The sequence below is a fragment of the Kitasatospora sp. Ki12 genome (assembly GCF_054601375.1).
This window is the reverse complement of sequence record NZ_BAAIHT010000003.1, coordinates 576,715-634,385: the sequence shown is the minus strand read 5'-3', so window position 1 is coordinate 634,385 and position 57,671 is coordinate 576,715. Positions and strand designations below refer to the sequence as shown.

Annotated in this window: 17 protein-coding genes and 3 pseudogenes (1 of these 20 running past the window's edge); all 20 read left to right on the top strand. The window is 71.1% G+C overall.

Annotated features, from left to right (window positions below):
- The first annotated feature begins 401 nt into the window (after positions 1 to 401).
- Positions 402 to 614 (top strand): MbtH family protein, encoded by a 213-nt coding sequence (locus ACYP53_RS33225; protein ID WP_459650170.1) that lies wholly within the window; start codon positions 402 to 404, stop codon positions 612 to 614.
- 119 nt (positions 615 to 733) lie between these two features.
- A complete protein-coding gene (locus ACYP53_RS33220; RefSeq protein WP_459650169.1) occupies positions 734 to 2,518 on the top strand; it encodes a fatty acyl-AMP ligase in 1,785 nt (594 codons plus the stop codon).
- On the top strand, positions 2,515 to 4,272 hold the full coding sequence (locus ACYP53_RS33215) for an acyl-CoA dehydrogenase family protein (protein WP_459650168.1): 1,758 nt from the start codon (positions 2,515 to 2,517) through the stop codon (positions 4,270 to 4,272). The genes ACYP53_RS33220 and ACYP53_RS33215 overlap by 4 nt, the downstream gene beginning before the upstream one ends.
- Positions 4,262 to 5,938 carry an acyl-CoA dehydrogenase gene (locus ACYP53_RS33210; protein ID WP_459650167.1) on the top strand — a complete coding sequence of 559 codons (1,677 nt, stop codon included), beginning with the start codon at positions 4,262 to 4,264 and terminating at the stop codon, positions 5,936 to 5,938. Before ACYP53_RS33215 ends, ACYP53_RS33210 begins: the two co-directional genes overlap by 11 nt.
- 13 nt (positions 5,939 to 5,951) lie before the next feature.
- Positions 5,952 to 6,236 carry an acyl carrier protein gene (locus tag ACYP53_RS33205; protein ID WP_459650166.1) on the top strand — a complete coding sequence of 95 codons (285 nt, stop codon included), beginning with the start codon at positions 5,952 to 5,954 and terminating at the stop codon, positions 6,234 to 6,236.
- Positions 6,237 to 6,343: 107 nt separating this feature from the next.
- Positions 6,344 to 12,751, top strand: coding sequence for an amino acid adenylation domain-containing protein (locus ACYP53_RS33200; RefSeq protein WP_459650165.1), 6,408 nt, complete (start codon positions 6,344 to 6,346; stop codon positions 12,749 to 12,751).
- Positions 12,748 to 17,283, top strand: a pseudogene (locus ACYP53_RS33195) (amino acid adenylation domain-containing protein); the annotation flags it as partial. The gene ACYP53_RS33200 and the pseudogene ACYP53_RS33195, both read left to right, overlap by 4 nt.
- Before the next feature lie 147 nt (positions 17,284 to 17,430).
- Positions 17,431 to 26,943: pseudogene (locus ACYP53_RS33190) on the top strand (non-ribosomal peptide synthetase); the annotation flags it as partial.
- Positions 26,926 to 27,450: an AMP-binding protein gene (locus ACYP53_RS33185; RefSeq protein ID WP_459650944.1), complete on the top strand. Its 525-nt coding sequence runs from the start codon at positions 26,926 to 26,928 to the stop codon at positions 27,448 to 27,450. The pseudogene ACYP53_RS33190 and the gene ACYP53_RS33185, both read left to right, overlap by 18 nt.
- A pseudogene (locus ACYP53_RS33180) lies at positions 27,444 to 28,739 on the top strand (non-ribosomal peptide synthetase); the annotation flags it as partial. The gene ACYP53_RS33185 and the pseudogene ACYP53_RS33180, both read left to right, overlap by 7 nt.
- A gap of 92 nt (positions 28,740 to 28,831) precedes the next feature.
- Positions 28,832 to 38,494: a non-ribosomal peptide synthetase gene (locus ACYP53_RS33175; RefSeq protein WP_459650164.1), complete on the top strand. Its 9,663-nt coding sequence runs from the start codon at positions 28,832 to 28,834 to the stop codon at positions 38,492 to 38,494.
- Entirely contained in the window at positions 38,494 to 45,639 is a 7,146-nt protein-coding gene (locus ACYP53_RS33170) for an amino acid adenylation domain-containing protein (protein WP_459650163.1), read from the top strand. Before ACYP53_RS33175 ends, ACYP53_RS33170 begins: the two co-directional genes overlap by 1 nt.
- Positions 45,640 to 46,147: 508 nt before the next feature.
- The gene (locus tag ACYP53_RS33165) at positions 46,148 to 46,645 is read left to right on the top strand and encodes an AMP-binding protein (protein WP_459650162.1); all 498 of its coding nucleotides are present in this window, start codon (positions 46,148 to 46,150) and stop codon (positions 46,643 to 46,645) included.
- Between the two features lie 196 nt (positions 46,646 to 46,841).
- On the top strand, positions 46,842 to 47,345 hold the full coding sequence (locus ACYP53_RS33160) for an AMP-binding protein (RefSeq protein ID WP_459650161.1): 504 nt from the start codon (positions 46,842 to 46,844) through the stop codon (positions 47,343 to 47,345).
- Between the two features lie 211 nt (positions 47,346 to 47,556).
- Positions 47,557 to 50,403: an FkbM family methyltransferase gene (locus ACYP53_RS33155; protein WP_459650160.1), complete on the top strand. Its 2,847-nt coding sequence runs from the start codon at positions 47,557 to 47,559 to the stop codon at positions 50,401 to 50,403.
- 5 nt (positions 50,404 to 50,408) lie between these two features.
- Positions 50,409 to 51,104 (top strand): AMP-binding protein, encoded by a 696-nt coding sequence (locus tag ACYP53_RS33150; RefSeq protein WP_459650159.1) that lies wholly within the window; start codon positions 50,409 to 50,411, stop codon positions 51,102 to 51,104.
- Between the two features lie 91 nt (positions 51,105 to 51,195).
- Positions 51,196 to 52,275, top strand: coding sequence for a non-ribosomal peptide synthetase (locus tag ACYP53_RS33145; RefSeq protein WP_459650158.1), 1,080 nt, complete (start codon positions 51,196 to 51,198; stop codon positions 52,273 to 52,275).
- Positions 52,275 to 54,113 (top strand): condensation domain-containing protein, encoded by a 1,839-nt coding sequence (locus ACYP53_RS33140; protein WP_459650157.1) that lies wholly within the window; start codon positions 52,275 to 52,277, stop codon positions 54,111 to 54,113. The genes ACYP53_RS33145 and ACYP53_RS33140 overlap by 1 nt, the downstream gene beginning before the upstream one ends.
- Positions 54,110 to 54,511 carry an AMP-binding protein gene (locus ACYP53_RS33135; protein WP_459650156.1) on the top strand — a complete coding sequence of 134 codons (402 nt, stop codon included), beginning with the start codon at positions 54,110 to 54,112 and terminating at the stop codon, positions 54,509 to 54,511. Before ACYP53_RS33140 ends, ACYP53_RS33135 begins: the two co-directional genes overlap by 4 nt.
- Before the next feature lie 103 nt (positions 54,512 to 54,614).
- Positions 54,615 to 57,671 carry the 5' portion of an amino acid adenylation domain-containing protein gene (locus ACYP53_RS33130; RefSeq protein ID WP_459650155.1) on the top strand. Its footprint extends 1,773 nt past the window's final position, so the window shows 3,057 of its 4,830 coding nt (coding positions 1-3,057); the start codon lies at positions 54,615 to 54,617; its stop codon lies off the right edge, out of view.

Here is a 57,671-nt window from a genome sequence, read left to right as displayed (position 1 = left end):
CTCGCGAGAACACCGGAATTGCGAGACGGCGTAAACGGTTCGAGTTCGAGGAAGCCCGCCGACCGATCTCGGGAACGGGCCGAAGCCCGTTGCGGCGGGAATTCCGGCGGGGTATGGAGAACCCGGACTATCCCAGGGGTGACGGCCGGAGGCCAGTGACGGCACTGCCGGACCCGGGCCGACCAGGGTGTTCAACCGCTGCATCGCACCAGTTGAACACCCTTGGCGCGGCGGGAGATGACGTGCTGGGGGCGGGTGGACTCGATCACTTACCCAGATCCGGCGGCTGGGGCATAGTGGTCCGCGACCCCGCCGTGGTGATCCCCCGTAACGACGAATCGACGTCGATCTCCGGGATGCCGGGGCCCCTCCGTATTCATTTCCCGTGAAAGGGCAGTGTGATGGCGAACCCATTTGACGATCCCGACGCCGGTTACCTCGTCCTGGTCAATGCCGAGGGCCAGCATTCGCTCTGGCCGGTCTTCGCCGACGTCCCGGAGGGCTGGGACAAGGTGTTCGGCGAGGCCGGGCGTCAGGAGTGCCTGGACTACATCGAACGGGAGTGGACCGACATGCGGCCGAAGAGCCTGATCGCGGCCATGGAGAACAACTGACGCAGCCCGTGCGCCGCCACGGCTCGGGCCCTCCCCGCCTTGGGGCAGGGCCCGAGCCGGGCGCGGCTGCCGACCGGAACACCACCGCTTGACGGAGTTTCAGTTCCAGGGGGAACACCATGGGTTTCGACATCACCGGCCATGCGAGCCTGGGTGAGGCCTTCGCGACGCGCGTCGCCCTCGAGCCGGAGCGCACCGCGCTCACCTTCTACCGGGGTTCGGCAGGAGCGGCGCACGAGAGCCTCACCTACCGGGAGCTCGGCCGCCGGGTGGGTCTGCGAGCGGCCGAGCTGGCAGACCGGCTGGCTCCCGGCGATCGCCTGCTCATCGCCCTGCCGACGTGCCCCGAGCTCGTCGAGCTCTACCTCGCCTGCCTGAGCGCCGGTGTGGTCGCGGTGCCGGCGCCGCCGGTCACGGCTTCGTCGAGCGCCGGCCAGCGCGTCGCCGCGATGGCCCGGGACTGTCGGCCGGCGCTCGTGGTCACCACGGCGGGAGACGTCGACACCGTCGTCGAGCGGCTTCACGGCGAGGGGCTGGATGACATCCCGGTCGAGGCGGCGATGCCCGTCGGCGCCGGCGAGGGCTCCCTGATGCTCTTCCGTGGACGGGGCGTCGGCCGTGACACGCTCGCCGTCCTCCAGTACAGCTCCGGATCCACCGGCACCCCCAAGGGCGTGATGCTCGCCCACGGGAACGTTCAGGCCAACCTGGCCGGCCTCAACACCGTGGTCGGCCTCGGCGGTGAGGACTCGTTCGGCACCTGGCTCCCGCTCCACCACGACTTCGGGCTGTTCGTCCAGCTCAGCTTCGCACTGTTCTACGGCGCACCCACCGTGCTGATGCCGCCGTCCGACTTCGCCCGTCGGCCGCTCGAGTGGCTCCGGATGATGGACTCGTTCGGGACCACCGCCACCTCGGCCCCGAACTTCGCCTACGACCTCGTCACCCGGCTGGTCACCGACGAGCAGCTGGAAGGCCTCGACCTGTCGAGGCTGCGCTTCGTCTGCAACGGGTCCGAGCCGATCCACGCGCCCACCATGGCCGCCTTCGCCAAGCGTTTCGCCTCCGTCGGACTGCGCCCCGAGGCGCTCACCTCGGGTTACGGCATGGCCGAGGTCACCGTGTACGTGTCGAACACCCCGCTCCCGCAGCAGCAAACGGTGCTCGTGGCCGACCCGCACCGGCTGCTGGACGCCGATCGCCCCGAACTGGTCGCCACCACCGGCGGCGGAGGCAGGGAGATCGTCGGCGTCGGCACCCCGGAGGTCGTGGAGTCCCGGATCGTCGACCCGCAGACCCTGGAGGTCCTGCCGGACGGCGCCATCGGTGAGGTCTGGGTCAGCGGCGCGAGCGTCGGCCGCGGGTACTGGGGCAAGCCGGAGCTCAGCGACGAGGTCTTCCGGGCCCGTCCGGCCGGCGGCGACGGGACCGGCCCGACCTGGCTGCGCACCGGCGACCTGGGCGGATTCGTCGACGGCGAGTTGTTCATCACCGGCCGGCTCAAGGAGGTCCTGATCGTCAACGGCCGCAACCTCTACCCCCAGGACCTGGAGCACGAGGCGCGCACCACACACCCGGCCCTGACCGGCTTCGTCGGTGCCGCCTTCAGCGTCGAGGCCCCCGACGAGCGGGTGGTGCTGGTCCACGAGGTCGACCCGAAGGTCTCCGCCGACGAGCTGCCCGGCATCGCTGCGGCTGTCTCGCGTCGACTCGCCGCCTCGTTCGGCGTCCCCGCGCGCAACGTCCTGTTGGTCCGGCGCGGCCAGGTGCGCCGCACCACCAGCGGCAAGATCGAGCGCGGCACCATGCGACGACGGTTCCTCGCCGGCCGGATCGAAGTGCTGCACGCCGAGCTGGAGCCCGAGGTGCGCCAGCTGGTCGAGACGGCGGTCGGTGCCCCGTGACGGCGGTCCGTGCCGTGCCCGGGCCGGAGGCCGCGATCGACGCTGCCCTCGGCGACCCGGAGGGTACCCTGCGGCTGTCCGCCGAGCTCGACGACGCCGAGCGGTTCCCCGCCGAAGTCTGCGCCCGGCTCGACGCGTTCGGCCTGCCCGCGTACTACGTGCCTGCGGAGTGGGGCGGTCGGCTCGACGACCACGAGGAACTGCTCCGGCTGCTGCGCAGCGTCGCCCGCCGCGACGTCAGCGCCGCCGTGGCGCACGCCAAGACCTACCTGGGCACCGCCTCGGTGTGGATCGCCGGAACACCCGAGCAAGCCGCCGCCACGGCTGCTGCCGTACTGGTCGGCAGCCCGGTCGCCTGGGCCCTCACCGAGCCGGAGCACGGCGCCGACCTACTGGCCGGCGGGCTCACCGCCACGGCCGAGGCCGATGGCTACCGGCTCGACGGCGTCAAGTGGCCGATCAACAACGCCACCCGGGCCGAGCTGCTCACCGTGCTCGCCCGCACCGGTGAGCCGGGCACCCCCCGGGGCCACAGTCTGTTCCTCGTGGACAAGGCGGCGTCGGCGCCCGGTAGTGTCCGGGCCCTACCCAAGGTCCCCACTCACGGCATCCGCGGCATCGACATCTCCGGCGTCCGGTTCGACGACGCGAAGGTGCCGTCCGCGGCGCTGCTCGGTGCTGAGGGCACTGGTCTGGAAACCGTCCTCCGCGCCCTCCAGCTCACCCGGACCCTGTGCGCCGCGCTCTCGCTCGGTGCAGGCGAACAGGCGCTCCGCCTGGCCGCCCGGTTCGCCGCGGAACGGGTGATCCAGAAGCGGCCGTTGGTCGAACGCCCGTACCCCGCCTCGATCCTGGCGAGATCCGCCGCGCTGCTTGCCGCGACCGAGGCGGCCGCACTCGTCGGCAACCGCTCGATCCACAGTCTCACCGCGGAGATGCCGGTGACCTCGTCCGTGGTCAAGGCGCTCGCCCCGACCTTGATCGACTCGATGCTCGGGGAACTGGCCGAGCTGCTCGGTGCCCGGTCGTTCCTGACCGACGTGTTCGAGCACGGCGCGTTCCAGAAGCTCTGGCGTGACCACCAGATCGTCGCGGTGTTCGACGGCAGCACCCCGGTGAACCGGGCCGCCCTCGTCCAGCAGTTCCCCCGACTGGCCCGGGCCTACGGTGCCGGCACGGTCGACGCCGCCGGTCTGGCCGAGGCCGTCGCGGTGGGCTCGCCGCCGCGCCCGCTGGAGCGCGCGAACCTCACCCTGATGTCCCGCCAGGGCTGCAGCGTGGTGCAGTCCCTCCCGGCCCTCGCCCGGTCGATATCCGCCCGGTCGGTCCACCCCGGAATCGCCGATCACGCCACCGCGCTGAGCACCACCGTCGGGGAACTGCACGCCGCGATGGCCGCAGTGACCCCGGTAGCCCGCCCGCCCATGGTCGCGTTCGAGCTCGCCGCCGCCTACGAGCTGTGCTACGCGGGCGCCGCCTGCCTCCACCTGTGGGCGGCCGGCGAGGTGGACCACACCGGGCAGGCGCTGTGGGCAGACGGGCTCTGGGTCAGGGCCGCGTTGCGCGCCCTGCGGACGAGGCTCGCCGAGGTCCTGCGGACACCGGCGCCGCCCGATGCCCCCGAGGACGGCCTCGTCGACGGCGCCCTCGCGGCAGCCGTCGTCGCGGCGGCCGCCAGTGGCGCCCCGGTGTCCCCGTTCGGGGCGCCACTGCCGGCATCCATGCGGAAGACGGAGGAAAGCCATGGGAGTTGAGAAGCTGGAGGTACTGCTCGGAGATCCGCGGGACGCCGACAACCCGGTAGGCCACACCGCCGTCCTCGCTGCCGACGAGCGGCGGGAGATGCTCGCCGAGGGCGAGCGGCTGCTGGACGCCTACGGCATGAACGCCGAGTTCGTGCCCGCCGCGTACGGCGGCCGGCTCACCCGGGCCGACCGGCTCGCCGAGGTCCAGCGCGCCCTGTGGCGGCGCGACCCCTGCCTGGGCCTCGGCTACGGGTTCAGCTCCCTGCTCGCCTCCGTCAACATCTGGACCGCCGGAAGTGAGGAGCAGCGTCGGGAGGCGGCCGACATCCTGCTCGGCAACGGCCGGATCGCCGCTGCCTTCCACGAGCTCGACCACGGCAACGACTTCGCCAACGCCGACTGCGCCGCCCGACCGGCCGACGGTGGCTGGCTGCTCTCCGGACGCAAGGAGATCGTGACGAACCTGCGCCGTGGCGACGCCATGGTGCTGTTCGCCCGGACCGCGGACACCGCCGGCAGCCGTAGCCACAGCCAGTTCTTCGTCCGGCGCGAGGACCTTCCGGCCGACGGACTGCAGGACCTGCCGCGCTTCCCGAGCTCGGGCATGCGCGGGGTCCAGCTCGGCGGCATCCGGTTCACCGACTGCCGACTGTCCGGCGACGCCGTGCTCGGCCGACCGGGCCAGGGCATGGAGATCGCCCTGCGCTCCTACCAGTTGACCCGCGCAGTGCTCCCGGCGGTGATCCTCGGGCCGTTGGAAGCGGCCCTACGGCTCGCGCTGGAGTGCGCGCTGGAGCGCCGGCTCTACGGAGGGACGGCCGCCGACCTGCCCTATGTGCGCGTGGTCGTCGCCCGGGCATTCGCCGACCTGCTGGCCATCGACGCGTTCTCCGGTGTCGGCCTCCGGGCGCTGCACCTGGTGCCGGATGCGATGGGCGTCTACGCGCCGGCCGCGAAGTACCTCACCTCGCGGATCCTGCTTGACGCGTTCGAGGACCTGCGATCGGTGCTGGGCGCGCAGTCCTACCTCCGCGAGGGCCCGTACGCGATGTTCCAGAAGCTGGCCCGCGACGTGGCACCGTCCACCTTCGCGCACATCTCGCGCAGCGCATGCCTCGTCACGATCCTGCCGCAACTTCCCCGGCTCGCCCGGCGGTTCTGGCCGGTCGGAGCGGCCGCCGCGCCTGAGCTGTTCGACCTCGGCGCAGATCTGCCGCCGCTGGACCTGACGCGGCTCGCACCGGGATTGCCGTCCGGGGACGGCATTCTCGGCACCCTGGCCGGACTCGCCGAGTCCGAGCCGCCTGACACGGTGGCCGGCCGCTTCGCCCGGCGCTTCCGGGACGAGCTGGCAACGCTGGCCGACCGGTGCGCCGAGCTGGAGCCGTCCGACCTCACCATCGGCGCCTCGCCCGCCGCGTACGCCCTGGCCGACCGCTACACGGTGCTGCTCGCCGCGGCCTGCGTGCTGGCGGTCTGGCGGCGCGGGGCCGGCCGGCACCCCGACGCGGTGCTCCCCGGCCTGCTCGACCGGCTGGCCGGCCGCCTCGGCGGCGCACCGGTGCTCCTCCCGGCCGAGCGGGAGAGCGGTGAGCGGGCGCTGTTCGACCTCGCACTGGAGCGCTACGGCGAGAACCGACTCTTTGATCTGACAGCCCGTCATATAGCAGGATGAGAGGGATAGTTCCATGACTGAAACCCACCAGGCGCACCCAGGTCAGTCGTCCGAGGCCGTCCAGTCCTGGCTGGTCGGGCGCATCGCCCACTTCCTCAAGGTGCCGGCCTCCCAGATCGATCCGGACGTCCCGCTCGCCGACTACGGGCTCGAGTCGGTGTACGCCTTCGCGCTCGCCGGCGAGATCGAGGACACCCTGGGCCTGAGCGTCGAACCCACGCTCGTGTGGGACGTCGACACGGTGACCGCGCTCACCGCCCACCTCACCCGTCTCGCGGCCGACGAGGCCGCCGGCTGACGGATGTCCGTCCGCCGGGCCCGGTGCCCGGCTCCAGCTCTTCCAGTCCGTGCAAGTGATCGAGGGATACGGGAATGGGTGTGTCCGCACAAGGACCTTGGGAACTGATGTCCGGCCAGCTCGGCGTCTGGTACGCGCAGCAGCTCGCGCCCGGCAATCCGGCCTACAACATCGCCGAGTGCACGGAGATCCACGGTGAACTCGACCTGGACCTCTTCGTCCGCGCGCTGTACCGCACGCTCGACGAGGCGGGCACCTACCGGCTGCGGATCCGGGAGCAGGACGGGGTCCCGCGACAGTACCTGGCCGACTTGAGCGACCATCCCGTCCACGTCGCCGATCTCAGCGCCGAGCCGGATCCCCGGGCTGCTGCCGAGGCGTGGATGCGCGCCGACCTGGACCGTCCGGCCGACCTCACCGACGGACCGCTGTCAGGCCATGCCGTCTTCCGTCTCGGCCCTGACCGTTTCCTCTGGTACCAACGCGCCCACCACATAGTCCTGGACGGCAACGGCCTGTCCCTCTTCGCAGCCCGGCTGGCCCGTGTCCACGCCGTTCTCGCCGCAGGCGGCGATCCCGCCCGTGACACCCTCGGCCCGGTGGCGTCCCTCATCGAGACGGACCGCGCCTACCGGGAATCCGACACCCCTGACCGGGACCGCGCGTTCTGGTTGGACGCCCTTGCCGACTTCGCCGAAACCGAGGACACGGCTGTCGGCGCGCGCAGCCTCGCCGGCCACCCGATGCTGTACCGAGAGGACATCGGCGCCCAGCTGACCGACGACCTGCGAGCCGCCGCCCGGAGGCTACGCGTCAGCTTCGCCGCCCTGCTGCTCACCGCGGCTGCGGTGTACCACCACCGCGCCACCGGGGCCCGTGACATCGTGCTCGGTGTCTCGGCCAGCGGCCGTACGAGCAGGCGTGAGCTTGGTATCCCCGGAATGACATCGAACATTCTCCCGGTGCGGCTTCGCCTGCGCCCTGGAATGCCGCTCGCCGAACTCGCCCGCCAGACCCAGCGCGCCGTCCATGACGGCCTGCGTCACCAGCGGTACCAGTACCGGGACATCCTCGGCGACCTGCGGCGCGTCGGTGGGGCCCCGCTGTACGACCTGATCGTGAACGTGATGAGCGGCGATCACCCGGTGCGCTTCGGCGACTGCGAGGTGACCCGGACCGGCCTGTCCAGCGGCCCGGCCGAGCACCTGAAGATCGACCTGCTGGGCCAATACGAGGGTGGCGGCATCCGGACCGTCGTCGAGATGAATCGCGACCGCCACGGGCCGGGCGCAGCCGAGGAGGTCTGCCAACGCTTCCTCGTCGTCCTGGACTGGATGGCCACCGCCGAGCCCGACGCCGCGTTCAGCCGGATCGACCTGCTCGACCCCGCCGAGCGTCGGCTGGTCCTGGAGACCTGGAATGATACTGCCGTGGCGGGGAGGGTCGTCCCGGTGCCCCAGCTCATCGCCGAGCAGGCGGAGCGGACCCCCGACGCGGTGGCCCTGGTCGCCGACGGCGCTCCACTCAGCTACGCCGAGCTGGATGCCCGCGCCAACCGCATGGCGCACTACCTGCGCAGCCTCGGCGCCGGTCCGGAAGCCGTTGTCGGCCTCTGCCTGCCGCGCGGCGCGGAGATGGTGACGGCGATCCTGGCGACGTGGAAGGCCGGCGCGGCGTACGTGCCCGTGGACCCGGAGTACCCCGCAGAGCGGATCTCGTTCATGCTGCGGGACAGCCGCGCGGTGGCGCTGGTCGGTTCCGTCGAGGTGTTCGACGACCTGCCGGCCGGCCGCCTGCGGACGGTCGCCGTCGACGATCCGACGGTCGCCGCCGTCATCGCCGCACAGTCGGCCGAGGCGCCTGATGTCCAGCTCGAGTCGGACGGTCTGGCCTACGTGATCTACACCTCCGGTTCGACCGGTCGGCCGAAGGGCGTGACCGTGACGCACCGCGGCCTCGCCAACTACGTGTTCTGCGTTCCGGCCCAGGTCGGCTTCGGGGTGCCGGGGGCCCGTTACCTGCTGCTGCAGGCGCAGGCCACCGACCTCGGCAACACCGTCGTCTTCGCCAGCCTCGCCACCGGCGGGACCCTGCACGTGTTGGACCGGGAGGCGGTGACCGACCCCCGGGCGGTGACCGACTACGTCGCCGAGCACGCGGTCGACTTCGTGAAGGTGGTGCCCTCCCACCTGGCAGCACTGGGCACGTCCGCCGGCCTGGCGGAGCTGCTTCCGGCCAAGGGCCTGGTGCTCGGTGGCGAGGCGGCATCGGCAACCTGGGTGCAGGAACTGTTGGCTGCCGCCGGAGACCTCCCGGTCTTCAACCACTACGGGCCGACCGAGGCCACCATCGGTGTGGTCACCGGGCGTCTGAACCCCGACTCGCTGGCCGGCGGGGCCGTCCCGCTGGGCCGTCCGGTCGGCAACACCCGGGCGTACGTCCTCGACCACGGGCTGGTTCCCGTGCCGCCCGGGACGCCCGGGGAGCTGTACGTCGCCGGTGCGCAGCTGGCCCGCGGCTATGTCGGCAGGGCCGCTCTGACCTCTGAGCGCTTCGTGGCCTGCCCGTTCGGATCCGGTCAGCGGATGTACCGGACCGGTGACCGGGTGAAGTGGACGGCGGAGGGCCGGCTGGTCTTCCTCGGTCGTGCCGACGACCAGGTGAAGATCCGCGGCTTCCGGATCGAGCCGGGCGAGGTCCAGGCCGCCGTCGCCGCGCACCCCGGCGTGGCCCAGGCGGCGGTCGTGGTCCGCGAGGACACCCCCGGCAATCCCCGGCTGGTGACCTACGTGGTGCCCGCGGACGCGGACCCGGACGGCGGCGTGGATGCGGAGGCGGTCCGGCGATTCGTCGGCGGACGGCTGCCCGAGCACATGGTGCCGTCGGCGGTGGTGGTACTCGATGCCCTGCCGCTGACCGCCAACGGCAAGTTGAACCGGGCTGCGCTGCCCGCGCCGGACTTCGCCGGGGAGGCGGGCCGGGGCCGTGCGCCGCGCAACGCCCAGGAGGAGCTGCTCTGCCAGGCGTTCGCCGAGACCCTCGAACTTCCCGCGGTCGGTGTCGACGATGACTTCTTCGCCCTGGGCGGGAACTCGCTGCTGGCGGTGTCGCTGGTGGAGCGGCTTCGGACGAGCGGGGTGTCGGTCTCGGTGCCGGTGCTGTTCCGGACCCCGACACCGGCCCGGCTGGCCGAGGTGGCGGGCCCGGAGCCCGTCCAGGTGCCGGAGAACCGGATCCCCGCCGACCCCCGGTGGATCACCCCGGACATGCTGCCGCTGGTCGAACTGGACGCCGACGGCATCGAACGCGTCCTGGCGCACGTCGAGGGCGGCGCGGCCAGCTTGGAGGACATCTACCCGCTGGCGCCGCTTCAGGAGGGGATCTTCTTCCACCACCTGATGACCGGCCGGGACGGTGGCGACGCGGGCGTCCTGCCGATCGTCTTCGAGGCGGACTCGCGGGAGCGGCTGAACGGCTTCCTCGCGGCCCTGCAGCAGGTGGTGGACCGCAACGCGGTCTACCGTACGGCGATCGTCTGGCAGGGGCTGCGCGAGCCGGTACAGGTGGTGGCGCGCCAGGCCGTCCTACCGGTCCACGAGGAGACCCTGCGGCCGACCGCCGAGGCCGGCGGCACCGGGCCGGTCGAGCAGCTGCTCGCCGCCGGCGCGGCACCGATGGACGTGGGCCGCGCGCCGTTGCTACGGGTGCACGTCGCTGCCGAGCCGGATGGCGGGCGGTGGCTGCTGCTCCTCCGCATGCACCAGATGGTGCGCGACCACACCACGCTGGAGGCACTGCTCGGCGAGGTCCGCGAAATCATGGCCGGGCGCGGCGACAGGCTTCCGGAGCCGCTTCCGTTCCGGGACTTCGTCGCCCAGGCACGCTTCGGGACGCCCCGGGAGGAACACGAGCGGTACTTCGCCGGGCTGCTCGCCGACGTCACCGAGCCGACCGCGCCGTACGGCCTGCTGGATGTCCACGGCACCGGGGAGGCCGTCGAGAGCGTCCAGCAGCACCTGGACAAGGAGCTGTCGGTCCGGATCCGGGAGGTGGCCCGGTCACGCGGCGTCAGCCCGGCGACGATCCTCCACCTGGCCTGGGCCCGGGTGCTCGCGGCTGTGTCGGGACGCTCCGACGTGGTGTTCGGCACCGTCCTGTTCGGGCGGATGAACGCCGGTGCCGGCGCCAACAGGGTCTTCGGACCGTTCATCAACACGTTGCCGGTGCGGGTGCGTACGGACGGCTGCGACGTCGGCGGCGCGCTGACCCTGATGCGCCGCCAACTCGCCGACCTGCTCGCCCACGAGCACGCTCCGCTGGCGCTCGCCCAGCGGGCCAGCGGGTTGCCCGCCCGGAGCCCGCTGTTCACCTCGCTCTTCAACTACCGGCACAACCGGCTCGACGGTGGCACCGATACCGGCGTCGAGGGGATCCGAGCGCTGTACTACCGCGAGCGGACCAACTACCCGCTGACCGTCTCCGTCGACGATCTCGGCGACGGTTTCGCGGTGACCGTCGACGCGCTCGCCCCGGCCGATCCCGAGCGGGTCCGAGCGCTGCTGCACACCTGCCTCGACCACCTGGTCGGCGCGCTGGAGGACGCCCCCGAGCAGCCGTTGGAGGCCGTGGAGGTCCTGGACGGTGCCGAGCGGTACCGGATCATGGCCGAGTGGAACGACACCGCGGCCGAGTTGCCGGTGGGTACGTTGCCGGAGCTGTTCGCTGCGCGGGTGGCGCGGACGCCGGATGCGGTGGCGGTGGTGTTCGAGGGTGTCGGGTTGTCGTACGCGGAGTTGGACGCGCGGGCGGGCCGGTTGGCGCGCCACCTGGCCGCCCGGGGCGTCGGCCCGGAGTCGGTGGTCGCGGTCTGTCTGGAGCGTGGTGTCGACCTCGTCGTCGCCCTGCTGGCGGTGCTCAAGGCCGGTGGCGCCTATCTGCCCCTGGACCCGGAGCTGCCGACGGACCGGATCGCGGTGATGCTGGCGGATGCCGGCGCGGGGCTGGTGGTGACCGCTGGGTCGTTCACCGGTCTGCTGCCGCAGGGCGCTGCGAGGGTGGTGCTTGACGACCTGGCGAGTGTGGTGTCGTCGGTGGGGGAGTCGGCGTGGGCTCCGGAGGTGGTGGTGCTGCCGGAGCACCCGGCGTATGTGATCTTCACGTCGGGTTCGACGGGTCGGCCGAAGGGTGTGGTGGTGTCGCATGCCGGGATCGTGAACCGGCTGGCGTGGATGCAGCGGGAGTACCGGCTCACGGGTGCGGACCGGGTGTTGCAGAAGACTCCGTTCGGGTTCGACGTGTCGGTGTGGGAGTTCTTCTGGCCGTTGCTGGAGGGGGCGACGCTGGTCGTCGCCCGTCCCGGCGGGCACCGGGAGCCGGCCTACCTGGCCCGGGTGATCCAGGACGAGGGTGTCACCGTCACCCACTTCGTCCCCTCGATGCTGGACGTCTTCGTGCGCGAACAGCAGGCCGCCGCCTGTACGGGCCTGCGGGCGGTGTTCTGCAGCGGCGAGGCGCTCCCGGCCGAGCTGCGCGACCGCTTTCTCGACCTTCTGGACGTGCCGCTGTTCAACCTCTACGGGCCGACCGAGGCCTCGGTCGACGTCACCGCGACGCGCTGCGCCGTCACGGACGGCGCCTCGGTGCCGATCGGTGGCCCGGTGGCCAATACCCGTGTCCGCGTGCTCGACGACGCGCTGCGTCCGGTGCCGGTCGGCGTCGCGGGCGAGCTCTACCTGGCGGGCGTGCAGTTGGCCCGTGGCTACGTCGGCCGGCCCGCACTCACGGCGGAACGGTTCGTGGCGTCCCCCTTCGAGCAGGGCCGACGGATGTACAGGACCGGCGACCTGGTGCGGTGGATCCCTGACGGACGGTTGGAGTACCTCGGTCGCACCGACGACCAGGTGAAGATCCGGGGCCTGCGGATCGAACCCGGCGAGATCGCGACCGTGCTGGCCGGGCATCCGGCGGTGGCGCAGGTCGTGGTCGTCACCCGGGAGGACAAGCCGGGCGACCAGCGCTTGGTGGCGTACGCGGTGCCGAACGGGCAGCTGGAAAGCGATCAACTCCCGGTGAGTCTCAAAGAGTTCGCATCCGATACCCTCCCGGCGTACATGATCCCAGCCGCTGTGGTGGTGTTGGACGCACTCCCCGTCACGGCCAACGGCAAGCTCGATCGGGCCGCTCTACCGGCTCCGGACGTCGCCGCCACCGTCGGTGCCGGGCGAGCGCCGGCGGACCCGAACGAAGAGCTGATGTGCCAAGCCTTCGCCTACGTCCTGGGCCTGCCCGCGGTGGGAGCCGAGGACGACTTCTTCACCCATGGCGGCCACTCGTTGCTGGCCACGCAGCTCGCCAGCCGAGTGTGGTCCGCCACCGGAACCGAGCTGCCGATCCGTCAGCTCTACCAGACCCCGACGCCGGCCGGACTCGCCGCCTGGCTCGGAACCCAATCTGCCATTACCCGGAAAGCCAGGCCCGCGCTGCGGCCGATGCGCAAGCAGGAGGAGTCCCGATGATCCCCATGTCGTTCGCCCAGCGGCGGTTGTGGTTCCTCTGGCAGGTCGAGGGCCCCAGTGCGACCTACAACATCCCGCTGATCGCAAGGCTCTCGGGCCGGCTGGACCGCGCTGCGCTCGACGCGTCGCTGAGGGACGTGATCGGTCGGCACGAGGCGATGCGGACCGTCTACCCCGCACCGGACGGCGAGCCGTACCAGCGGATCCTCCCGATGGACGAATTGTCCTGGGCGCTGACCTGCGTGGACGCCGACCAGCTCAGTGACGACGGCCCCGGCGTCGGGCCGGGCTCTGACGCCGAGCTGCCGGAGGAACTGCCCGCGTTCGACGGAGCCCCGGCCGGCCTGGCCCGGGCCGTGGCCCGGGCCGCCGGCCATGCCTTCGACCTGGCCTCCGAGATCCCCGTCCGGGCCTGGCTGTTCACCACCGCGGCGGAAGAGCACGTGCTGGTGCTGGTGGCACACCACATCGCCGTCGACGGCTGGTCGATCGGCCCGCTGATGCGCGACCTCTCCACCGCCTACACCGCCCGTTCCCGCGGGAACGAGCCCGGCTGGGCCGACCTTGAGATCCAGTACGCCGACTACTCGCTCTGGCAGCGCGAGCTGCTGGGCTCCGAGGACGACCCGGAGAGCGTGCTCACCCGCCAGGTCGAACACTGGCGGCATGCGCTGATGGGAGCCCCGGAGGAACTGGCGCTGCCGACCAGCCGCCCGCGTCCCGCGGTGGCGGGCCACCGTGGCCACACGGCGGATGTGGCCACCTCCGCCGAGCTGCACGGCCGGCTGCTGAACCTTGCCCGGGAACAACGCGTGAGCATCTTCATGGTGCTGCACGCTGCCCTCGCCGTGACCCTCTCCCGACTCGGCGCCGGCAGTGACCTCCCGATCGGCTCCGCCGTCTCCGGACGCACCGACAAGGCTCTCGACGACATGGTCGGGTGCTTCGTCAACACGCTGGTGATCCGCACGGACCTGACCGGCGACCCGACACTCATCGACGTGCTGGGTCGGGTTCGCGAGGTCGGTTTCGACGCGCTCGCCCACCAGGACGTGCCGTTCGACCGGCTGGTGGAGGAGCTCGCCCCCGTGCGCTCGCTCTCCCGCCACCCGCTGTTCCAGGTGGTCCTCACCGTCCAGAACCTGGCCTCCGGGCTCGCGCTGCCGGGCCTGAGGATCGACGTGCTGTCGACCGGCCGTCGGGCCGCCAAGTTCGACCTGGACGTGATGGTCGGCGAGGCGTTCGGCCCCGACGGCTCGCCCGCCGGGATCCGTGGTGTGCTCAAGGCCGCCGCCGACCTGTTCGAGCCCGACACTGCCGAGCGGATCGCCCGGGTCCTGCTGCGGGTGCTGGAGGCGATGGCCGCCGACCCGTCGCAGCGAATCAGCGCGCTCTCGCTGCTGGCATCCGACGAGCGCCGCCAGGTCCTCGTCGAGTGGAACGACACCACGGCCGAGCTGCCCGCCACCACCCTCCCGGAACTGTTCGAGGCGCAGGTGGCCCGGACACCGGATGCGGTAGCGGTCGTCTCGGGTGCCGACGAGGTCACCTACGCCGAGCTGGACGAGCGTGCCAACCGGCTCGCCCACTACCTCATCGCCCAGGGCATCGGGCCTGAATCGGTGGTGGCAGTCTCCCTCCCCCGCGGACTCCAGATGACCGCGGCGATCCTGGCGATCTGGAAGGCCGGTGCCGGCTACCTCCCCGTCGACCGGGAACAGCCCGCCGACCGGATGACCTTCATGATCCGTGACACCCACGCGGCGCTGCTCCTCACCGACGAGGAGACCTTGGACGACCTGCCCGCCGGCAAGGTGCGCTTCGTCACGCTGGACGGCGCGCTGATGGCCACCCACCTCGCGCTGGCACCGGCCACAGCACCGGAGGTCTCGGTCCGGGCCGAGTCGCTCGCCTACGTGATCTACACCTCGGGTTCCACGGGGCACCCCAAGGGCGTTGCCGTCACCCACGGCTCGCTGGCCAACTACGTGGGCACCGTGCCCGACCGGCTCGGCCTCGGCGCGCCGGGAGACCGGTACGCCCTGCTCCAGGCACAGGCCACCGACCTCGGCAACACCATGGTCTTCACCAGTCTGGTGACCGGCGGTGAGCTCCACATCCTGGACGCCGACGCGGTCACCGACCCGGTCGCCGTCTCCGCCTACCTGACCGAGCGGCGGATCGACCACCTCAAGGCCGTGCCCTCGCACCTCGCAGCGCTCTCCATCGCCGGCGGACCGCGCACGGTACTGCCCGCCAAGTCCCTCGTCCTGGGCGGCGAGGCCGCGCCGCCGACCCTGGTCGCGGAGCTGCTGGCGGTTGCCGGGGACCGTGGGGTGTTCAACCACTACGGGCCGACCGAGGCCACCATCGGTGTGGCCACCACCCGACTCACGACGGCGATGGTCGCCGACGGAATCGTCCCGGTCGGAACACCGGTCGGCAACACCCGCCTGTACGTACTCGACGACCACCTCAACCCGGTCGCACCCGGGGTGGCCGGTGAGCTGTACATCGCCGGTGCAGGCCTGGCCCGTGGTTACGTCAAGCGTCCTGGTCTGACCGCCGAACGCTTCGTCGCCTGCCCCTTCGGCCGGTCCGGAGACCGGATGTACCGTACGGGCGACCGCGCCCGCTGGACCGCTGCCGGTCGGATCGCTTTCCTGGGCCGCGCTGACGACCAGGTGAAGATCCGCGGCTTCCGGATCGAACCCGGCGAGGTCCAGGCCGCACTGGTCGCACACCCGGAGGTTGCGCAGGCCACGGTCGTCGCTCGTGAGGACACCCCGGGTGACGCCCGCCTGGTGGCTTACGTCGTCCCGTCCGACCCCGAGGAACATGACGCCGATGCTCTTCCGTCGGCGGTTCGGAGCTTCGCTGCCAAGCGGCTGCCGGAGCACATGGTGCCGACTGCCGTCGTGGTGTTGGACGCGCTGCCGCTGACCGGCAACGGCAAGCTGGACCGCAGGGCCCTGCCCGCGCCCGACTACGCGGCCGGAGCCTTCGCCGGTGGGCGCGGGCCGTCCAACGTTCGCGAGGAGGTGCTCTGCGCCGGCTTCGCGGAGGTGTTGGGCCTGAACACGGTGGGCGTGGACGACGACTTCTTCGCACTCGGTGGGCACTCGCTGCTCGCGGTGCGCCTGGTCGAGTGGCTGCGCGTTCGCGGCGCCCTGGTGTCGGTGCAGGCGTTGTTCCAGTCACCGACGCCGGCAGGCCTCGCTGCGGTGGCGGGAACCGACTCCGTGCCGGTTCCGCCGAACGTGATACCGGACGGCGCGGAGCACATCACGCCGCAGATGCTGCCGTTGGTCGACCTCGACGAAGTCGCGATCAGGCGGATCACCGCCACCGTGGACGGCGGAGCCGCCAACCTGGCGGACGTGTATCCGCTCGCTCCGGTCCAGGAGGGCATGCTCTTCCACCACCTGATGGCAGGTGAGGACGAACGTGACGTCTATGTGCTGCCCACTGTCCTCGAATTCGACTCGCGAGAGCGGCTGGACGCCTTCGCGACCGCGCTGCAACAGGTGGTGGACCGGCACGACATCTACCGCACGGCGATCGTCTGGGAGCACTTGCCCGAGCCGGTGCAGGTGGTGTGGCGTCGCGCCGAACTGCCGGTGACCGAAGTGATGTTGGACCCATCGGGTGCGGACCCGGTCGAGCAGCTGCTCGACCGCGCAGGCTGGTCGATGGACCTCGGCCGGGCACCGCTGATGGACGTGCACGTCGCCGCCGAGGGTCAGGAGGGCAACTGGCTCGCCCTGCTGCGCATCCACCAGATGGTGCGCGACCACACGTCGCTGGAGGTCCTCCTCTCCGAGGTCCGTGAGATCCTGGCCGGCCGTGGCGCCCAGCTGCCGGAGCCGCTGCCGTTCCGCGACTTCGTGGCGCAGGCACGTCTCGGTGGCTCCCGTGCGGAGCACCAGAAATACTTCACCACGTTGCTCGGCGATGTGGAGGAGACCACTGCCGCCTACGGTCTGTCCGACGTCTTCAGTGACGGAATGGCGGCCGCGCAGGCCCAGCTGCCGATGGACGGCGAGCTGGCCGCGCGGCTGCGCCAGGTGGCTCGTGCGGTCGGGGTGAGCCCGGCGACGGTGATGCACCTGGCGTGGGCGCGGGTGCTGGCGGCGGTGTCGGGGCGTAACGACGTCGTGTTCGGCACGGTGCTGTTCGGCCGGATGAACGCCGGCGCAGGGGCGGATCGCGCCCAGGGCGTGTTCATCAACACGCTGCCGGTGCGGGTGAAGGTGGACGGCACCGGGGTGCTGGAGTCGCTGGGCGGTGTGCGCCGTCAGCTGGCCGAGCTGCTGGTGCACGAGCACGCACCGCTGGTGGTGGCACAGCAGGCCAGCGGTATTTCCGGCCGCAACCCGCGCTTGTTCACGTCGCTCTTCAACTACCGGCACAACGAGGTCGCGGTCAAGGAGACGGGGACCGGCCTCGACGGGGTCGGCATCCGGTACATCTGGGCGCGGACCAACTACCCGCTGTCGGTCTCGGTCGACGACAACGGCGATGGCATCCGCCTGACCGTGGACGCCGTGGCTCCGGCAGACCCGGAGGCTGTCTGCCGACTGCTGCACACTGTGGTGGCGAACCTGGTGCCGGCGTTGGAGGCGGCTGCCGGTGATGGTGGTGAGGTGGCGCTGCGCTCGGTGGATGTGCTGGATGCCGTGGAGCGGGATCGGGTGCTCGTCGAGTGGAATGTTCCGGGGGTTGGTGTTTCGTCTGTGTCGTTGCCGGAGTTGTTCGCGGTGCAGGTGGCGCGGGTGCCGGGGGCGGTTGCGGTGGTGGACGGGGATGTCGCGCTGTCGTATGCGGAGTTGGATGCGCGGGCGAATCGGTTGGCTCGTTATCTGGCTGGTGTGGGTGTGGGTCCGGAGTCGCGGGTGGGGGTGTGCCTGTCGCGTGGTGTGGATCTGGTGGTGGCGCTGCTGGCGGTGGTGAAGGCCGGTGGGGCGTATGTGCCGGTGGATCCGGAGTATCCGGTGGAGCGGGTCGCGTTCACGGTGGCGGATTCGGGTGCGGTGTGTGTGTTGACGTCGTTGGAGTGCGTGGCGGTTGTGCCGGTGGGTGTTCCGGTGGTGGTTCTGGATGATCCGGGGGTGTCGGCGGGGGTTGCGGCTCTGGATGGCGGGCCGGTGTCGGTGGCGGTGTTGCCTGGTCATTCGGCGTATGTGATCTATACGTCGGGTTCGTCGGGTCGTCCGAAGGGTGTGGCGGTCTCGCACGGGAATGTGGTGGGGCTGTTCGCGGGGACGCGGGGTCTGTTCGGGTTCGGTGCCGGGGATGTGTGGAGCTGGTTCCATTCGGTCGCGTTCGACTTCTCGGTGTGGGAGTTGTGGGGTGCGTTGTTGCACGGTGGCCGGGTGGTGGTGGTGCCGTTCGGGGTGTCGCGTTCTCCGGAGGAGTTCTGGGAGTTGGTGGAGCGTGAGGGTGTGACGGTGTTGTCGCAGACTCCGTCGGCGTTCTACCAGTTGGTGGCGGCTGAGGGTGGTGGTGTGCGGGGTTCGTCGTTGCGGGTGGTGGTGTTCGGTGGTGAGGCGTTGGAGCCGGGCCGGCTGTCGGGGTGGTGGGAGCGTCGGGGTGGTGGTGGTCCGCGTCTGGTGAACATGTACGGGATCACCGAGACGACGGTGCATGTCACGTTCGAGGAGCTCGCCGCCGGGGCCGTGGCCGGGGGTGTGGCGGGGAGTGTGGTCGGTCGGGGGATTCCGGGGCTGGGTGTGTTCGTGCTGGATGAGTGGTTGTGTCCGGTGCCGGTTGGTGTGGCGGGTGAGTTGTATGTGTCGGGTGGGCAGTTGGCTCGTGGGTATGTGGGTCGTCCGGGGTTGTCGGCGGGGCGTTTCGTGGCGTCGCCGTTCGGGTCCGGGGAGCGGATGTACCGGACGGGTGATGTGGGTCGTTGGTTGCCGGGTGGGCGGTTGGAGTATCTGGGGCGTGCGGACGAGCAGGTGAAGGTCCGTGGGTTCCGGATCGAACTCGGCGAGATCGAGGCGGTGTTCGCGGAGCATCCGGCGGTCGGGCGGGCTGTGGTGGTGGTTCGCGAGGACGTGCCGGGTGACAAGCGTCTGGTCGCCTACGTCGTGCCTGCGAGTGGTGTTGAACTTCCGGATGGGTTGAGGGAGTTCGTCGGTCGGCGGTTGCCGGAGTACATGGTCCCCGCCACCGTGGTCGCGCTGGAGGCGGTCCCGCTGACCGTCAACGGCAAGCTCGACCGCAAGGCCTTGCCCACCCCGACTACGCGACGGCAGCCTCGGCAGGCACGCGCGGCACGCCCGGCGTGCGCGAGGAGTTGCTCTGCGCCGCGTTCGCCGACGTCCTGGGCGTCGACGCGGTCGGGGTGGACGACGACTTCTTCGCCCTCGGCGGCCACTCGCTGCTGGCCGTCCGGCTGGCGAGCCGCGTGCGTACGGTGCTGGGCGTCGAGGTGTCCGTGCGGACGCTGTTCCAGGCGCCGACCCCCGCCGCGCTGGCCGCTCGGCTGAGCGAGGCCGGAAGGATCCGGCCGGCCCTGAGCTCACGTCAGAAGCCGCAGTTGGTACCGCTCTCCTTCGCACAGCGCCGACTCTGGTTCCTCGGCCAGCTGGATGGACCCAGCGCGACCTACAACCTCCCGATGGTCCTGCGTTGACCGGTGAGCTGGACGTCGACGCGCTGGGTGCGGCGCTGCTCGATGTGGTCGGCCGGCACGAGGTACTGCGCACCGTGTTCGAGGTCGCGGACGGTGAGCCCCACCAGCGGGTGCTGCCCGTGGCGGAGTCCGGGTTCGCTCTGCAGGCGGCGGTGGTACCCGACGCCGAACTGCCGGTCGCCGTGGCTGGTGCCGCGGGGCATGTCTTCGACCTGACCAGCGAGATCCCGATCCGCGCCGCGCTGTTCACGACCTCGTCGGGGGAGCACACGCTGGTGGTCGTGGCGCACCACATCGCCACCGACGGCTGGTCGACCGGCCCGCCCGCTGCCCGTGATCTGTCCGCTGCCTACACGCCCGGCTCGCGGGACAGGCGCCCGAGTGGGCGCCCCTGCCGGTGCAGTACGCGGACTACGCGCTTTGGGAGCGCGAGCTGCTGGGTTCTGAGGATGATCCCGAGAGCGTCCTTTCGAAGCAACTCTCCTACTGGCGAGCGGCGTTGACCGGTGCTCCGGAGGAGCTGGAGCTGCCGACCGACCGACTCCGCCCGGCGGTGACGAGCTACCAGGGGTGGAGTGTGCCCCTGGAGCTCCCCGCGGAGCTGCACGGCCAGTTGTTGAGGACGGCGCGCGAGCAGGGTGTCACCGTGTTCATGGCGCTCCAGGCGGCGCTGGCCGTGCTCGTGAGCAAGCTGGGCGCCGGGACGGACATCCCGATCGGGGCCGGCAATGCCGGCCGCACCGACGAGGCGTTGGACGACCTGGTCGGGTTCTTCGTCAACACCCTGGTGCTGCGAACGGATCTGTCCGGTGACCCGACCTTCGGTGAGGTTCTGGGCCGGGTCCGTGAGGTGAGCCTGGCGGGCTTCGAGCACCAGGACGTGCCGTTCGAGCGCCTCGTGGAGGAGCTCGCCCCCGCTCGCTCGTTGTCCCGGAACCCATTGTTCCAGGTGGAGCTCACCGTCCAGAACCAGGCTCGAGCCGAGCTCGACCTGCCGGGCGTGCAGGTTGGACGCTCCTCCTCGGGAAGGGCGGAGGCGACGGCTGATCTGATGATGAACGTCGGGGAGCGGTCTGACTCTGATGGCCGGCCGGCGGGGATCGGCGGAATCCTGGTCGGTGCGGCGGATCTGTTCGATCGGGTGTCGGTGGAGCGGATCGCTGCCCGTTGGGTGCGGTTGGTCGCCTCGTTGGTGGCGGAGCCGTCGGTGCGGTTGAGTGCGGTGGATGTGCTGGAGGCCGAGGAGCGGGGGCGGATTCTCGGCGAGTGGATTGACACGGCGGTGGAGGTGCCGGTCGCGACGGTGCCGGAGTTGTTCGCTGCGCGGGTGGCGCGGGCGCCGGGGGCGGTGGCGGTGGCGGGCGAGGGCGTCGAGCTGTCGTATGCGGAGTTGGATGCGCGGGCGAACCGGTTGGCGCGGCTGTTGGTGGCGCAGGGTGTGGGTCCGGAGTCGGTGGTCGCGGTCTGTCTTGAGCGTGGTGTCGACCTGGTGGTGGCGCTGTTGGCGGTGGTGAGGCCGGTGGGGCGTATCTGCCGGTGGATCCGCAGTATCCGGCGGAGCGGATCTCGTTCATGCTGCGGGACTCGCGGGCGACGTGTGTGCTGACGTCGGAGGCGTGCGAGGACTTCGTCCCGGTGCTGATCGGTGTGCCGGTGGTGGTGCTCGACGAGCGGTCGACCGGGGCGCGGTTGGCGGTGCTGGAGGACGGTCCGGTGGTGTCGGGTCCGTTGCCCGCGCACCTCGCGTACGTGATCTACACCTCCGGTTCGACCGGCCGTCCGAAGGGCGTGGCCGTCACCCACGCCGGTATCGCCGCCCTCGTGGCGGCGCAGGCGGCCACGGTTCGCGATCGACGAGCGAGCCGGGTGCTGCAGTTCGCCTCGCCGGGTTTCGACGCGGCGGCTCTCGTGATGGCGCTGTGTTCGGGTGCTCGGTTGGTGGTGGCGGGGGGGGGAGTTGTTGCCGGGGCCGTCGTTGGTGGAGGTGGTGGCGCGTCATGGTGTGACGGTTGCGACGTTGCCGCCGGCGGTGCTGGGGGTGCTGGATCCGGTGAGCGTGCCGTCGTTGTCGACGGTGGTGTCGGCGGGTGAGGCGCTGGGTGCGGAGCTGGTGGAGCGGTGGGCGCCGGGGCGGCGGCTGGTCAACGCGTACGGGCCGACGGAGACGACGGTGTGCGCGACGATGAGTGCGCCGCTGTCGGCGGGTGAGGTGCCGTCGATCGGCGGGCCGATCGTGAACGCCCGGGTGTGGGTGCTGGACGATACGTTGCGTCCGGTGCCGGCGGGTGTCGCGGGTGAGCTGTATGTGGCCGGGCCCGGGGTGGCGCGTGGCTACATCGGTCGGGCCGCTCTGACCGGGGAGCGGTTCGTGGCGTGTCCGTTCGGTGTTCCTGGTGAGCGGATGTATCGGACGGGTGACCGGGTGCGGTGGACGCATGACGGTCGGCTGGAGTTCGCGGGTCGGGCGGACGAGCAGGTGAAGGTCCGGGGTTTCCGGATCGAGCCGGGCGAGGTCCGGGCCGTTGTCCAGGATCATCCGGGTGTGGCTCAGGCCGCGGTCGTGGTGCGGGAGGACGTGCCGGGCGACAGGCGCCTGGTCGCCTACGTCGTCCCGGAGGCCGAGGGTGAACTGTCGGATGCTGTGCGGGAGTTCGTTGCGCTGCGGCTGCCGGAGTACATGGTTCCCGCGGCTGTGGTCACGTTGGACGTGATCCCGTTGACGGTCAACGGCAAGCTCGACCGCAAGGCCCTGCCCGCCCCCGACTACGGAACGGGCGCCTCGGAGGGTACCCGCGGTCCGTCCGGGCTGCGCGAGGAGCTGCTGTGCGCTGCCTTCGCGGAGGTGCTGGGCCTGGAAGCGGTCGGGGTGGAGGACGACTTCTTCCTCTTGGGCGGGCACTCGCTGCTCGCGGTGCGCCTGGTCAGCCGCGTACGCGCGGTGCTGGGCGTCGAGCTCCCGGTCCGGGAACTGTTCCAGGCGTCGACGCCCGCAGCGCTGGCCGCGCGACTGGGCGAGACCGGAGCGGCGCGGGCGGCTCTGTCGGTGCGGGAGCGTCCGGAGCTGGTGCCGCTGTCGTTCGCGCAGCGCCGGCTGTGGTTCTTGGGGCAGTTGGAGGGGCCGAGTGCGACCTACAACGTGCCGGTGGTGCTGCGGCTCAGCGGTGAACTGGACGTCGATGCGCTCTCGACTGCCTTCGGAGACGTGATCGGCCGCCATGAGGTGTTGCGGACCGTCTTGGCGAGCATCGCAGGCGAGCCGCACCAGCGTGTCCTTCCGGTGACGGAGTGCGGCTTCGCGCTGCGGATGGCGGTCGTGACCGCGGACGAGCTGCCTGACGCCGTCGCCTCCGAGACTCGGCACGCGTTCGATCTCGAAGCCGAACTTCCCCTGAGGGCCTCACTGTTCACCATCCGGCAGGACGAGTACGTCTTGGTCGTGGTGATGCATCACATCGCCTCGGACGGTTGGTCGACCGGCCCGCTCGCGCGGGACCTTGCGAGGGCCTACGCGGCGCGGTGCGAGGGCGGGGCTCCTGAATGGGAGCCGTTGGCGGTGCAGTACGCGGACTACGCGCTCTGGCAGCGTGAGGTCCTGGGCTCCGAGGAGGATCCGGAGAGCGTGCTGTCGCGCCAGGTGGAGTACTGGCGGCAGGCACTCGTCGGCGCCCCGGAGGAGCTGGGCCTGCCGGTGGACCGGGTCCGGCCGGCGGTGGCGAGCCACCGGGGCCACGCCGTCGAACTCGCCGTCGCGGGGGGTGTCCACCGCGATGTGACGCGGCTGGCCCGGGAGAAGGGCGTGACGCTCTTCATGGTGGTGCAGTCGGCACTGGCCGTGCTGCTCGCCAAGCTGGGTGCCGGCACGGACATCCCGCTCGGTGTGGCCAACGCCGGCCGGACCGACGTCGCCCTGGACGACCTGGTCGGCTTCTTCGTGAACACCCTCGTGCAGCGCGTCGACCTGTCCGGTGATCCGACCTTCGACGAGGTGCTGGAGCGGGTGCGGGAGACTGCGCTGGCCGGCTTTGAGCACCAGGACGTGCCGTTCGAGCGCCTCGTCGAAGAACTCTCCCCCGAGCGCTCGCTCTCCCGTCACCCGCTCTTCCAGGTCATGCTCACCGTGCAGAACACCGCTCGGGCCGCGTTGGACCTGCCGGGCGTCACGGCGTCCGCGCAGCGTTCCGCCGCCGACCTCATGGCGAAGTTCGATCTGGAGCTGAGCCTCGGGGAGACGTTCGACGCCGACGGGCTGCCGTCCGGGATCGACGGGTTCCTCCTCGGTGCGGCGGACCTCTTCGACCGGGAGTCGGTGGAGCGGCTCGCCGAGCGCTGGACGAGCGCGCTCGCCGCCCTGGTGGCCGACCCGTCACTTCGCCTGAGCCTGGTCGACGTGCTGGACGCGCAGGAGCGGCGCCGGGTGCTCGTCGACTGGAACGACACGGCGGTGGAGCTGCCGACGGGAACCCTGCCCGAGCTGTTCGCGGCCCAGGCGGCCCAGACCCCGGACTCGGTCGCCCTGGTGGCCGACGGTGTCGAGCTCACGTATGCGGAGCTGGACGCCCGGACCAATGGCCTGGCCCACCGTCTGGTGGCCGAAGGGGTCGGCGCCGAGCGAGGTGTGGCGGTGCTGATGGAGCGCTCGGCGGACCTGGTCGTCGCGCTCCTGGCGGTGGCGAAGGCGGGTGGGTTCTACGTGCCCCTGGACGCCCGCTATCCGCTGGCCCACCAGAAGCTGATCACCGCCGAGACGGGCGCCAGGATGGTGCTCACCGACAAGGCGATGCAGGTGCGGGCGGCGGAGCTGGGACTCCCGCTCCTGTCACCGAACCAGGGTGAGCGCGGCGAAGCTCCGGAGGTCCGGTGCGAAGCGGACCAGCTCGCCTACGTGATGTACACCTCGGGCTCGACCGGCCGGCCCAAGGGCGCCGCGGTGACCCACCGGGACGTAGTCGCGCTGGCGATGGATCGCCGGTTCGCCGGCTCGGACCTGGACCGGGTGCTGCTGCACTCGCCGCACTCCTTCGACGCGTCGACGTTCGAGCTGTGGGCGCCGCTGCTGACCGGTCGCCGGATCGTGGTGGCACCGGTCGGCGACCTGACGGCGGCATCGCTGGCCGAGATCGTGGAGGAGCACGGGGTGACCTGGCTCTTCCTGACCATCGGGCTGTTCGGGCTGTTCGCCGAGGAGGACGCGACCTGTTTCGCGGGCCTGCGGCAGGTATGGACCGGTGGTGACGTGGTGGCCCCGGCCGTGGTGGCCCGGGTGCTGGCGAGCTGCTCGGACACGGTGGTGGCGAACGTCTACGGCCCCACGGAGACCACGACCTTCGCCACCGCGCACCCGGTGGAGGACACCCGTAGTCCGCTGCCCGTCGGGCGGCCGCTGGACAACGTGCGGGCCTACGTCCTGGACGCCGCACTGCGGCCGGTGCCGCCGGGCAGCGTGGGTGAGCTCTATCTCGCGGGTGCGGGCCTGGCGCGCGGCTACTTCGGCCGGCCTGCTGTGACAGCCGAGCATTTCGTGGCGTGTCCGTTCGGTCCCGCCGGTGAGCGGATGTACCGCACGGGCGACCGGGTTCGGTGGGCCTCCGACGCGGTGCTGGAGTTCGCGGGTCGGGCGGATGAGCAGGTGAAGGTCCGGGGCTTCCGGATCGAGCCGGCCGAGGTCCAGGCAGTGGTGGCCGAGCACCCGGGCGTGGCGCAGGCCGCCGTCGTGGTGCGGGAGGACGTGCCGGGCGACAAGCGTCTGGTCGCCTATGTGATCCCGGACGCCGATGGTGAACTCTCCGATTCTGTCCGGGAGTTCGTGGCGCTGCGGCTGCCGGAGTACATGGTGCCGTCGGCGGTGCTGACGCTGGAGGCGCTGCCGCTGACCGTGAACGGGAAGCTCGATCGCAAGGCGCTGCCCGCCCCCGACCACGGGTCGGGTGCCTCGGTGGGCACGCGTGGACCGTCCGGCGTGCGCGAGGAACTGCTGTGCGCCGCGTTCGCCGAGGTGCTGGGCCTGGAAGCCGTCGGTGTGTTCGACGACTTCTTCGCGCTCGGCGGGCACTCGCTGCTCGCAGTGCGGCTGGCGAGCCGGGTGCGGGCGGTGCTGGGCGTCGAGGTGTCGGTACGGACGCTGTTCGAAGCGCCGACGCCCGCGACGCTGGCGGCGCGGCTGGGCGAGGCGGGCTCGGCGCAAGCCGCTCTGTCGGTGCGGGAGCGTCCGGAGCTGGTGCCGCTGTCGTTCGCGCAGCGCCGGCTGTGGTTCCTGGGGCAGTTGGAGGGCCCGAGCGCGACGTACAACGTGCCGGTGGTGATGCGGCTCGCCGGCGAGCTGGACATCGACGCGCTGGGGGCGGCGTTCGGCGACGTGATCGGTCGCCATGAGGTGCTGCGGACCGCCTTCGCCGTCGCCGAGGACGGTGAACCGTACCAGCGGGTGCTGGCGGCCGACGCGACCGGCTTCTCGCTCGACGTCGATGAGGTCTCCGAGGAGGAGCTGTCCGACGCGGTGCTCGCGGCGACCCGGCACGCGTTCGACCTCGCGGCCGAAATCCCCCTACGTGCTTCGTTGTTCACCACGGGTGGAGACGAGTACGTGCTGGTCGTGGTGATGCACCACATCGCCTCGGACGGCTGGTCGACCGGTCCGCTGGCGCGGGATCTGGCGACCGCGTACGCGACGCGGTGTGAGGGCCGGGCACCGGGGTGGGAACCGTTGGCGGTGCAGTACGCGGACTACGCGCTCTGGCAGCGTGAGGTCCTGGGCTCCGAGGAGGATCCGGAGAGCGTGCTGTCGTGCCAGGTGGAGTACTGGCGACAGGCGCTGGCGGGCGCGCCGGAGGAACTGTGGCTGCCGGCCGACCGGCCGCGTCCGGCGGTGTCGAGCTACCGGGCCCACACCGCGGAGCTCGCCGTCCCGGCGGAGGTCCACGGGGACCTGGTACGGCTGGCGCGGGAGCAGGGCGTGACCCTGTTCATGGTCGTGCAGTCGGCGCTGGCTGTGCTGCTCGCGAAGCTGGGCGCCGGCACGGACATTCCGATCGGTGCGGCGAACGCGGGTCGTACGGATGTGGCCCTGGACGATCTGGTCGGCTTCTTCGTCAACACCTTGGTCCAGCGGACCGATCTGTCCGGTGACCCGACCTTCGCGGAGGTGCTCGGCCGGGTGCGGGAGAGCACCCTGGCAGGCTTCGAGCACCAGGACGTGCCCTTCGAGCGCCTTGTCGAGGAGCTGGCGCCGTCCCGGTCGCTTGCCCGGCACCCGCTGTTCCAGGTCATGCTCGCCGTCCAGAACAACGCGGTGGCCCAGCTGGCGCTGCCCGGCGTCAAGGCGTCGGGCCTCGGCTCGACCGCCGAGGTGGTGGCCAAGTTCGACCTGGACGTCAGCCTCGGTGAGGTTTTCGACACCGACGGCCGGCCGGCCGGTATCCGTGGCGCCGTCATCGGCGCGGCCGACCTGTTCGACGAGGCATCCGTGGAACGGATCGCGGAACGCTGGACGACCCTGCTCGCCCGGCTCGTGGCCGATCCGTCGCTCCGGCTCAGCTCGGTGGATGTGCTGGATGCCGTGGAGCGGGATCGGGTGCTCGTCGAGTGGAATGTTCCGGGGGTTGGTGTTTCGTCTGTGTCGTTGCCGGAGTTGTTCGCGGTGCAGGTGGCGCGGGTGCCGGGGGCGGTTGCGGTGGTGGACGGGGATGTCGCGCTGTCGTATGCGGAGTTGGATGCGCGGGCGAATCGGTTGGCTCGTTATCTGGCTGGTGTGGGTGTGGGTCCGGAGTCGCGGGTGGGGGTGTGCCTGTCGCGTGGTGTGGATCTGGTGGTGGCGCTGCTGGCGGTGGTGAAGGCCGGTGGGGCGTATGTGCCGGTGGATCCGGAGTATCCGGTGGAGCGGGTCGCGTTCACGGTGGCGGATTCGGGTGCGGTGTGTGTGTTGACGTCGTTGGAGTGCGTGGCGGTTGTGCCGGTGGGTGTTCCGGTGGTGGTTCTGGATGATCCGGGGGTGTCGGCGGGGTTGCGGCTCTGGATGGCGGGCCGGTGTCGGTGGCGGTGTTGCCTGGTCATTCGGCGTATGTGATCTATACGTCGGGTTCGTCGGGTCGTCCGAAGGGTGTGGCGGTCTCGCACGGGAATGTGGTGGGGCTGTTCGCGGGGACGCGGGGTCTGTTCGGGTTCGGTGCCGGGGATGTGTGGAGCTGGTTCCATTCGGTCGCGTTCGACTTCTCGGTGTGGGAGTTGTGGGGTGCGTTGTTGCACGGTGGCCGGGTGGTGGTGGTGCCGTTCGGGGTGTCGCGTTCTCCGGAGGAGTTCTGGGAGTTGGTGGAGCGTGAGGGTGTGACGGTGTTGTCGCAGACTCCGTCGGCGTTCTACCAGTTGGTGGCGGCTGAGGGTGGTGGTGTGCGGGGTTCGTCGTTGCGGGTGGTGGTGTTCGGTGGTGAGGCGTTGGAGCCGGGCCGGCTGTCGGGGTGGTGGGAGCGTCGGGGTGGTGGTGGTCCGCGTCTGGTGAACATGTACGGGATCACCGAGACGACGGTGCATGTCACGTTCGAGGAGCTCGCCGCCGGGGCCGTGGCCGGGGGTGTGGCGGGGAGTGTGGTCGGTCGGGGGATTCCGGGGCTGGGTGTGTTCGTGCTGGATGAGTGGTTGTGTCCGGTGCCGGTTGGTGTGGCGGGTGAGTTGTATGTGTCGGGTGGGCAGTTGGCTCGTGGGTATGTGGGTCGTCCGGGGTTGTCGGCGGGGCGTTTCGTGGCGTCGCCGTTCGGGTCCGGGGAGCGGATGTACCGGACGGGTGATGTGGGTCGTTGGTTGCCGGGTGGGCGGTTGGAGTATCTGGGGCGTGCGGACGAGCAGGTGAAGGTCCGTGGGTTCCGGATCGAACTCGGCGAGATCGAGGCGGTGTTCGCGGAGCATCCGGCGGTCGGGCGGGCTGTGGTGGTGGTTCGCGAGGACGTGCCGGGTGACAAGCGTCTGGTCGCCTACGTCGTGCCTGCGAGTGGTGTTGAACTTCCGGATGGGTTGAGGGAGTTCGTCGGTCGGCGGTTGCCGGAGTACATGGTCCCCGCCACCGTGGTCGCGCTGGAGGCGGTCCCGCTGACCGTCAACGGCAAGCTCGACCGCAAGGCCTTGCCCACCCCCGACTTCGGGGCAGCGGCGGGCATCGGTCGGGGGCCGGCGAACGAGCGTGAGCGGGTGCTGTGTGACGCCTTCGCCCAGCTCCTCGGGCTTGAGCACGTCGGGGTGGACGACGACTTCTTCGCCCTCGGCGGCCACTCGCTGCTGGCGGTGCGGCTGGTGAGTCGCGTGCGTACGGTGCTGGGCGTCGAGGTGTCCGTGCGGACGCTGTTCCAGGCGCCGACGCCGGCCGGGTTCGCGCTTCGGCTCGGCGAGGCCGGGACCGGGATCCAGAAGAAGGCGGCCCGCCCGGTGCTGCGTCCGATGCGTCGACAGGAGGAGTCCTGATGGTGCCGCTGTCGTTCGCGCAGCGTCGCTTGTGGTTCCTGCGGCGGCTGGAGGGCCCGAGCGCGACGTACAACATCCCGGTAGCGCTGAGGCTCTCGGGTGAGCTGGATGAGGATGCGCTGAGTGCGGCCCTGCTGGACGTGGTCGGCCGGCACGAGGTGCTGCGGACGGTGTTCGCCGTCTCCGAGGACGGCGAGCCCCACCAGCGGGTGCTGCCCGTGGATCGGGCGGGCTTCGCGCTCGACGTGGTGGAGGTGTGTGGCGACGGTCTTGCCGATGCGGTGACCGCCGCGGCGCGGTACGCCTTCGACCTGGAGACCGAGGTCCCGATTCGGGCTTCGCTGTTCACGACTTCCGGCGGCGAGCGAGTGCTCATCGTGGTGATGCACCACATCGCGTCGGACGGCTGGTCGATCACCCCGCTGGCCCGGGACCTGGCGACCGCCTACGCGGCGCGGCGCGAGAACCGGGCGCCGGAGTGGAAGCCGCTGCCGGTGCAGTACGCGGACTACGCGCTCTGGCAACGCGAGCTGCTGGGCTCGGAGGACGACCCGGAGAGCGTGCTGTCGCAGCAACTCGCCTACTGGCGTGTCGCGTTGGCAGACTCCCCCGAGGAGCTGGAGCTGCCGGCCGACCGGGTGCGGCCGGCGGTGGCAAGCCACCGCGGCCACAGCCTGCCGCTGGACCTTTCGGCCGAGCTGCACCGCGAGCTGCTGGGGCTGGCGCGCGAGCACGGTTCGACGTTGTTCATGGTGGTGCAGGCGGCCCTGGCCGTGCTGCTCTCCGCACTGGGCGCGGGCGAGGACATTCCGATCGGTGCGGCGAATGCCGGCCGGACCGACGAGGCGCTGGACGACCTGGTCGGGTTCTTCGTCAACACCGTGGTCCAGCGCGCGGACCTGTCCGGGGATCCGACCTTCGCCGAGCTGCTGGGCCGGGTGCGGGAGACCGCGCTGGCTGCTCTTGAGTACCAGGACGTGCCGTTCGAGCGCCTTGTGGAGGAGCTGGCGCCGTCGCGGTCGCTGTCCCGGCACCCGCTGTTCCAGGTCATGCTCACCGTGCAGAACCAGGGTCGCGTGGAGCTGTCCCTGCCCGGTGCGGGTGTCGAGGGGATGGGGTCGTCCGACGGACTGATGGCCAAGGTCGACCTGGAGGTGAACCTCGCGGAGCGTTTCGACGAGGCCGGGCTGCCCGCCGGGATCGGCGGGGTCGTGATCGGTGCGGCGGACCTGTTCGACCGGGAGTCCGTGGACCGGATCGCCGGTCGGTGGACGCGGCTGCTGGCTGCCCTGGTGGCGGACCCGTCGATGCGGTTGAGCGCGGTGGACGTACTGGACGCCGTCGAGCGCCGCCAGGTCCTCACCGCGTGGAACGACACGGCGGCTGAGGTGCCCGCCGGCACGTTGCCGGAGTTGTTCGCGGTGCAGGTGGCGCGGACGCCGGACACGACCGCCGTCGTGTTCGAGGGGGCTGGGCTGTCGTATGCGGAGCTGGACGCGCGGGCCAACCGGCTGGCGCGTCACCTGGCCGCCCAGGGCGTCGGCCCGGAGTCGGTGGTCGCGGTCTGCCTGGAGCGTGGCGTCGACCTCGTCGTCGCCCTGCTGGCGGTGCTCAAGGCCGGCGGCGCCTATCTGCCCCTCGACCCCGACCACCCCGCCGAGCGGATCGCCTTCCTGCTGGCCGACGCGGGCGCCGCCGTCGTGCTCACCTCCCAGGACTGCGCTGCCGCCCTGCCCGTGCAGCCCGGGGTCCCTGTCCTCGTGCTCGACGAACCCGCGACCCACGCCGGCCTGGCCGCCATCGCCGGTGCGGCGTTCACGGACGGCGAGCGGACTGGCGCGCTGCTGCCCGCGCACCCGGCCTACGTCATCTACACCTCCGGCTCGACCGGCCGCCCGAAGGGCGTCGCGGTGCCGCACGCCGGCATCGTCAACCGGCTGGCGTGGATGCAGTCCCGGTACGGGCTGCGGCCCGGCGAGCGGGTCGTGCAGAAGACTCCGTTCGGGTTCGACGTGTCGGTGTGGGAGTTCTTCTGGCCGTTGCTGGAGGGGGCGACGCTGGTCGTCGCTCGTCCCGGCGGACACCGGGACCCGGAGTACCTGGCCCGGCTGCTGCGCGAGGAGCGGGTGACGACCGCGCACTTCGTGCCGTCGATGCTGGAGGTGTTCCTGCGGGAGCCGTCCGCCGCCGACTGCGGTGATCTGCACCGCGTGATCTGCAGCGGTGAGGCGCTGTCGGCCGACCTCGTCGACCGGTTCTTCGAGGTGTTCACAGACGCTGAGCTGCACAACCTGTACGGGCCGACCGAGGCCTCGGTGGACGTCACGGCGTGGCAGTGCGAGCCTGAGCGGCGCACGGCCGCGGTACCGATCGGTACCCCGGTGTTCAACACCCGGGCGTATGTCCTGGATGCCGCACTTCGGCCGGTCCCGCCCGGTGTGGGTGGCGAACTCTATCTTGCGGGCGTGCAGTTGGCCCGCGGCTATGTGGGTCGTCCCGGGCTGACGGCGGAGCGGTTCACGGCCTCGCCGTACGGCGGCCCGGGTGAGCGGCTCTACCGGACCGGTGACATCGCCCGGTGGCGGTCCGATGGCGGGCTCGAATACCTGGGCCGGGCCGACGACCAGGTGAAGATCCGCGGCTTCCGGATCGAGCCGGCCGAGGTCCAGGCAGTGGTGGCCGAGCACCCGGGCGTGGCGCACGCCGCGGTGGTGGTGCGCGAGGACGTGCCGGGTGACAAGCGCCTGGTCGCCTACGTCGTACCGGACGGAGACGTCGAACTGCACGACGACGTCCGGGTGTTCGTCGCACAGCGGCTGCCGGAGTACATGGTGCCGTGGGCGGTCGTGGTGCTGGACGAGCTACCTGTGACCGGCAACGGCAAGCTGGACCGCCGCGCGCTGCCCGTACCGGCCCGAGCGGGCACCGGCGGCCGTGGCCCGTCCACCGTCCGGGAGGAGGTGCTGTGCGCCGGCTTCGCGAAGGTGTTGGGCCTGGAAGCCGTCGGTGTCGACGACGACTTCTTCGCTCTCGGCGGCCACTCGCTGCTCGCCGTCCGACTGGTCGAGTGGCTGCGTTCGCGCGGGGTACCGGTGTCGGTCCGGAGTTTCTTCCGGACCCCGACCCCGGCGGGGCTCGCCGCGGCGGCCGTCACCGGGCAGGTGGTCGCGGCCCCGAGCCGGATCCCCGAGGGCGCCGAGCGCATCGCACCGGACATGCTGCCACTGGTGGATCTCGACGAGGCCGCGATCGAGCGGGTCGTCGTGACGGTCGACGGCGGCGCCGCGAACGTCGCGGATGTCTACCCGCTGGCTCCGCTCCAGGAGGGCCTGCTGTTCCACCACCTGATGGCGGACGGGGGCGGGCGCGACGTCTACGTGATGCCGAGGGTCGTGCGCTTCGCGTCGCGCGAGGTGCTCGACCGGTTCCTCGACGCGCTGCAGCGGGTGGTCGACCGGAACGACATCTACCGCACCGGGATCGTCTGGGAGGGGGTGCCGGAGCCGGTGCAGGTGGTCCGGCGAGCGGTCTCGTTGCCGGTCGCCGAGGTCACGCTCGACCCGACGGGCGCGGAGCCTGCGGAGCAGCTGCTCGCGGCTGCCGGCTGGTCGATGGACCTGACCGCGGCGCCGCTGATCGACGTGCACTTCGCCGCGGAGCCGGACGGGCCGGGCTGGCTCGCCCTCGTCCGGCTGCACCACCTGGTGATCGACCACACCGGCTTCGAGGTCCTGCTGAGTGAGGTCCGGGCGTTCCTGGCCGGCCGCGGCGACCAGCTCCCCGAGCCGCTGCCGTTCCGTGATTTCGTCGCCCAGGCGCGCCTGGGCACGGCGCGGGCCGACCACGAGCGGTACTTCGCCGAACTGCTCGGAGACGTCGAGGAAACCACCGCTCCCTACGGGCAGGTGGACGTGCTCGGGGACGGCCTGGAGGCGTCCCAGAGCCGGCTGCCGCTCGACCGCGAGCTGGCCGTGCGAGCGCGTCGAACCGCGCGGGAACTGGGGGTCAGCCCGGCCACGCTCTTCCACCTGGCGTGGGCACGGGTGCTGGCCGTGCTGTCGGGGCGCGAGGACGTGGTCTTCGGGACGGTCCTGTTCGGACGGATGAATGCGGGCGCCGGGTCCGACCGGGTCGCCGGGCTGTTCGTCAACACGCTGCCGGTCAGGGTCCGGGCGGACGGCACTGGCGTGCTGGCCGCAGTCACCGAGTTGCGCGACCAGCTGGCTGACCTGCTGGCGCATGAGCACGCGCCGCTGGCGCTGGCCCAGCAGGTCAGCGGGCTCCCCGGAGGCGTTCCACTCTTCACATCGATCTTCAACTACCGGCACAACAGCCCGGCCGCGGAAGTCGGGCGGGAGTCGGAGACCGAGGGCGACGACGGCATCCGCCTGGTCTTGGCCCGTGAGCGGACCAACTACCCGCTCACGGTTGCCGTCGACGACGACGGACGCGATCTCGCGATCGCCGTGGATGCGGTGGCGCCGGCCGATCCGCAGGCGGTGGCTCTGCTGGTCTCGACCGCGATCGCGGGCCTGGTGTCGGAGCTGGAGTCTGCACTGGGCGGTGAGCCGGAGCGTCCGCTGAACGTTGTGGACGTGCTGGGCGCCGTTGAGCGTCGTCGTGTTCTGACGGCGTGGAACGACACGGCGGTGGAGGTGTCTGCCGGCACGGTGTTGGAGTTGTTCGCGGCGCAGGTGGAGCGGACGCCGGATGCGACTGCTGTGGTGTTCGAGGGCGTCGGGCTGTCGTTTGCGGAGTTGGATGCGCGGGCGAGTCGGTTGGCGTGGTTGTTGGTCGGTCGGGGTGTGGGGCCGGAGTCGGTGGTGGGGTTGTGTCTGCCGCGTGGTGTGGAGATGGTTGTCGGGATTGTGGGGGTGTGGAAGGCCGGTGGGGCGTATGTGCCGGTGGATCCGGGGTATCCGGCGGAGCGGGTCGCGGTCACGTTGGCGGATGCGGGTGCGGTGTGTGTGCTGACGGTCGGGGAGACGGCGTCGCTGGTTGGTGATGGTGTGCCGTTGGTGGTGCTTGATGATGCCGTTACGTGTGCGGAGTTGGAGGGGTTGCCGGGGTCGGGTCCCGGGGTTCGGGTGTCGGGGTCGAATGCGGCGTATGTGATTTTCACGTCGGGTTCGACGGGGCGTCCGAAGGGTGTGGTGGTGTCGCATGGGTCGTTGGTGAATGCGGTGTCGGTGTTTGTTCCGGTGTTCGGGGCGGGGCCGGGGGTGGGGGTGTTGCAGTTCGCTTCGTTCAGTTTCGATGCGTCGGTGCTGGATGTGGTGGTGGCGTTGTGTTCGGGTGGGCGTCTGGTGGTGGCGGGTGCGGCCGAGCGTGCGGAGCCGGCGTTGTTGAGGGCGTTGGTGGCGGGTGAGGACGTGCGGGTGGCGAGTGTGGTGCCGTCGCTGTTGGGGGTGTTGTCGCCGCGGGATCTGGCGTCGGTGGAGACGTTGGTGGTGGGGGCGGAGGCGATCGGTGTCCGGGCGGCGGGGGTGTGGTCGGCGGGTCGTCGGTTGGTGAACACCTATGGGCCGACCGAGGCGACGGTGATGGTGGCGCGGGGTGTGGTGGATCCGGGGCGTGGGGGTGTGGTGCCGTTCGGGTCGCCGGTGGCGAACACCCGGTTGTTCGTGCTGGATGACCGGTTGATGCCGGTGCCGGTGGGTGTGGTGGGTGAGCTGTATGTGGCGGGCGTGCAGTTGGCGCGTGGGTATGTGGGTCGTCCGGGTCTGACCGGGGAGCGGTTCGTGGCGTGTCCGTTCGGTGTTTCGGGTGAGCGGATGTATCGGACGGGGGATCGGGTGCGGTGGGCCGCGGACGGGGTGTTGGAGTTCGCGGGTCGGGCGGATGAGCAGGTGAAGGTCCGGGGTTTCCGGATCGAGCTGGGTGAGGTCCAGGCCGTTGTCGCGCGGTGCCCGGGGGTGGCGCAGGCGGTGGTGGTGGCGCGGGAGGACGTGCCGGGTGACAAGCGCCTGGTCGCCTACGTCGTTCCCGCCGAAGGCGACGAACTGCACGACGGTGTGCGTGAGTTCGTGGCGTCCCGGCTGCCCGAGTACATGGTGCCCACCGCCGTCGTCGCTCTCGACGTGATCCCGCTGACGGTGAACGGCAAGCTCGACCGCAAGGCCCTGCCCGTCCCCGACTACGCGACCACTCTCGGGGCAGGAGCCGGCCGGGAGCCGGCGAACGAGCGCGAGCGGGCGCTGTGCCAGGCCTTCGCCGAGATCCTCGGCCTCGAACGTGTCGGTGTGGATGACGACTTCTTCACTCTCGGCGGGCACTCACTCCTCGCGGTGCGCCTGGTCAGCCGCGTGCGGACGGTCCTGGGTGTGGAGCTGTCGGTGCGGACGCTGTTCCAGGCGCCGACGCCCGCGCGTCTTGCCGCGCAGCTGGGCGGTTTGGACCGGGCCCGCGCCGCGGTGTCGGTCCGGGAGCGTCCGGAGCTGGTCCCGCTGTCCTTCGCGCAGCAACGCCTCTGGTTCCTCGGCCAGTTGGAAGGTCCGAGCCCGACGTACAACATTCCGATGCTGCTGGGCCTCTGGGGCGAGGTGGAGTTCGACGCACTTGCTGCGGCCTTCCTCGACGTCATCGCGCGGCACGAGGTGCTGCGGACGGTTTACGCGGTCGCTGACGACGGCGAGCCGTGCCAGCGCATCCTGCCGGTGGAAGAGACGGGCTTCGCCCTGCGAACCACCGAGGTATCGACTGCGGACCTGCCCGCCGCAGTCGCCGAGGCGACCAGCCACCCGTTTGATCTCTCGTCCGAAGTCCCGATCCGGGCCTGGCTGTTCACTACGGCTCCGGGAGAGCACACGCTGGTCGTGGTGATGCACCACATCGCATCCGACGGCTGGTCCACCGGCCCGCTGGCGCGAGACCTGACGGCGGCGTACACGGCCCGGCGGCAGAGGCGGGCGCCGGAGCGGGAGCCGCTGGCGGTGCAGTACGCGGACTACGCGCTCTGGCAGCGTGAGGTCCTCGGCTCGGACGACGACCCGGACAGCGTACTCTCGCAGCAACTCGCCTACTGGCGCGACGCCTTGGCAGGCGCCCCGGAGGAGCTTGACCTGCCGGTCGACCGGGTTCGCCCGGCGGTCTCTTCCTACGCCGCCCACACCGCTGATCTGGCCGTTCCCGCCGAGGTGCACGAGAACCTGCTGCGTGTCGCCAGGACGCAGGGCGTGACGCTGTTCATGGTGGCGACGGCTGCGCTGGCCGTGCTGCTGAACAAGCTCGGTGCGGGCGAGGACATCCCGATCGGCACGGCCACCGCGGGCCGCACCGATGAGGCGCTCGACGACCTGGTCGGCTTCTTCGTCAACACCCTGGTCCAGCGCACCGACTTGTCCGGCGACCCGACGTTCACCGCCCTGCTGGAGCGAGTCCGAGGGACCACGCTGGCCGGCTTCGAGCACCAGGACGTACCGTTCGAGCGCCTCGTGGAGGAACTTGCGCCGTCTCGCTCCCTCGCCCGGCATCCGCTGTTCCAGGTCATGCTTGCCGTGCAGAACCAGGCCCGTACCGAGCTGGCCCTGGCCGGGGTCCAGGTGGCCGCGCCAATGGCGACGGCCGGCGTCCGGGCCAGGTTCGACCTTGAGCTGACCCTCGTGGAGCTGCTCGACGCCGAGGGTCGGCCGGCAGGGATCCGCGGATCCCTGGTAGGTGCGGCGGATCTGTTCGATCGGGTGTCGGTCGAGCGGATCGCCGATCGCTGGGCGAGGCTGCTGGCTGCCCTGGTGGCGGAGCCGTCGGCGCGGGTGAGCGCGGTGGACGTGCTGGATGCGGAGGAGCGCCGCCAGGTCCTCACCGAGTGGAACGACACCGCGGCCGAGTTGCCGGTGGGTACGTTGCCGGAGCTGTTCGCTGCGCGGGTGGCGCGGACGCCGGATGCGGTGGCGGTGGTGTTCGAGGGTGTCGGGTTGTCGTACGCGGAGTTGGACGCGCGGGCGGGCCGGTTGGCGCGCCACCTGGCCGCCCGGGGCGTCGGCCCGGAGTCGGTGGTCGCGGTCTGTCTGGAGCGTGGTGTCGACCTCGTCGTCGCCCTGCTGGCGGTGCTCAAGGCCGGTGGCGCCTATCTGCCCCTGGACCCGGAGCTGCCGACGGACCGGATCGCGGTGATGCTGGCGGATGCCGGCGCGGGGCTGGTGGTGACCGCTGGGTCGTTCACCGGTCTGCTGCCGCAGGGCGCTGCGAGGGTGGTGCTTGACGACCTGGCGAGTGTGGTGTCGTCGGTGGGGGAGTCGGCGTGGGCTCCGGAGGTGGTGGTGCTGCCGGAGCACCCGGCGTATGTGATCTTCACGTCGGGTTCGACGGGTCGGCCGAAGGGTGTGGTGGTGTCGCATGCCGGGATCGTGAACCGGCTGGCGTGGATGCAGCGGGAGTACCGGCTCACGGGTGCGGACCGGGTGTTGCAGAAGACTCCGTTCGGGTTCGACGTGTCGGTGTGGGAGTTCTTCTGGCCGTTGCTGGAGGGGGCGACGCTGGTCGTCGCCCGTCCCGGCGGGCACCGGGAGCCGGCCTACCTGGCCCGGGTGATCCAGGACGAGGGTGTCACCGTCACCCACTTCGTCCCCTCGATGCTGGAGGCGTTCCTGGCCGAGCCCACGGTCGGCGGGTGCGCGGGCCTGCGCCGGGTGATCTGCTCGGGAGAGGCGCTGCCGCCACAGGCGCAGCAGCGGTTCTTCGAGGTGTTCGGCACCACGGTCGAGCTGCACAACCTGTACGGGCCGACCGAGGCCTCGGTCGACGTCACGGCCTGGCGGTGCCGCCCGGGCGAGGACGGTGCCGCGGTGCCGATCGGCGCGCCGATCGCCAACACCCGGACGTATGTCCTGGATTCCGCACTCCGGCCGGTCCCGCCCGGTGTGGGTGGCGAACTCTATCTTGCGGGCGTGCAGTTGGCCCGCGGCTATGTGGGTCGTCCCGGGCTGACGGCGGAGCGGTTCACGGCCTCGCCGTACGGCGGCCCGGGTGAGCGGCTCTACCGGACCGGTGACATCGCCCGGTGGCGGTCCGATGGCGGGCTCGAATACCTGGGCCGGGCCGACGACCAGGTGAAGATCCGGGGCCTGCGGATCGAGCCCGGCGAGATCGCGACCGTGCTGGCCGGGCATCCGGCGGTGGCACAGGCGGCGGTCATCGCCCGGGAGGACGCGCCCGGGGGCAAGCGACTGGTGGCCTACCTGGTCCCGGAGCAGGATGCAGACCTCGACGAACTTCCCTTCTTGGTCCGGAAATTCGCCGAGCAGGGTCTGCCGGAGTACATGGTGCCCTCGGCGCTGGTGGTGCTGGAAGCGCTGCCCGTGACCGGCAACGGGAAGCTCGACCGCCGGGCGCTGCCCGCCCCCGACCACGCCGCCGCGGCGGGTGCCGGCCGGGAGCCGGCGAACGAGCGTGAGCGGGTCCTCTGCCGGGCGTTCGCGGAGGTGCTCGGGCTGGAGTCGGTCGGTGTGGACGACGACTTCTTCGCCCTCGGCGGTCACTCCCTGCTGGTGGTGCGGCTGGCCGCGCGGGTGCGCGCGGAACTCGGGGTGGAGGTGACGGTGCGGCTGATGTTCCTGGCGCCCACCGTTGCCCGCCTGGCGCTCGAGGTCGCGGATCTCGGGACTGGAAAGAAGAAAGCAGCTAGGCCGGCGTTGCGGCCGATGCGTCGACAGGGGGAGTCCTGATGGTGCCGTTGTCCTTTGCGCAGCGTCGGTTGTGGTTCCTGGGCCAGTTGCAGGGCCCGAGCTCGACCTACAACATTCCGCTGGTCCTGCCGCTCTCCGGTGAGCTCGACACCGAAGCGATGCGCTCGGCGTTCCTCGACGTGATCGCGCGGCACGAGGTGCTTCGGACGGTGTATCCGGTCGCCGACGGCGGCGAGCCGTACCAGCGGGTCCTGCCGCTCGCGCAGACGGGCTTCGCGCTGCACACGGCGGACGTACCGGCCGGTGGACTGGCCGCCGAGGTGCACGGGGCGACCGGGTACGCGTTCGACCTCGCGTCCGAAATACCCATCCGTGCCTGGCTGTTCACGACCGACCCGGGTGAGCACACGCTCGTCGTGGTGATGCACCACATCGCCTCCGACGGCTGGTCCACCGCTCCCCTGGCGCGTGACCTCTCGGCTGCGTACCAGGCCCGGTGCGCCGGCAGGGAGCCCGGCTGGGAACCGCTGCCGGTCCAGTACGCCGACTACACCCTGTGGCAGCGCGAGACGCTGGGCTCGGAGGACGACCCGGAGAGCCTCCTCGCGGAGCAGCTGGAGTTCTGGCGCAAGGCGCTGGGCGGCGCGCCGGAGGAACTGCCGCTGCCGTTCGACCGTGCGCGCCCGGCCGTGCCCGGCTTCCGCGGACACGCGGTGGAGTTCGACCTCCCGGCGGACATGCACCGCGACCTCGTCCGGCTGGCGCGCGAGCAGGACATGACCCTCTTCATGGTGCTGCAGGCGGCGCTGGCGGTGCTGCTCTCCACCTTCGGCGCCGGCGAGGACATCCCGATCGGTTCGGCCAGCGCCGGCCGCACCGACGTGGCACTCGACGACCTGGTCGGCTTCTTCGTCAACACCGTGGTGCACCGCACCGACCTGTCCGGCGACCCGACCTTCCGCGACGTACTGGCCCGGGTGCGCGAGGCCTCCCTGGGGGCCTTCGAGAACCAGGACGTGCCGTTCGAGCGCCTCGTCGAGGAGCTCGCGCCCACCCGCTCGCTGGCCCGCAACCCGCTGTTCCAGGTCATGCTCTCGGTGCAGAACAACGCCCGGGCCGGGCTGGCCCTGCCCGGGATACGGACCGGCCGGCTGCCGGAGGACCTGGTCACCGAGCTCGCCGCCCGGTACGACCTGGACGTGACCGTCGGGGAAGCCTTCGGCGTCGACGGCTCGCCGGTGGGACTGCGCGGTGTGGTCAAGGGTGCGGCCGACCTCTTCGAGCGGGCGACCGTCGAGCGGATCGCGGCCGCCTGGCCCCGGGTGCTGGGCGCCCTGGTCGCAGACCCGTCCGCCCGGATCAACGCACTGGAGGTGCTCGACGCGGCCGAGCGGCACCGGATCCTCACGGAGTGGAACGACACGGCGGCCGAGGCGCCGACCGTCACGCTGCCGGAGCTGTTCGCCGCGCAGGCGGCGCGCACTCCGGACGCTGTCGCGGTGGCCGCGAACGGCATCGAGCTCACCTACGCGGAGCTGGACGCGCGCGCCGACCAGGTGGCCCGGCTGCTGGCCGGTCAGGGCGTCGGCCCGGAATCGCTGGTGGCGGTCTGCATGGAACGCCGTGTCGAACTGGTGGTCGCCCTGCTCGGCGTGCTCAAGGCCGGCGGCGCCTACCTGCCGATCGACCCCGAGTACCCGGTCGAGCGGATCGGCTTCATGCTGGCCGACGCGAGGCCCGTAGCCGTGCTGACTTCGCACGCCTCCCGCTCCCGGCTGCCCGGGGACGGCACCGGCGCCGCGGGCGCCCGAGTCCTGCTGCTCGACGACCCTGCCCTCGGCGAGGCCTTGGCCGCCCTGGACGGCGGGGCCCTGACACCTGCCGAGCGGACCGCCCCGCTGCTGCTCGACCACCCTGCCTACGTGATCTACACCTCCGGTTCGACGGGCCGGCCCAAGGGCGTCGCGATCTCCCACCGCGCCCTGGTCAACTACGTCGCCCGCTGCCGGGTGGCCTACCCCGAACTGGCCGGCAGCACCCTGTGGCACGCGTCGATCTCCTTCGACGCCGGCGTGACCGCCCTGTACGGCGCCCTCGTCGCCGGTGGCCGCGTGGTGGTGGCGGCCTTCGACGAGCAGCTGCCCGAAGCGCTGGGCGGCGAGCGTCTGACCTTCCTCAAGGTCACCCCCAGCCACCTCGCGCTGATGGACGTCCTGCCTGACGCCTGCGCTCCCGAGGGCCGGCTGATGATCGGGGGAGAAGCGGCGACCACCGGCGTCGTCCGGGAGTGGTCCCGGCGCCACCCCGGTGTCGCAGTGGTCAACCACTACGGCCCCACCGAGGCGACGGTGGGCTGCACCGACAACATCCTCGACCTCGGCACGGACGGGCTCGGCACGGAGGCGCTCGGCGCGGCTGTGCCGATGGGCCGACCGATGTGGAACACCCGGGTCTTTGTCCTGGACGCCTGGCTGCGGCCGGTGCCGGTGGGCGTGGCGGGCGATCTCCACGTGGCCGGCGCGCAGTTGGCCCGTGGGTACGTCGGCCGCGCCGGGCTGACCGCCGAGCGGTTCGTCGCCTCGCCGTTCGAGCGGGGCCAGAGGGTGTACCGGACCGGTGACCGGGTGAAGTGGACGGCGGAGGGCCGGCTGGTCTTCCTCGGTCGTGCCGACGACCAGGTGAAGATCCGCGGCTTCCGGATCGAACCGGGTGAGGTCGAGGCTGCCCTGCTCGCCCACCCGGCCGTCGGTCGGGCAGCGGTGGTGGTGCGTGAGGACATCCCCGGGGACAAGCGCCTGGTGGGATATGTCGTCCCTGCGGAGGACGGTCAACCGGTCGACTCTGTCCGGGAGTTCGTGGCCGATCGGCTGCCGGAGCACATGGTGCCCTCGGCCGTGCTGGTGCTGGATGCGCTGCCGCTGACGGTCAACGGCAAGCTGGACCGCCGCGCGCTGCCCGCACCCGACTACGCCGCCGCAGCGGGCACGGGACGGGAGCCGGCTGACGAGCGCGAGCGCGTCCTGTGTGCCTCCTTCGCGGAGGTGCTGGGCCTGGACGCCGTCGGTGTGGATGACGACTTCTTCGCATGCGGCGGGCACTCGCTGCTCGCGGTGCGCCTGGTGGGCCGACTCCGTGAGGCGCTGGGCATCGAGGTGTCGGTGCGGACCCTGTTCCAGGCCCCGACCCCGGCCCGGCTGGCCGCGGCGATGCGCACCGAGGCCGGACCTGCGCGGCTCGCGCTGTCGGTGCGCGAGCGCCCGGAGCTGCTCCCGCTGTCGTTCGCGCAGCAACGGCTCTGGTTCCTGGGGCAGTTGGACGGTCCGAGTGCGACCTACAACGTGCCGGTGGTGCTGCGGCTCAGCGGTGAATTGGACGTCGACGCGCTGCGCTCGGCCCTGCTCGACGTGGTCGCTCGGCACGAGGTGCTGCGCACGGTCTACGGGATCGCCGACGGCGAGCCCCACCAGCGCGTCCTGTCGCCGGCACAGGCGGGTGTCGACCTCCGTGTGGCCGAGGTGCCCGGAGACGGCCTCGCCGACGCGGTGGCCGCCGCCACCCGTCACACCTTCGACCTGGCGGTCGACGTCCCCATCCGGGCCTGGCTGTTCACCACCGCCGAGGGCGAGCGGGTGCTGGTCGTGGTGATGCACCACATCGCTTCGGACGGTTGGTCGACCGCCCCGCTGGCCCGGGACCTCTCCACCGCGTATGTGGCCCGGAGCGAGGGCCGGGAGCCGGACTGGGAGCCGTTGCCGGTGCAGTACGCGGACTACGCGCTCTGGCAGCGTGAGGTCCTGGGCTCCGAGGAGGATCCGGAGAGCGTGCTGTCCTGCCAGGTGGAGTACTGGCGGCAGGCGCTGGCGGGTGCGCCGGAGGAGCTGGACCTGCCGGCCGACCGGGTCCGCCCGGCCGTCGCGGGCCACCTCGGCCACCACGTGGACCTGGAGCTCGGCGAGGACGTCCACCGCGAGGTGGTCCGGATCGCCCGTGAACAGGGCGTGACGCTGTTCATGGTGATGCAGGCCGCGCTGGCCGTCCTGTTGTCGAAGCTGGGCGCCGGGACGGACATCCCGATCGGTGCGGCGAACGCCGGTCGTACGGATGTCGCTCTGGACGACCTGGTCGGGTTCTTCGTCAACACGCTGGTCCAGCGAACGGACCTGTCCGGTGATCCGACCTTCGCGGAGCTGCTCGGCCGGGTGCGGGAGACTGCGCTGGCGGGCTTCGAGCACCAGGACGTGCCGTTCGAGCGCCTCGTCGAGGAGCTCGCCCCCGAGCGGTCGCTGGCTCGGCACCCCCTGTTCCAGGTCATGCTCACCGTGCAGAACCAGGCTCGTGCCGGGCTGACCCTGCCGGGCGTGCGGACGGTTCCCCAGGTCGCCTCGGCCGAGGTCGTGGCGAAGTTCGACCTGGATGTCACCCTCGGCGAGGTGTTCGACACCGACGGGCGGCCGGCCGGCATCCGTGGCGGCCTGATCGGCTCGGCGGACCTGTTCGAGCCGCAGTCGGTGCGGACCTTCGCGGAGCGATGGACCCGTCTGGTCACCGAGCTGGTGGCCGGTCCGTCTCTGCGGCTCAGCGCGGTGGACGTGCTGGACGCCGACGAGCGCCACCGGGTGCTCGTCCACTGGAACGACACGGCAGCCGGGGCTCCGGCGGCGACGGTGCCCGAGCTGTTCGCCGCGCAGGCGGCACGGACGCCGGACGCCGTCGCCGTCGTGGCCGAGGGTGCGGAGCTGTCGTACACGGAGCTGGAAGCGCAGGCGAACCAGCTGGCCCGGCTGCTGGCCGGTGAGGGCATCGGTCCTGAATCCGTGGTCGCGCTCTGCATGCAACGCGGTGCCGGGCTGATGATCGCCCTGCTCGGCGTGCTGAAGGCCGGCGCGGCCTACCTGCCGATCGACCCCGACTACCCGGGCGAGCGGGTCGCCTTCATGCTGGCCGACGCGGGCGTGGCCGCCGTGCTCACCTCCAAGGCCACGGTGGGGAGCCTGCCCGACCGGACCGAAGTGCCCGTGTTCGCCCTGGACGAGCCCGACATCCTGACACGCCTGAAGGCGCTCGACATCACGGCACTGACCCCGGACGAGCACGCCCGGCCCCTGCTGCCCGCGCACCCGGCGTACGTGATCTTCACCTCGGGCTCCACCGGACGCGCCAAGGGTGTGGCGATCGCGCACAGCGCGTTCGCCAACCTGACGGTGGGCCATGCCCGCTTCGGGGTGGGCCCCGGGGCCGTGGTCGCCCAGTTCGCCTCGGTGAGCTTCGACAACTTCTGCTCCGAGTGGTCGCTGGCGCTGCTCTCCGGTGCGACCCTGGCCATCGTGCCGCCGGAGCGGCGGCTGGGCAGCGAACTGGAGTCGTTCCTCGCCGAACGCGGAGTGACGCACGCGACCCTGCCGCCGGCGGTGCTGGCGACCATGGACCCGGCGGCCGTGAGCGACGAGGTCGTTCTCGAGGTCGGAGGCGAGGCGTGCCCGCCGGAGGTGATGGCACGCTGGTCGACCGGCCGCACGATGTTCAACACCTATGGGCCGACCGAGACCACCGTGGACGCGACGGCCTGGCGCTGCGCACCCGACGCGTCGAGCGTGCCGATCGGTGGACCGATTCCCAACACCCGGGTGTTCGTCCTGGACGGGACTCTGCGGCCGGTGCCGGTGGGTGTGGTGGGTGAGCTGTATGTGGCGGGCGTGCAGTTGGCGCGTGGGTATGTGGGTCGTCCGGGTCTGACCGGGGAGCGGTTCGTGGCGTGTCCGTTCGGTGTTTCGGGTGAGCGGATGTATCGGACGGGGGATCGGGTGCGGTGGGCCGCGGACGGGGTGTTGGAGTTCGCGGGTCGGGCGGATGAGCAGGTGAAGGTCCGGGGTTTCCGGATCGAGCTGGGTGAGGTCCAGGCCGTGTCGCGCGAGGCCCGGGTCGCGCAGGCTGTGGTGGTCGCACGGGAGGACGTGCCGGGTGACAAGCGCCTGGTCGCCTACGTCGTTCCTGGGGACATCGAGGGTGAACTTGCCGCTTCCGTCCGTGAGTTCGTGGCGTCCCGGCTGCCCGAGTACATGGTGCCCACCGCCGTCGTCGCTCTCGGCGTGATCCCGTTGACGGTGAACGGCAAGCTCGACCGCAAGGCCCTGCCGGTTCCGGACTACGGGGTGGGCGTCGGTGGTCGCGGGCCGTCGAGTGTCAGGGAGGAGCTTCTGTGCGTGGGCTTCGCCGAGGTCCTCGGTCTCGAAGGTGTCGGTGTGGATGACGACTTCTTCACTCTCGGTGGGCATTCGCTGCTCGCGGTCCGTCTGGTGGAGTGGTTGCGGTCGCGTGGTGTGGCGGTGTCGGTGCGGGCGTTGTTCCAGTCGCCGACGCCGGCCGGGCTGGCGGCGGTGGCGGGTGCGGAGTCTGTGGTGGTGCCGGCGAACCTGATTCCTGAGGGCGCCGAGCGCATCACGCCGGAGATGCTGCCGCTGGTGGATCTCGACGAGGCCGCGATCGGGCGGATCGTCGCGGCGGTGGACGGCGGCGCCGCGAACATCGCGGACGTCTACCCGCTGGCGCCGTTGCAGGAGGGTCTGCTGTTCCACCATGTGATGGCGGAGGGTGGTGACGACGCGTACGTGGCGCCGCGGGTGATGCGGTTCGACTCGCGCGCGACGCTGGACGCGTTCCTGGGTGCGTTGCAGCGGGTGGTGGACCGGCACGACATCTACCGCACCGCCATCGTGTGGGAAGAGCTGCCGGAGCCGGTGCAGGTGGTGTGGCGGCGTGCGGTGCTGCCGGTGACCGAGGTGGCGCTTGAGGCGTCCGGCGCGGATCCGGTGGAGCAACTGCTGGCGGTGGTGGGCTCGTTGATGGACCTGGGACGGGCCCCGCTGCTTGACCTCCACGTCGCCGCCGAGCCGGACGGTGCCGGTTGGCTGGCGCTGGTGCGGATGCACCACCTCGTGATGGACCACACCGGCATGGACGTGGTGCTGGGTGAGGTGCGGGCGTTCCTGGCCGGGCGTGGTGACGAGCTGCCGGAGCCGCTGCCGTTCCGGGACTTCGTTGCCCAGGCCCGCCTCGGCGTGCCGCGGGAGGAGCACGAGCGGTACTTCCGTGAGCTGCTGGGTGATGTGGAGGAGACCACGGCCCCGTACGGCATGGTGGATGTGTACGGCGACGGCGTCGGGGTGGTCCGTGATCGGTGTGGCTGACGAGGAACTGTCGACGCGGCTGCGGCTCGTGGCTCGTGCGGGGGGTGAGCCCGGCGACGGTGATGCACCTGGCGTGGGCGCGGGTGCTGGCGGCGGTGTCGGGGCGTAACGACGTGGTGTTCGGCACGGTGCTGTTCGGCCGGATGAACGCCGGCGCCGGGCGGCGGACCGGGTTGCCGGTCTGTTCATCAACACGCTGCCGGTGCGGGTGAAGGTGGACGGCACCGGGGTGCTGGAGTCGCTGGGCGGTGTGCGCCGTCAGCTGGCCGAGCTGCTGGTGCACGAGCACGCGCCGCTGGCCGTGGCGCAGCAGGCCAGTGGCCTGTCCGGACGGCCCCGCTGTTCACCTCCATCTTCAACTACCGCCACAACACTCCGGGTCGGTTGTCCAGGAGGCGCCGGTCGAGAGCAACGGCGGTATCAGCACCGTCTTCATGCGAGCGGACGAACTACCCGCTCGCGGTCTCGGTCGAGGACGACGGCACCGGCTTCGTATCACCGTGGACGCGTGGCACCGATCGACGCCCACGCCGTCGGTCTTCTCGTCAACACTGTGGTGGCGAACCTGGTGCCGGCGTTGGAGGCGGCTGCCGGTGATGGTGGTGAGGTGGCGCTGCGCTCGGTGGATGTGCTGGATGCCGTGGAGCGGGATCGGGTGCTCGTCGAGTGGAATGTTCCGGGGGTTGGTGTTTCGTCTGTGTCGTTGCCGGAGTTGTTCGCGGTGCAGGTGGCGCGGGTGCCGGGGGCGGTTGCGGTGGTGGACGGGGATGTCGCGCTGTCGTATGCGGAGTTGGATGCGCGGGCGAATCGGTTGGCTCGTTATCTGGCTGGTGTGGGTGTGGGTCCGGAGTCGCGGGTGGGGGTGTGCCTGTCGCGTGGTGTGGATCTGGTGGTGGCGCTGCTGGCGGTGGTGAAGGCCGGTGGGGCGTATGTGCCGGTGGATCCGGAGTATCCGGTGGAGCGGTCGCGTTCACGGTGGCGGATTCGGGTGCGGTGTGTGTGTTGACGTCGTTGGAGTGCGTGGCGGTTGTGCCGGTGGGTGTTCCGGTGGTGGTTCTGGATGATCCGGGGGTGTCGGCGGGGGTTGCGGCTCTGGATGGCGGGCCGGTGTCGGTGGCGGTGTTGCCTGGTCATTCGGCGTATGTGATCTATACGTCGGGTTCGTCGGGTCGTCCGAAGGTGTGGCGGTCTCGCACGGGAATGTGGTGGGGCTGTTCGCGGGGACGCGGGGTCTGTTCGGGTTCGGTGCCGGGGATGTGTGGAGCTGGTTCCATTCGGTCGCGTTCGACTTCTCGGTGTGGGAGTTGTGGGGTGCGTTGTTGCACGGTGGCCGGGTGGTGGTGGTGCCGTTCGGGGTGTCGCGTTCTCCGGAGGAGTTCTGGGAGTTGGTGGAGCGTGAGGGTGTGACGGTGTTGTCGCAGACTCCGTCGGCGTTCTACCAGTTGGTGGCGGCTGAGGGTGGTGGTGTGCGGGGTTCGTCGTTGCGGGTGGTGGTGTTCGGTGGTGAGGCGTTGGAGCCGGGCCGGCTGTCGGGGTGGTGGGAGCGTCGGGGTGGTGGTGGTCCGCGTCTGGTGAACATGTACGGGATCACCGAGACGACGGTGCATGTCACGTTCGAGGAGCTCGCCGCCGGGGCCGTGGCCGGGGTGTGGCGGGGAGTGTGGTCGGTCGGGGGATTCCGGGGCTGGTGTGTTCGTGCTGGATGAGTGGTTGTGTCCGGTGCCGGTTGGTGTGGCGGGTGAGTTGTATGTGTCGGGTGGGCAGTTGGCTCGTGGGTATGTGGGTCGTCCGGGGTTGTCGGCGGGGCGTTTCGTGGCGTCGCCGTTCGGGTCCGGGGAGCGGATGTACCGGACGGGTGATGTGGGTCGTTGGTTGCCGGGTGGGCGGTTGGAGTATCTGGGGCGTGCGGACGAGCAGGTGAAGGTCCGTGGGTTCCGGATCGAACTCGGCGAGATCGAGGCACAGCTCACCGCCCACCCGGGCGTCGAGGACGCCTGTGTCGTCGTCCGGGACTTCGGTGAGCACGACCGCCGCCTGGTCTCCTACGTCGTCCCTTCGACGCAGAACGCGCACTCCGTCCGCGAGCTGGCCAGGATCGCGCGGACCGAGCCCGAGGCGCTCGGACGGACCTACCAGCTCCCCAACGGCATGACGGTCTTCCACCAGAACAGGAGTGAGACCGACTTCGTCTTCGAGGAGATCTTCACCAACCTCGAATACCTGCGGAACGGCATCACCCTGCCCCAGGACGCCTGCATCGTGGACGTCGGAGCCAACATCGGGATGTTCACGCTCTTCGCGAGCGTGCAGGTCCCGGACGCACGGATCTATGCCTTCGAGCCGATCCCGCCGGTGTTCGACTCCCTGCGGCGCAACGTGGAGCTGCACGGCGTCAACGCCACCGTCTTCGACTGCGGTCTGGCCGCCGCCTCCGGGGAGGAGACGTTCACCTTCTACCGGCACAACACCGTCATCTCCAGCAGCCTGACCACCGCCACCCAGGCTCACGAGATGGTCCGGTCCTACCTGCGCAACCGGGAGGAGCTGACCGAGAACGGCGTGGTCACCGGCGACGAGCTGGTGGACGAGCTGGTCGATGCCCGCATGGACAGCGAGCAGTTCACCTGCAGGCTGCGGACGCTCTCCGAGATCATCGACGAGGAGGGGATCGACCACATCGACCTGCTGAAGGTCGATGTGGAGAACGCCGAGTACGAGGTGCTGAAGGGCATCGACCGGCGCCACTGGTCGCGGATCCGCCAGCTCGTCGTCGAGCTCCATGACGTCGACGGGCGCTTGGCCGAGGTCGAGGGCCTGCTGACGTCCCTCGGCTTCGAGGTGCTGGCCGAACAGGACAACCGGCTGCTGCGGGACATCCAGCTCTACAACCTCTACGCCATCCGCCCTGAGGCGGCCCCGGGTGCCAGGATCACCGAAGGTCGGCCGGCGGCGTCCGCTACGTCCGGCGCGTCGCTCCCAGCGGCCCCGGCCCCGGCCCCCGGCGCGCCGCGCTGGTTCGGGCAGGCCGACCTGGTCGACGACATCCTTGCCGCACTGCGCGAGGCCCTGCCGGAGTACATGGTCCCGTCGGCGACCGTCGTCCTGGACGCACTGCCGCTGACGGTGAACGGCAAGCTCGACCGCAGGGCCCTGCCGGCACCGGACGCCCCGACCGGCGCCCGGTCCGGCGCCCGTGGCCCGCTCGACGCCCGCGAGGAGATCCTCTGCGCCGCGTTCGCCGAGATTCTGGGCCTGGAGTCGGTCGGAGTGCACGACGACTTCTTCGCCCTCGGCGGCCACTCGCTGCTGGCCGTCCGGCTGGCGAGCAGGGTACGCACCGTCCTGGGGGCCGCGATCCCGGTGCGGACGCTCTTCGATGCCCCGACTCCCGCGGCTCTGGCGGCCGTCGTCGCTGCCACCTCCGGCCCCGCCCGGGCCCCGCTGGCGGCCCGCGAGCGGCCGGAGCCGGTGTCGCTGTCATTCGCCCAGCGTCGGCTGTGGTTCCTGGGGCAGTTGGAGGGCCCCAGCGCGACCTACAACATCCCGATGGTGCGCCGGCTCGGCGGCGAGTTGGACGTCGACGCGCTGGGTGCGGCGCTGCTCGATGTGGTCGGCCGGCACGAGGTGCTGCGGACGGTGTTCGCGGTGGCCGAGGACGGCGAGCCCTATCAGCGGGTGCTGCCCGTGGCGGAGTGCGGCTTCGCCCTGCGGACCGTCGAGGTGCCGGCCGGGGACCTGCCCGCCGCGGTAGCCGAGGCATCGGGACACGCCTTCGACCTGGCCGGTGAGATCCCCGTTCAAGCCTGGCTGTTCACGAGCGGCGAGGGCGAGCACACGCTGGTGGTCGTGGCGCACCACATCGCCACCGACGGCTGGTCGATGGCCCCGCTGGCCGCGACCTGTCGGCGGCGTACGCGGCGCGGTGCGAGGGCCGGGCGCCGGAGTGGGCGCCGCTGGCCGTGCAGTATGCCGACTATGCCCTCTGGCAGCGCGAGCTGTTGGGTTCCGAGGACGACCCGGAGAGCGTGCTGTCGCAGCAACTCGCCTACTGGCGTGTCGCGTTGGCAGACTCCCCCGAGGAGCTGGAGCTGCCGCCGACCGGGTCGGCCCGCAGTCGCCACCTACCGCGGCCACCCGGTGCCGGTGGCGGTTCCGGCCGAGGTGCACCACGGGCTGGAGCGGATGGTGCGCGAGCAGGGTGTCACCGTGTTCATGGCGCTCCAGGCGGCGCTGGCCGTGCTCGTGAGCCAAGCTCGGTGCCGGGACGGACATCCCGATCGGCACCGGCGAACGCCGGCCGCACCGATGAGGCACTCGACGACCTGGTCGGGTTCTTCGTCAACACCCTGGTGGTGCGACGACCTGTCCGGCGACCCGACGTTCGCGGAGGTTCTGGGCCGGGTCCGTGAGGCGTCCCTGGCGGCTTCGAGCACCAGGACGTGCCGTTCGAGCGCCTCGTGGAGGAGCTCGCCGTCCCGGTCGCTCGCCCGGAACCCGCTGTTCCAGGTCGACTCACCCTGCAGAACCACCGCGCGAGCTGCGATGCCCGGCGTGGACTCCGTGGTGCAGACCGCGGGCAACTCCCGGGCGACGCCGACTGATGTTCACGTCGGCGAGGACCAGGCGCGACGGGGATTCCGGCCGGTATCCACGGCGTCGTTATCGGTGCGGCGGATCTGTTCGATCGGGTGTCGGTGGAGCGGATCGCTGCCCGTTGGGTGCGGTTGGTCGCCTCGTTGGTGGCGGAGCCGTCGGTGCGGTTGAGTGCGGTGGATGTGCTGGAGGCCGAGGAGCGGGGGCGGATTCTCGGCGAGTGGATTGACACGGCGGTGGAGGTGCCGGTCGCGACGGTGCCGGAGTTGTTCGCTGCGCGGGTGGCGCGGGCGCCGGGGGCGGTGGCGGTGGCGGGCGAGGGCGTCGAGCTGTCGTATGCGGAGTTGGATGCGCGGGCGAACCGGTTGGCGCGGCTGTTGGTGGCGCAGGGTGTGGGTCCGGAGTCGGTGGTCGCGGTCTGTCTTGAGCGTGGTGTCGACCTGGTGGTGGCGCTGTTGGCGGTGGTGAAGGCCGGTGGGGCGTATCTGCCGGTGGATCCGCAGTATCCGGCGGAGCGGATCTCGTTCATGCTGCGGGACTCGCGGGCGACGTGTGTGCTGACGTCGGAGGCGTGCGAGGACTTCGTCCCGGTGCTGATCGGTGTGCCGGTGGTGGTGCTCGACGAGCGGTCGACCGGGGCGCGGTTGGCGGTGCTGGAGGACGGTCCGGTGGTGTCGGGTCCGTTGCCCGCGCACCTCGCGTACGTGATCTACACCTCCGGTTCGACCGGCCGTCCGAAGGGCGTGGCCGTCACCCACGCCGGTATCGCCGCCCTCGTGGCGGCGCAGGCCCGCCACCTCGGCGTCGACGAGCGCAGCCGGGTGCTGCAGTTCGCCTCGCCGGGTTTCGACGCGGCGAGCTGGAACTCGTGATGGCGCTGTGTTCGGGTGCTCGGTTGGTGGTGGCGGGGGCGGGGGAGTTGTTGCCGGGGCCGTCGTTGGTGGAGTGGTGGCGCGTCATGGTGTGACGGTTGCGACGTTGCCGCCGGCGGTGCTGGGGGTGCTGGATCCGGTGAGCGTGCCGTCGTTGTCGACGGTGGTGTCGGCGGGTGAGGCGCTGGGTGCGGAGCTGGTGGAGCGGTGGGCGCCGGGGCGGCGGCTGGTCAACGCGTACGGGCCGACGGAGACGACGGTGTGCGCGACGATGAGTGCGCCGCTGTCGGCGGGTGAGGTGCCGTCGATCGGCGGGCCGATCGTGAACGCCCGGGTGTGGGTGCTGGACGATACGTTGCGTCCGGTGCCGGCGGGTGTCGCGGGTGAGCTGTATGTGGCCGGGCCCGGGGTGGCGCGTGGCTACATCGGTCGGGCCGCTCTGACCGGGGAGCGGTTCGTGGCGTGTCCGTTCGGTGTTCCTGGTGAGCGGATGTATCGGACGGGTGACCGGGTGCGGTGGACGCATGACGGTCGGCTGGAGTTCGCGGGTCGGGCGGACGAGCAGGTGAAGGTCCGGGGTTTCCGGATCGAGCCGGGCGAGGTCCGGGCCGTTGTCCAGGATCATCCGGGTGTGGCTCAGGCCGCGGTCGTGGTGCGGGAGGACGTGCCGGGCGACAGGCGCCTGGTCGCCTACGTCGTCCCGGAGGCCGAGGGTGAACTGTCGGATGCTGTGCGGGAGTTCGTTGCGCTGCGGCTGCCGGAGTACATGGTTCCCGCGGCTGTGGTCACGTTGGACGTGATCCCGTTGACGGTCAACGGCAAGCTCGACCGCAAGGCCCTGCCCGCCCCCGACTACGGGGTCTCGGTCGGCGTCGGACGGGAACCTGCCAACGAGCATGAGCGGGCGCTCTGTGCGGCGTTCGCGGAGGTACTGAACCTGGAGACGGTCGGCGTGGAGGACGACTTCTTCGCCCTCGGTGGCCACTCCCTGCTTGCGGTCAGGCTCACCAGCCTGTTGCGCGCACAGCTCGGCGTCGAGGTACCGGTGAAGACGGTGTTCCAGGCCCCGACCGCGGCCCGACTGGCCCTGGAGATCGCGGACCTCGGGTCCGGAAGCAAGGAAACAGCTAGGCCGGCGTTGCGGCCGATGCGTCGACAGGAGGAGTCCTGATGGTGCCGTTGTCGTTTGCGCAGCGTCGGTTGTGGTTCCTGGGCCAACTGGAGGGCCCGAGCTCGACGTACAACATCCCGCTTGTGCTGCCGCTCTCCGGTGAACTCGACACCGACGCGCTGGGCGCGGCGCTGCTCGACGTGATCGGTCGGCACGAGGTGCTGCGGACGGTGTATCCGGTCGCCGACGGCGGCGAGCCGTACCAGCGTGTTCTGCCGGTGGAGAGGGCCGGCTTCGTGTTCCGGGCGACGCGGGTCGCCGCGGCGGAGCTCCCGGATGCAGTGGCCGAAGCGAAGCGCCACGTTTTCGACCTGTCCTCCGAAGTCCCTATTCGGGCTTGGATGTTCACCACCGACTCGGACCAGCACACGCTGGTCGTGGTGATGCACCACATCGCCGCGGACGGTTGGTCGACCGCTCCACTGGCGCGAGACCTGACGGCGGCGTACACGGCCCGGCGTCAGGGTCGGGCGCCGGAGTGGGAGCCGCTGCCGGTTCAGTATGCGGACTACGCGCTGTGGCAGCGTGAGGTCCTCGGCTCGGACGAGGACCCGCAGAGCGTGATGTCTCGGCAACTCGCTTACTGGCGGGGTGTGTGTTCCGGTGCGCCGGAGGAGCTGGATCTTCCGGTCGATCGGGTGCGTCCGGCGGTTGCCGGTTACCGTGGGTACTCGGTGGAGCTTTCCGTCCCGGGGGAGGTCCATGCGGGCTTGGTCCGGCTGGGCAGGGAGCAGGGCGCGACGTTGTTCATGGTGGCGACGGCTGCGCTGGCCGTTCTGCTCTCCAGGCTGGGTGCCGGCACCGACATCCCGATCGGCGCGACCACTGCGGGCCGGACCGCGATCGCTCTGGACGATCTGGTCGGCTTCTTCGTCAACACCCTGGTCCAGCGCACCGACCTGTCCGGCGACCCGACCTTCCGTGCTGGAGCGGTCGGGACACCACATTGGCGGCTTCGGGCACCAGGACGTGCCGTTCGAGCGCCTCGTAGAGGAGCTCGCCCCGGAGCGGTCGCCGGCCCGGCACCCGCTCTTCCAGGTCATGCTCACTGGACCAACGCCACGCGCGGGCTCGCCCTCTCCGACGTGCAGCGGCGCCGCCGGCACGTCCTTGCACCTGAGGTGGTGGCGAAGTTTGATCTGGATGTGAGTTTGGGGGAGGTGTTCGATGCGGAGGGGCGTCCGGCTGGTCTGGGTGTGGTGGTGATCGGTGCGGCGGATCTGTTCGACCGGGTGTCGGTGGAGCGGATCGCGGGTCGGTTGGTGCGGGTGCTGGGGGCTGTGGCGGCGGATCCGTCGGTGCGGTTGAGTGCGGTGGACGTGCTGGGCGCCGTTGAGCGTCGTCGTGTTCTGACGGCGTGGAACGACACGGCGGTGGAGGTGTCTGCCGGCACGGTGTTGGAGTTGTTCGCGGCGCAGGTGGAGCGGACGCCGGATGCGACTGCTGTGGTGTTCGAGGGCGTCGGGCTGTCGTTTGCGGAGTTGGATGCGCGGGCGAGTCGGTTGGCGTGGTTGTTGGTCGGTCGGGGTGTGGGGCCGGAGTCGGTGGTGGGGTTGTGTCTGCCGCGTGGTGTGGAGATGGTTGTCGGGATTGTGGGGGTGTGGAAGGCCGGTGGGGCGTATGTGCCGGTGGATCCGGGGTATCCGGCGGAGCGGGTCGCGGTCACGTTGGCGGATGCGGGTGCGGTGTGTGTGCTGACGGTCGGGGAGACGGCGTCGCTGGTTGGTGATGGTGTGCCGTTGGTGGTGCTTGATGATGCCGTTACGTGTGCGGAGTTGGAGGGGTTGCCGGGGTCGGGTCCCGGGTTCGGGTGTCGGGGTCGAATGCGGCGTATGTGATTTTCACGTCGGGTTCGACGGGGCGTCCGAAGGGTGTGGTGGTGTCGCATGGGTCGTTGGTGAATGCGGTGTCGGTGTTTGTTCCGGTGTTCGGGGCGGGGCCGGGGGTGGGGGTGTTGCAGTTCGCTTCGTTCAGTTTCGATGCGTCGGTGCTGGATGTGGTGGTGGCGTTGTGTTCGGGTGGGCGTCTGGTGGTGGCGGGTGCGGCCGAGCGTGCGGAGCCGGCGTTGTTGAGGGCGTTGGTGGCGGGTGAGGACGTGCGGGTGGCGAGTGTGGTGCCGTCGCTGTTGGGGGTGTTGTCGCCGCGGGATCTGGCGTCGGTGGAGACGTTGGTGGTGGGGGCGGAGGCGATCGGTGTCCGGCGGCGGGGGTGTGGTCGGCGGGTCGTCGGTTGGTGAACACCTATGGGCCGACCGAGGCGACGGTGATGGTGGCGCGGGGTGTGGTGGATCCGGGGCGTGGGGGTGTGGTGCCGTTCGGGTCGCCGGTGGCGAACACCCGGTGTTCGTGCTGGATGACCGGTTGATGCCGGTGCCGGTGGGTGTGGTGGGTGAGCTGTATGTGGCGGGCGTGCAGTTGGCGCGTGGGTATGTGGGTCGTCCGGGTCTGACCGGGGAGCGGTTCGTGGCGTGTCCGTTCGGTGTTTCGGGTGAGCGGATGTATCGGACGGGGGATCGGGTGCGGTGGGCCGCGGACGGGGTGTTGGAGTTCGCGGGTCGGGCGGATGAGCAGGTGAAGGTCCGGGGTTTCCGGATCGAGCTGGGTGAGGTCCAGGCCGTTGTCGCGCGGTGCCCGGGGGTGGCGCAGGCGGTGGTGGTGGCGCGGGAGGACGTGCCGGGTGACAAGCGCCTGGTCGCCTACGTCGTTCCCGCCGAAGGCGACGAACTGCACGACGGTGTGCGTGAGTTCGTGGCGTCCCGGCTGCCCGAGTACATGGTGCCCACCGCCGTCGTCGCTCTCGGCGTGATCCCGTTGACGGTGAACGGCAAGCTCGACCGCAAGGCCCTGCCGGTTCCGGACTACGGGGTGGGCGTCGGTGGTCGCGGGCCGTCGAGTGTCAGGGAGGAGCTTCTGTGCGTGGGCTTCGCCGAGGTCCTCGGTCTCGAAGGTGTCGGTGTGGATGACGACTTCTTCACTCTCGGTGGGCATTCGCTGCTCGCGGTCCGTCTGGTGGAGTGGTTGCGGTCGCGTGGTGTGGCGGTGTCGGTGCGGGCGTTGTTCCAGTCGCCGACGCCGGCCGGGCTGGCGGCGGTGGCGGGTGCGGAGTCTGTGGTGGTGCCGGCGAACCTGATTCCTGAGGGCGCCGAGCGCATCACGCCGGAGATGCTGCCGCTGGTGGATCTCGACGAGGCCGCGATCGGGCGGATCGTCGCGGCGGTGGACGGCGGCGCCGCGAACATCGCGGACGTCTACCCGCTGGCGCCGTTGCAGGAGGGTCTGCTGTTCCACCATGTGATGGCGGAGGGTGGTGACGACGCGTACGTGGCGCCGCGGGTGATGCGGTTCGACTCGCGCGCGACGCTGGACGCGTTCCTGGGTGCGTTGCAGCGGGTGGTGGACCGGCACGACATCTACCGCACCGCCATCGTGTGGGAAGAGCTGCCGGAGCCGGTGCAGGTGGTGTGGCGGCGTGCGGTGCTGCCGGTGACCGAGGTGGCGCTTGAGGCGTCCGGCGCGGATCCGGTGGAGCAACTGCTGGCGGTGGTGGGCTCGTTGATGGACCTGGGACGGGCCCCGCTGCTTGACCTCCACGTCGCCGCCGAGCCGGACGGTGCCGGTTGGCTGGCGCTGGTGCGGATGCACCACCTCGTGATGGACCACACCGGCATGGACGTGGTGCTGGGTGAGGTGCGGGCGTTCCTGGCCGGGCGTGGTGACGAGCTGCCGGAGCCGCTGCCGTTCCGGGACTTCGTTGCCCAGGCCCGCCTCGGCGTGCCGCGGGAGGAGCACGAGCGGTACTTCCGTGAGCTGCTGGGTGATGTGGAGGAGACCACGGCCCCGTACGGCATGGTGGATGTGTACGGCGACGGCGTCGGGGTGGTCCGTGAGTCGGTCTGGCTGACGGACGACCTCTCTGCCCGGTTGCGGCTCGTGGCTCGTGCGGTCGGGGTGAGCCCGGCGACGGTGATGCACCTGGCGTGGGCCCGCGTGCTGGCCACGCTCTCCGGGCGTGACGATGTGGTGTTCGGCACGGTGCTGTTCGGCCGGATGAACGCCGGCGCCGGCGCGGACCGGGTTGCCGGTCTGTTCATCAACACGCTGCCGGTGCGGGTGAAGGTGGACGGCACCGGCGTACTGGAGTCGCTGGGCGGTGTGCGCCGTCAGCTGGCCGAGCTGCTGGTCCACGAGCACGCGCCGCTGGCCGTGGCGCAGCAGGCCAGTGGCCTGTCCGGGACGGCCCCGCTGTTCACCTCCATCTTCAACTACCGCCACAATGCGGCCGGACCTTCTCCCATCGCTGATGCCGAGCGTCCGTCCGGCGAGATCCGGACGGTCTTCACCCGGGAGCGGACCAACTACCCGCTCTCCGTGTCGATCGAGGATGTCGGTGACGGTGTCGGCGGCGGCTTCGGCTTGACCGTGGACGCGGTGGCGCCGATCGACGCCCAGGGCGTGGGCCGTTTGCTGGGTGCCGCGATCGAGGGTCTGGTTCCGGCGCTGGAGGCTGCTGTGGAGGACGGTGTGGACCGTCCGCTGAATGAGGTGGACGTTCTCGACGGTGCGATCTCTCATCGGCTGCTCGCCGAGTGGAACGACACGGCGTCCGTCGTTCCGCAGACGACCATGCCGGAGCTGTTCGCGGCGCACGTCGCCCGCGAACCCGGGGCACCCGCGGTCGTGTGCGAGGACGTCGAGCTCAGCTACGGGGAGTTGGACGCACGGGCGAATCGGCTGGCCCGGTGGCTGGTGAGTCGTGGTGTCGGGCCGGAGTCGCTGGTCGCCGTCTCCCTGGAGCGTGGAGCCGACCTGATGGTCGCGTTGCTCGCGGTGGTCAAGGCTGGTGGGGCGTATCTCCCGCTCGACCCGGAGTACCCGGCGGAGCGGATCGCCTACATGCTGGCGGACTCGGGTGCGGTGACGGTGCTGGCGTCCTCGGCGACGGCGGTCGGCCTGCCGCCGCAGTCGGATGTCGTCCGCGTCGTCCTGCTCGACGATCCGGCGATGGTGGCGGACCTCGCCGCGCTGAGTCCGGCCGCACTGTCCGACGCCGACCGACTGGCGCCGCTGAGGCTGCAGCACCCCGCGTACGTGATCTACACCTCGGGTTCGACCGGTCGGCCGAAGGGTGTCGCCGTCTCGCACGCGGGCGTCGCCAGCCTGATCGAGGGGCACGCGCGCTGGCTGGGGGTCGGGCCCGGGGACCGGGTGGCGCAGTTCGCCTCGGCGAGCTTCGACACCTTCGGCTGGGAGTGGTGCATGGCCCTGCTGCTCGGGGCGGCGCTCGTGGTGGTTCCGGCCGAGCGGAGGTTCGGCACGGACCTCACCGGCATCCTGGCCGAGCAGGACGTCACCCACGCGACGCTGCCGCCCGCGGTGCTGGCCACTCTCCCCGAGGGA

What these genes read in the sequence shown, in the direction of transcription:
- ACYP53_RS33225 (WP_459650170.1), top strand. Translation starts at nt 402, where the DNA reads ATGGCGAACCCATTTGACGATCCCGACGCCGGTTACCTCGTCCTGGTC.
- ACYP53_RS33220 (WP_459650169.1), top strand. Translation starts at nt 734, where the DNA reads ATGGGTTTCGACATCACCGGCCATGCGAGCCTGGGTGAGGCCTTCGCG.
- ACYP53_RS33210 (WP_459650167.1), top strand. Translation starts at nt 4,262, where the DNA reads ATGGGAGTTGAGAAGCTGGAGGTACTGCTCGGAGATCCGCGGGACGCC.
- ACYP53_RS33205 (WP_459650166.1), top strand. Translation starts at nt 5,952, where the DNA reads ATGACTGAAACCCACCAGGCGCACCCAGGTCAGTCGTCCGAGGCCGTC.
- ACYP53_RS33200 (WP_459650165.1), top strand. Translation starts at nt 6,344, where the DNA reads ATGTCCGGCCAGCTCGGCGTCTGGTACGCGCAGCAGCTCGCGCCCGGC.
- ACYP53_RS33175 (WP_459650164.1), top strand. Translation starts at nt 28,832, where the DNA reads ATGGTGCCGCTGTCGTTCGCGCAGCGTCGCTTGTGGTTCCTGCGGCGG.
- ACYP53_RS33170 (WP_459650163.1), top strand. Translation starts at nt 38,494, where the DNA reads ATGGTGCCGTTGTCCTTTGCGCAGCGTCGGTTGTGGTTCCTGGGCCAG.
- ACYP53_RS33140 (WP_459650157.1), top strand. Translation starts at nt 52,275, where the DNA reads ATGGTGCCGTTGTCGTTTGCGCAGCGTCGGTTGTGGTTCCTGGGCCAA.